Origin of the sequence: Micromonospora sp. NPDC049559 (assembly GCF_040676675.1) — a bacterium.
Classification (GTDB): Bacteria; Actinomycetota; Actinomycetes; order Mycobacteriales; family Micromonosporaceae; genus JBFAPK01.
Genome location: NZ_JBFAPK010000031.1, coordinates 1 through 55,975 on the forward strand (window position 1 = coordinate 1; position 55,975 = coordinate 55,975).

55 protein-coding genes and 1 tRNA gene (1 of these 56 cut by a window edge) are annotated in these 55,975 nt (G+C 72.2%); 34 read left to right on the forward strand and 22 right to left on the reverse strand.

What is annotated here, in order from left to right; genetic code table 11:
• Positions 1-143 precede the first annotated feature (143 nt).
• Both AB0J86_RS27640 and AB0J86_RS27645 read right to left on the reverse strand, forming a co-directional pair.
• Positions 144-773, reverse strand: coding sequence for an NADPH-dependent F420 reductase (locus tag AB0J86_RS27640; protein ID WP_363860537.1), 630 nt, complete (start codon positions 771-773; stop codon positions 144-146).
• A gap of 151 nt (positions 774-924) precedes the next feature.
• Positions 925-2,865: a hypothetical protein gene (locus AB0J86_RS27645; protein WP_363860538.1), complete on the reverse strand. Its 1,941-nt coding sequence runs from the start codon at positions 2,863-2,865 to the stop codon at positions 925-927.
• Between the two features lie 378 nt (positions 2,866-3,243).
• Between AB0J86_RS27645 and nudC the strand changes: the two genes are divergently transcribed.
• From nudC to AB0J86_RS27665, 4 genes are all read left to right on the forward strand, one after another.
• Positions 3,244-4,236 carry an NAD(+) diphosphatase gene (gene nudC, locus AB0J86_RS27650; protein WP_363860539.1) on the forward strand — a complete coding sequence of 331 codons (993 nt, stop codon included), beginning with the start codon at positions 3,244-3,246 and terminating at the stop codon, positions 4,234-4,236.
• A 183-nt stretch (positions 4,237-4,419) separates the two neighbouring features.
• Positions 4,420-8,739: an ExeM/NucH family extracellular endonuclease gene (locus AB0J86_RS27655; protein ID WP_363860540.1), complete on the forward strand. Its 4,320-nt coding sequence runs from the start codon at positions 4,420-4,422 to the stop codon at positions 8,737-8,739.
• Between the two features lie 482 nt (positions 8,740-9,221).
• Positions 9,222-9,809, forward strand: coding sequence for a DUF6230 family protein (locus AB0J86_RS27660; RefSeq protein ID WP_363860641.1), 588 nt, complete (start codon positions 9,222-9,224; stop codon positions 9,807-9,809).
• 130 nt (positions 9,810-9,939) lie between these two features.
• Positions 9,940-11,418, forward strand: coding sequence for a DUF6114 domain-containing protein (locus tag AB0J86_RS27665; RefSeq protein ID WP_363860541.1), 1,479 nt, complete (start codon positions 9,940-9,942; stop codon positions 11,416-11,418).
• A 151-nt stretch (positions 11,419-11,569) separates the two neighbouring features.
• On the opposite strand, the gene AB0J86_RS27670 is transcribed toward AB0J86_RS27665, so the two are convergent.
• Positions 11,570-13,240 (reverse strand): DUF885 domain-containing protein, encoded by a 1,671-nt coding sequence (locus AB0J86_RS27670; RefSeq protein WP_363860542.1) that lies wholly within the window; start codon positions 13,238-13,240, stop codon positions 11,570-11,572.
• Positions 13,241-13,395: 155 nt separating this feature from the next.
• On the opposite strand from AB0J86_RS27670, the gene AB0J86_RS27675 reads away from it, so the two are divergent.
• Positions 13,396-14,478, forward strand: a complete 1,083-nt coding sequence (locus tag AB0J86_RS27675) for a DMT family transporter (protein ID WP_363860544.1) — start codon at positions 13,396-13,398, stop codon at positions 14,476-14,478.
• A gap of 74 nt (positions 14,479-14,552) precedes the next feature.
• On the opposite strand, the gene AB0J86_RS27680 is transcribed toward AB0J86_RS27675, so the two are convergent.
• Both AB0J86_RS27680 and AB0J86_RS27685 read right to left on the reverse strand, forming a co-directional pair.
• Positions 14,553-15,620, reverse strand: coding sequence for a PHP domain-containing protein (locus AB0J86_RS27680; RefSeq protein ID WP_363860545.1), 1,068 nt, complete (start codon positions 15,618-15,620; stop codon positions 14,553-14,555).
• A 38-nt stretch (positions 15,621-15,658) separates the two neighbouring features.
• Positions 15,659-16,411, reverse strand: a complete 753-nt coding sequence (locus AB0J86_RS27685; RefSeq protein ID WP_363860546.1) for a peptidoglycan DD-metalloendopeptidase family protein — start codon at positions 16,409-16,411, stop codon at positions 15,659-15,661.
• A gap of 608 nt (positions 16,412-17,019) precedes the next feature.
• On the opposite strand from AB0J86_RS27685, the gene AB0J86_RS27690 reads away from it, so the two are divergent.
• The 4 genes from AB0J86_RS27690 (at position 17,020) to AB0J86_RS27705 (ending at position 18,811) form a co-directional block, all read left to right on the forward strand.
• A complete protein-coding gene (locus AB0J86_RS27690; RefSeq protein ID WP_363860547.1) occupies positions 17,020-17,337 on the forward strand; it encodes a hypothetical protein in 318 nt (105 codons plus the stop codon).
• Between the two features lie 129 nt (positions 17,338-17,466).
• Entirely contained in the window at positions 17,467-17,670 is a 204-nt protein-coding gene (locus tag AB0J86_RS27695) for a hypothetical protein (protein ID WP_363860548.1), read from the forward strand.
• Positions 17,671-17,813: 143 nt separating this feature from the next.
• Positions 17,814-18,338, forward strand: coding sequence for a tRNA adenosine deaminase-associated protein (locus tag AB0J86_RS27700; protein WP_363860549.1), 525 nt, complete (start codon positions 17,814-17,816; stop codon positions 18,336-18,338).
• Positions 18,339-18,367: 29 nt separating this feature from the next.
• Positions 18,368-18,811, forward strand: coding sequence for a nucleoside deaminase (locus AB0J86_RS27705; protein ID WP_363860642.1), 444 nt, complete (start codon positions 18,368-18,370; stop codon positions 18,809-18,811).
• A gap of 236 nt (positions 18,812-19,047) precedes the next feature.
• Here the strand turns inward: AB0J86_RS27705 and AB0J86_RS27710 are convergent, their stop codons facing one another.
• Positions 19,048-20,313 carry a HAMP domain-containing sensor histidine kinase gene (locus AB0J86_RS27710; RefSeq protein ID WP_363860550.1) on the reverse strand — a complete coding sequence of 422 codons (1,266 nt, stop codon included), beginning with the start codon at positions 20,311-20,313 and terminating at the stop codon, positions 19,048-19,050.
• Positions 20,310-20,966, reverse strand: coding sequence for a response regulator transcription factor (locus AB0J86_RS27715; RefSeq protein WP_363860551.1), 657 nt, complete (start codon positions 20,964-20,966; stop codon positions 20,310-20,312). The genes AB0J86_RS27710 and AB0J86_RS27715 overlap by 4 nt, the downstream gene beginning before the upstream one ends.
• Positions 20,967-21,096: 130 nt before the next feature.
• Here AB0J86_RS27715 and AB0J86_RS27720 point away from each other — a divergent pair, with 130 nt between their 5' ends.
• From AB0J86_RS27720 to AB0J86_RS27735, 4 genes are all read left to right on the forward strand, one after another.
• Positions 21,097-21,666 carry a hypothetical protein gene (locus AB0J86_RS27720; RefSeq protein ID WP_363860552.1) on the forward strand — a complete coding sequence of 190 codons (570 nt, stop codon included), beginning with the start codon at positions 21,097-21,099 and terminating at the stop codon, positions 21,664-21,666.
• Entirely contained in the window at positions 21,663-22,784 is a 1,122-nt protein-coding gene (locus tag AB0J86_RS27725) for a peptidoglycan-binding protein (protein WP_363860553.1), read from the forward strand. Before AB0J86_RS27720 ends, AB0J86_RS27725 begins: the two co-directional genes overlap by 4 nt.
• 65 nt (positions 22,785-22,849) lie before the next feature.
• Complete coding sequence (locus AB0J86_RS27730) at positions 22,850-23,671, forward strand: ABC transporter ATP-binding protein (RefSeq protein ID WP_363860643.1); 822 nt, start codon at positions 22,850-22,852, stop codon at positions 23,669-23,671.
• Positions 23,671-24,909, forward strand: coding sequence for an ABC transporter permease (locus AB0J86_RS27735; RefSeq protein ID WP_363860554.1), 1,239 nt, complete (start codon positions 23,671-23,673; stop codon positions 24,907-24,909). Before AB0J86_RS27730 ends, AB0J86_RS27735 begins: the two co-directional genes overlap by 1 nt.
• A gap of 313 nt (positions 24,910-25,222) precedes the next feature.
• On the opposite strand, the gene deoD is transcribed toward AB0J86_RS27735, so the two are convergent.
• Positions 25,223-25,930 carry a purine-nucleoside phosphorylase gene (gene deoD / locus AB0J86_RS27740; protein ID WP_363860555.1) on the reverse strand — a complete coding sequence of 236 codons (708 nt, stop codon included), beginning with the start codon at positions 25,928-25,930 and terminating at the stop codon, positions 25,223-25,225.
• 76 nt (positions 25,931-26,006) lie between these two features.
• Here deoD and AB0J86_RS27745 point away from each other — a divergent pair.
• Positions 26,007-26,096: transfer RNA gene (locus AB0J86_RS27745), tRNA-Ser, on the forward strand.
• Positions 26,097-26,345: 249 nt separating this feature from the next.
• On the opposite strand, the gene AB0J86_RS27750 is transcribed toward AB0J86_RS27745, so the two are convergent.
• Positions 26,346-27,086: a hypothetical protein gene (locus AB0J86_RS27750; protein ID WP_363860556.1), complete on the reverse strand. Its 741-nt coding sequence runs from the start codon at positions 27,084-27,086 to the stop codon at positions 26,346-26,348.
• Between the two features lie 402 nt (positions 27,087-27,488).
• Here AB0J86_RS27750 and AB0J86_RS27755 point away from each other — a divergent pair, with 402 nt between their 5' ends.
• Positions 27,489-28,919, forward strand: coding sequence for a hypothetical protein (locus AB0J86_RS27755; RefSeq protein WP_363860557.1), 1,431 nt, complete (start codon positions 27,489-27,491; stop codon positions 28,917-28,919).
• 708 nt (positions 28,920-29,627) lie between these two features.
• Here the strand turns inward: AB0J86_RS27755 and AB0J86_RS27760 are convergent.
• The 3 genes from AB0J86_RS27760 to AB0J86_RS27770 form a co-directional block, all read right to left on the reverse strand.
• Positions 29,628-29,969 (reverse strand): toxin-antitoxin system HicB family antitoxin, encoded by a 342-nt coding sequence (locus AB0J86_RS27760; RefSeq protein WP_363860558.1) that lies wholly within the window; start codon positions 29,967-29,969, stop codon positions 29,628-29,630.
• The gene (locus AB0J86_RS27765; RefSeq protein WP_363860559.1) at positions 29,969-30,214 is read right to left on the reverse strand and encodes a toxin HicA; all 246 of its coding nucleotides are present in this window, start codon (positions 30,212-30,214) and stop codon (positions 29,969-29,971) included. The genes AB0J86_RS27760 and AB0J86_RS27765 overlap by 1 nt, the downstream gene beginning before the upstream one ends.
• Before the next feature lie 585 nt (positions 30,215-30,799).
• The gene (locus tag AB0J86_RS27770) at positions 30,800-31,375 is read right to left on the reverse strand and encodes a MarR family transcriptional regulator (RefSeq protein ID WP_363860560.1); all 576 of its coding nucleotides are present in this window, start codon (positions 31,373-31,375) and stop codon (positions 30,800-30,802) included.
• Between the two features lie 17 nt (positions 31,376-31,392).
• Between AB0J86_RS27770 and AB0J86_RS27775 the strand changes: the two genes are divergently transcribed.
• Both AB0J86_RS27775 and AB0J86_RS27780 read left to right on the forward strand, forming a co-directional pair.
• Positions 31,393-31,800, forward strand: a complete 408-nt coding sequence (locus tag AB0J86_RS27775; RefSeq protein WP_363860561.1) for a VOC family protein — start codon at positions 31,393-31,395, stop codon at positions 31,798-31,800.
• Between the two features lie 9 nt (positions 31,801-31,809).
• Positions 31,810-32,406, forward strand: a complete 597-nt coding sequence (locus tag AB0J86_RS27780) for a YdeI/OmpD-associated family protein (RefSeq protein ID WP_363860562.1) — start codon at positions 31,810-31,812, stop codon at positions 32,404-32,406.
• Positions 32,407-32,494: 88 nt separating this feature from the next.
• Here the strand turns inward: AB0J86_RS27780 and AB0J86_RS27785 are convergent, their stop codons facing one another.
• Complete coding sequence (locus AB0J86_RS27785) at positions 32,495-32,656, reverse strand: hypothetical protein (RefSeq protein WP_363860563.1); 162 nt, start codon at positions 32,654-32,656, stop codon at positions 32,495-32,497.
• Between the two features lie 71 nt (positions 32,657-32,727).
• Here AB0J86_RS27785 and AB0J86_RS27790 point away from each other — a divergent pair, with 71 nt between their 5' ends.
• From AB0J86_RS27790 to AB0J86_RS27800, 3 genes are all read left to right on the forward strand, one after another.
• Positions 32,728-33,216, forward strand: coding sequence for a carboxymuconolactone decarboxylase family protein (locus tag AB0J86_RS27790; RefSeq protein WP_363860564.1), 489 nt, complete (start codon positions 32,728-32,730; stop codon positions 33,214-33,216).
• A 651-nt stretch (positions 33,217-33,867) separates the two neighbouring features.
• Positions 33,868-34,314 (forward strand): HIT family protein, encoded by a 447-nt coding sequence (locus AB0J86_RS27795; RefSeq protein WP_363860565.1) that lies wholly within the window; start codon positions 33,868-33,870, stop codon positions 34,312-34,314.
• Positions 34,311-34,793: a hypothetical protein gene (locus AB0J86_RS27800; RefSeq protein WP_363860566.1), complete on the forward strand. Its 483-nt coding sequence runs from the start codon at positions 34,311-34,313 to the stop codon at positions 34,791-34,793. The genes AB0J86_RS27795 and AB0J86_RS27800 overlap by 4 nt, the downstream gene beginning before the upstream one ends.
• Positions 34,794-34,875: 82 nt before the next feature.
• On the opposite strand, the gene AB0J86_RS27805 is transcribed toward AB0J86_RS27800, so the two are convergent.
• Positions 34,876-35,712 (reverse strand): helix-turn-helix transcriptional regulator, encoded by an 837-nt coding sequence (locus AB0J86_RS27805; protein ID WP_363860567.1) that lies wholly within the window; start codon positions 35,710-35,712, stop codon positions 34,876-34,878.
• Between the two features lie 101 nt (positions 35,713-35,813).
• Between AB0J86_RS27805 and AB0J86_RS27810 the strand changes: the two genes are divergently transcribed.
• Both AB0J86_RS27810 and AB0J86_RS27815 read left to right on the forward strand, forming a co-directional pair.
• A complete protein-coding gene (locus tag AB0J86_RS27810) occupies positions 35,814-36,536 on the forward strand; it encodes an SDR family oxidoreductase (protein WP_363860568.1) in 723 nt (240 codons plus the stop codon).
• A 136-nt stretch (positions 36,537-36,672) separates the two neighbouring features.
• Complete coding sequence (locus tag AB0J86_RS27815) at positions 36,673-37,059, forward strand: hypothetical protein (RefSeq protein ID WP_363860569.1); 387 nt, start codon at positions 36,673-36,675, stop codon at positions 37,057-37,059.
• A 124-nt stretch (positions 37,060-37,183) separates the two neighbouring features.
• On the opposite strand, the gene AB0J86_RS27820 is transcribed toward AB0J86_RS27815, so the two are convergent.
• On the reverse strand, positions 37,184-38,671 hold the full coding sequence (locus AB0J86_RS27820) for a hypothetical protein (RefSeq protein ID WP_363860570.1): 1,488 nt from the start codon (positions 38,669-38,671) through the stop codon (positions 37,184-37,186).
• A 250-nt stretch (positions 38,672-38,921) separates the two neighbouring features.
• On the opposite strand from AB0J86_RS27820, the gene AB0J86_RS27825 reads away from it, so the two are divergent.
• On the forward strand, positions 38,922-39,374 hold the full coding sequence (locus tag AB0J86_RS27825; RefSeq protein WP_363860572.1) for a carboxymuconolactone decarboxylase family protein: 453 nt from the start codon (positions 38,922-38,924) through the stop codon (positions 39,372-39,374).
• Between the two features lie 35 nt (positions 39,375-39,409).
• Here AB0J86_RS27825 and AB0J86_RS27830 read toward each other — a convergent pair whose 3' ends face one another.
• Positions 39,410-40,567, reverse strand: coding sequence for a hypothetical protein (locus AB0J86_RS27830; protein ID WP_363860573.1), 1,158 nt, complete (start codon positions 40,565-40,567; stop codon positions 39,410-39,412).
• Positions 40,564-41,082 carry a SigE family RNA polymerase sigma factor gene (locus tag AB0J86_RS27835; RefSeq protein WP_363860574.1) on the reverse strand — a complete coding sequence of 173 codons (519 nt, stop codon included), beginning with the start codon at positions 41,080-41,082 and terminating at the stop codon, positions 40,564-40,566. Before AB0J86_RS27835 ends, AB0J86_RS27830 begins: the two co-directional genes overlap by 4 nt.
• A 141-nt stretch (positions 41,083-41,223) precedes the next feature.
• Here AB0J86_RS27835 and AB0J86_RS27840 point away from each other — a divergent pair, with 141 nt between their 5' ends.
• The 3 genes from AB0J86_RS27840 to AB0J86_RS27850 all read left to right on the forward strand — a co-directional run bounded on the left by AB0J86_RS27840 (position 41,224) and on the right by AB0J86_RS27850 (position 43,802).
• Complete coding sequence (locus AB0J86_RS27840) at positions 41,224-41,841, forward strand: RNA polymerase sigma factor (protein ID WP_363860575.1); 618 nt, start codon at positions 41,224-41,226, stop codon at positions 41,839-41,841.
• Complete coding sequence (locus tag AB0J86_RS27845) at positions 41,834-42,736, forward strand: CU044_5270 family protein (RefSeq protein WP_363860576.1); 903 nt, start codon at positions 41,834-41,836, stop codon at positions 42,734-42,736. The genes AB0J86_RS27840 and AB0J86_RS27845 overlap by 8 nt, the downstream gene beginning before the upstream one ends.
• Positions 42,737-42,863: 127 nt before the next feature.
• Positions 42,864-43,802, forward strand: a complete 939-nt coding sequence (locus AB0J86_RS27850) for a hypothetical protein (protein WP_363860577.1) — start codon at positions 42,864-42,866, stop codon at positions 43,800-43,802.
• A gap of 48 nt (positions 43,803-43,850) precedes the next feature.
• Here the strand turns inward: AB0J86_RS27850 and AB0J86_RS27855 are convergent, their stop codons facing one another.
• From AB0J86_RS27855 to AB0J86_RS27870, 4 genes are all read right to left on the reverse strand, one after another.
• A complete protein-coding gene (locus AB0J86_RS27855) occupies positions 43,851-44,114 on the reverse strand; it encodes a hypothetical protein (RefSeq protein ID WP_363860578.1) in 264 nt (87 codons plus the stop codon).
• A 33-nt stretch (positions 44,115-44,147) separates the two neighbouring features.
• A complete protein-coding gene (locus tag AB0J86_RS27860; RefSeq protein WP_363860579.1) occupies positions 44,148-44,432 on the reverse strand; it encodes a hypothetical protein in 285 nt (94 codons plus the stop codon).
• Positions 44,433-44,507: 75 nt separating this feature from the next.
• Positions 44,508-45,068, reverse strand: coding sequence for a hypothetical protein (locus AB0J86_RS27865; RefSeq protein WP_363860580.1), 561 nt, complete (start codon positions 45,066-45,068; stop codon positions 44,508-44,510).
• A gap of 143 nt (positions 45,069-45,211) precedes the next feature.
• Positions 45,212-45,787: a winged helix-turn-helix domain-containing protein gene (locus AB0J86_RS27870; RefSeq protein WP_363860581.1), complete on the reverse strand. Its 576-nt coding sequence runs from the start codon at positions 45,785-45,787 to the stop codon at positions 45,212-45,214.
• A 143-nt stretch (positions 45,788-45,930) separates the two neighbouring features.
• Between AB0J86_RS27870 and AB0J86_RS27875 the strand changes: the two genes are divergently transcribed.
• Positions 45,931-47,208, forward strand: coding sequence for an MFS transporter (locus AB0J86_RS27875; protein WP_363860582.1), 1,278 nt, complete (start codon positions 45,931-45,933; stop codon positions 47,206-47,208).
• A 77-nt stretch (positions 47,209-47,285) separates the two neighbouring features.
• Here AB0J86_RS27875 and AB0J86_RS27880 read toward each other — a convergent pair whose 3' ends face one another.
• A complete protein-coding gene (locus AB0J86_RS27880) occupies positions 47,286-48,311 on the reverse strand; it encodes a LuxR C-terminal-related transcriptional regulator (protein WP_363860583.1) in 1,026 nt (341 codons plus the stop codon).
• Positions 48,312-48,546: 235 nt separating this feature from the next.
• Between AB0J86_RS27880 and AB0J86_RS27885 the strand changes: the two genes are divergently transcribed.
• The 7 genes from AB0J86_RS27885 to AB0J86_RS27915 all read left to right on the forward strand — a co-directional run.
• Entirely contained in the window at positions 48,547-49,143 is a 597-nt protein-coding gene (locus AB0J86_RS27885; RefSeq protein ID WP_363860584.1) for a hypothetical protein, read from the forward strand.
• 421 nt (positions 49,144-49,564) lie between these two features.
• Positions 49,565-50,446, forward strand: coding sequence for a trypsin-like serine protease (locus AB0J86_RS27890; RefSeq protein ID WP_363860585.1), 882 nt, complete (start codon positions 49,565-49,567; stop codon positions 50,444-50,446).
• 394 nt (positions 50,447-50,840) lie between these two features.
• Complete coding sequence (locus tag AB0J86_RS27895; RefSeq protein WP_363860586.1) at positions 50,841-51,569, forward strand: RNA polymerase sigma factor; 729 nt, start codon at positions 50,841-50,843, stop codon at positions 51,567-51,569.
• Positions 51,566-52,390 (forward strand): hypothetical protein, encoded by an 825-nt coding sequence (locus AB0J86_RS27900; RefSeq protein WP_363860587.1) that lies wholly within the window; start codon positions 51,566-51,568, stop codon positions 52,388-52,390. The genes AB0J86_RS27895 and AB0J86_RS27900 overlap by 4 nt, the downstream gene beginning before the upstream one ends.
• 12 nt (positions 52,391-52,402) lie before the next feature.
• On the forward strand, positions 52,403-52,921 hold the full coding sequence (locus AB0J86_RS27905; RefSeq protein ID WP_363860588.1) for a hypothetical protein: 519 nt from the start codon (positions 52,403-52,405) through the stop codon (positions 52,919-52,921).
• Positions 52,918-55,080, forward strand: coding sequence for a bifunctional polysaccharide deacetylase/glycosyltransferase family 2 protein (locus AB0J86_RS27910; protein WP_363860589.1), 2,163 nt, complete (start codon positions 52,918-52,920; stop codon positions 55,078-55,080). Before AB0J86_RS27905 ends, AB0J86_RS27910 begins: the two co-directional genes overlap by 4 nt.
• A gap of 176 nt (positions 55,081-55,256) precedes the next feature.
• On the forward strand, positions 55,257-55,975 hold the 5' portion of the coding sequence (locus tag AB0J86_RS27915) for a hypothetical protein (protein WP_363860590.1). The gene runs 340 nt beyond the window's last position; the window shows 719 of its 1,059 coding nt (coding positions 1-719); it begins with the start codon at positions 55,257-55,259; its stop codon lies off the right edge, out of view.

Consider the following 55,975-nt stretch of genomic DNA (forward strand, 5'->3'; position numbering starts at 1 on the left):
CGAACCCGGTAGCTAAGCCTTCCAGCGCCGATGGTACTGCACTCGGGAGGGTGTGGGAGAGTAGGACGCCGCCGGACATTCTTCTGGTTGGGGGTTACCTTCGGGTGACCCCCAACTTGCATTTCCGGCCCTTTTCGCCCGACTCAACGAGTGCGGGCCTGGCCGAGGTAGGCCTCGACCTGGACCGCCGCACGGTCGGTCGTGTAGATCGGCGACCCCGGCTGCTGGCGCCAGCTCCCGGCCAGGTCTCCCCCGTCAACCGCGTCGAACCCGAGCTGCTCGACCAGCTCGGAGACGAGCCTCTTCCCGTCCGGATCGTCGCTCGCCACCGGCAGGCCGATCCGGTCCGGGCTCCCCGACGGGCGGCCGCGCGTGCGCAGGTGGTCGGCGAAGATGGTGTTGAATGCCTTCACGATCCGGGTGCCCGGCAGGCGTTCCGCGACCCAGCGGCTGGAGGTGAGGCCGCCACGCATCAACTCGGGGATGTCGCCGTCCCGCTCCGGGTAGTAGTTCGTCACGTCGACGACCAACCGGTCCCGGAAGGCCGCCGCGGGCAAATCCAGCACCGCGCAGAGCGGTACCGCGAGGAAGACCAGGTCGCCCTCGCGGGCGGTACTCTCCACGCTCGCCGGGGTGGCTCCGGTCTCGGCACCGATCAGGGTCAGCGACGCGGGACCGCGGCTGTTCGCCACCATGACCTCGTGTCCGACCTCGCGGAGGCGGCGGATCAGCGCGCCGCCGACGTTCCCGGACCCGATGACGCCCACCCGCATGACGACCCCCTCCGCACCGAGCACCGGCGTCCAGGCGCGGCACCCGGACTCCAGCCTCCCGCCATCATCGTGCGGGTACGCCGGGCCGGGCGGGCGGTTTTGCCGGGATCCGGGCCGGCCGGGGTCTCCCCGGTACCGGCCCGGACGGCGCTCAGGCGCGATCGAAGGTGAAGACCTCGTGCTTGCCGCCACTGCACCTGGTCGAGATCAGCTGTACGCCCGGCGCGGTGCTGCCCTGGTAGACGCCGATGCAGTACGCGCTGCCCGGCACGGAGCGGATCCGGTACCCGGTCGCCGGGGAGCTGACCGGCTCGACCAGGTACTTCTGGTCCTCGCGGCCGCCGTCGCAGTCGTCCCCGGCGAGCAGCAGACCGTCGTACCGCCCGCCCGCGTCGATCGTCGCGCAGCCGAGGCCGTACTGGGGGTGGTGCAGCTGGATCCGGTAGACGTTGCCGCTGACCCGTTCGAGGCTGATCGGTGGAGCGGCCTCGGCGCACGGGTGCTGGCCGAGTACCTCGCGACCGGACGTCTTGTAGAGCTCCGGGCCCTCGCCCACACACATGCCCGTGTGGGCCAGGCGCAGCCGGTACCGGCCGCTGAACGCGGTGGCCGCGGCCGCCCGGTTGTCGGCCGCCTTGGCGGTCGGCGTGGGCTTGGCCCGCCCGGCGGCGGCGTTGCGGGCCGTCGGGGACGGGGCGGCCGACGGGGTCGCCGCGCCGGTGGGGTCCGGCGCCTCCGGGCCGGCCTCGCCCGGCGCCTCGTCGATCGACCCGCTCTCCGGATCCTGCGCGGTCGAGGGCACCTCGCCCCCGATGCCCCGGATCACCCGCGCGGTGACCGCCACGGCGATGAAGGCCATCACCACCACGAGCACGCCGGCGAGGACCCGCGAGGACCAGCCGGTGCGGTACATGATCGGTGGGATCAGCCACCGCAGCCCGGCGGGCTTGGGGACCTCGACGGCCGGGTCGTACCGGTGGACGCCGACCCACTGTTCCTTCTTCTGGCTCCGCGCGGTCGAGGCGAGCGAGCCCGCCTGGTAGTCCTTGGCGAGGCCCGCCTTCTCGGCACCGTCCACCCGCGCGTGCCGGGGTCGCCGCGCCTCGCGTCCGGACGCCCCCGGCTCCAGCGGGCCCGCTTCCGGCGCGCCCGTCGCCGATGGATCCACCGTCGCCGGCTCGCGTGCGCCGGCCGCCGAGGTTCCCGACGGCGACTCGGCCGACGGCGGCTCGGAATCGGGCGATGCCGGCTCGGGAGACTCGCCGACGGGACGGTCCGGTTGGCGCCAGCTCTCGTCGACGACCGCGATGCGGTCGGTGGCCGGTACCGCCTCGCCCCCGTCCGGCCGGTCGGGAGCCGGCGCGGACGCCGGTCCGGCCTCGTCGGGCGGCGCCACGAGCGGGCCCGGCGTCGCGTCGGCGGGGCCCCGCACTGCGGGTACGGGGGCCGGCGCCGCTCGGGCGGGACCGGGGGTCGTGTCGAGCGGAGACGGGTTCGGGGCCGCCGCACCCTGCTGGGCGGCCCGGGCGCCCGAGGCGCCGTCGACCTGGCTCGGCCCTACCGGGGCCGGGCCCAGCGGATCCACCGGCTCAGCGTCCGCCTGAGCCCGCGTCGCGCCAACCTCCGGCGTCGGCGTCGGGTCGACCGGCGTCGCCGGGTTGACCGGGACCGCCGAGGCAACCGGGACCACCGGGCTGACCGGGGCCGCCCGGTCCGCCGTGGCCGTGCCTCCGGCGGTGCCTGGCTCTCCGCTCCCGTTGGACGGGTCGACGGCGGCGGCGGCGATCCGCTTGCGCGCCGCCAGCCACTCCGCGACCACCGTGGCATCCCCGCCGCAGGCCTGTACGAACGTCCGCAGCAGGTCCTCCCGGGGCAGGGTGCTCCGGGACATCACCGCCGCGATGGTGCTGTGCGGCAACGTCCCGCCGGCCTTCTCCGCGCGCCGCTGTAGCTGGCGGTAGGTAAAGCCCGACCATTCCTTCAGCGCGCGCATCGCGGCGACGAACTGCGCCGCGGAATTCGCGTTATAGGGCCCCGGGGCCGCCCCGACCGGTACGGCCGGGCCCGGCTCGGCATCGTTCAGCCTGAGCAAGTCCGCCTCTTTCCGATTCACCGGGCGCCGGCACCACCCGCATGGTGCCGTTCCGGGGGTGGCCGCACCGAAAATGTCCTGCCTGGAATGTGCGTCAGAATTTCACCGGCCCCGAGGGCTGTAAAGGGCGGCAGAGTCGGAATTGTCCCGTTGGGCAGGAAAGCGGAGGCGTTCCGAACAAACTCGAACAGCTGGCCGGGGCGGGCGTGCGGCTGCGCTTCGTCGTACGGTCGCGTTCCTGCGTCGTGGTGTCGTTGCCGCAGCGCCGCCACGGCCCCGGCGCGCCGCGGGCGCCGGGCGGCCGAGCGCGGCGGGCGCCGGGCGGCACCGGCCGCCCCGGAGCAGGCCGAGACGTACCGGACTGGCACGGTGGTCGGCATGAGCGGCGACGAAGACACGATCACGTACGGGGGCGGATGGCTCGATCGGGCGGGCGGGCTGCGCGCCGATCCGGACTGGCTCGCCGGCCAGCTCTCCTCCCCACGGCTGCGGCTCGTGCCGGTCTGGCGCGACCAGTGCCTGGTGGTGGGCGAGCCGGCGAACCCGGTGGAGCTGACCGGCGACCCGGCCGCGGGCCTGCTCGCCGAGGTCGGCGTCGAGCCCGTCCTCCTCGGGCTGGACGGCGCGGTCCCGTACTTCGCCGTGGACCTGTCGGCGCTGCCCGACGAGCGGGCCCGGCGGCTGGCCGGCGCGGACGCCACGATGGACGTACGGGCCCTGGTCGGCCGGCTCACCCCGGCCGGCGCGGCGCTGCACGCGTACGCCCGAGGGATCCTGTACTGGCACCGCGGCCAGCGGTTCTGCGGCACCTGCGGGGCCGGTACGGTCAGCCGCGACGGTGGACACCAGCGCGCCTGCCCGGCGCCCAGCTGCGGGCGGCTGTTCTTCCCCCGGATCGAGCCGGCCGTGATCGTGCTGGTCGAGGCGCCCGGAACGCCGCACCGGTGCCTGCTGGCCCGGCATCGCGGCGCGCCCGAGGGTTCGTACTCGACGCTGGCGGGCTTCCTGGAGATCGGCGAGAGCCTGGAGGACGCGGTCCGGCGGGAGATGGCCGAGGAGGCGGGGGTACGGCTCTCCAGCGTGGAGTACCAGGCGTCGCAGCCCTGGCCGTTCCCGGCCGGGCTGATGGTCGGATTCCGGGCGGTCGCCGACTCCGACGAGATCCGGGTCGACGGCGACGAACTGGTGGAGGCGCGCTGGTTCACCCGGGATGAGCTGCTCGCCCGCGAGGCCGCCGGCCGCCGGCTCGCCCGGCCGGACTCGATCGGCCGGTACCTGATCCGCTCCTGGCTCGACCGCGCGGCCGTACGGGAGCTCGGCGCGAATGGCCACCCGGCGTCCACGCCTGACCGAACCGGTGGTCGCCGATAGGCCGGTCCGTCGTAACCGCCGCGTTACCCGGTCCGTACACCTGCCAGCTCTTGCACGGTCACCGGGGCCGCATATGCTCCAGCGCGTCTACCCCCTTATCGGAGGTCTTGGTTGATGCGCCGGTACAGACGCAGACGCTCGCTACAAGTGTTGGGCGTCCTCATTGGCAGCGGTGCGCTCGGTTTGACCAACGGAGCCGTCGCCCTCGCCGCGGAGGCCGCGGCCACACCTTTCATCAGTGAGATCCACTACGACAACGCCGGCACCGACAGCGGTGAGGCGATCGAGGTGGAGGCACCGGCCGGAACGGATCTGACCGGCTGGCAGATCACCCTTTACAACGGCAACAACGGCGCCGCGTACGGCACGCGCACGCTCGGCGGCGTGGTTCCGGCCGCGGGTGTGGTCGTGCAGACCTACCCGGTGGACGGGATCCAGAACGGCTCGCCGGACGGCGTCGCGCTCGTCGCGCCCGACGGCACCGTGGCCGAGTTCCTCACGTACGAGGGCACCTTCGCCGCGGTCGGCGGGGCGGCCAACGGTCGTACCGGCGTCGACATCGGCGTGGCGGAGACCGGCACCACCCCGGTCGGGTACTCGCTGCAGAAGGTCGACGGCAGCTGGCGGGAGGCCGCGCCGAACACCTTCGGCACCCGCAACGCGGGCGGCGGGGATCCCGGCCCCGACCCGGTGGGCTGCGACGTTCCGGTCGACCACACGATCGCCCAGGTGCAGGGCGCGGGCGACGCGACCCCGCTCGCCGGCACCCGGGTGACCGTCGAGGGCGTGGTGACCGCCGACGAGCGCACGGGCGGCTACAACGGCGTCTACGTGCAGACCGCCGGCAGCGGCGGCGACCGCCCCGTCACCGCGGGCACCCCGTCGGACGGCATCTTCGTCTACCTGACCGGCAACACCGCCCTGCACCCGTCGGTCGCCATCGGCGACCGGGTCCGGGTCAGCGGTACCGCCAGCGAGTTCAACGGGCTCACCCAGCTGACCATCGCCGCCCGCACCGACGTGCAGGTCTGCGAGCAGGGCGTGGCGCTGCCGGCGCCGACCCCGCTGGCGCTGCCGCTCGACCCGGCGGCCCGCGAGTCGGCCGAGTCGATGCTGGTCGCGCCGGTCGGCGCGTACACCGTCGCCGAGGTCTACAACACCAACCGGTACGGCGAGGTGGTGCTCGCCGCCGGCGATCACGTGGCGGCCAACCCGACCGACGTGGCGCGGCCCGGTACCGACGCCGCCCGCCAGGTCGCCGCCGCTAACAAGCTGGGCCGGATCCTGCTCGACGACAGCCGGACGACGAACCTCTCCACCGCCGGCGAGCTGCCGCCGTACCTGTCGAAGGCGAACCCGCTGCGGGTCGGCGACTCGGTCGAGACCTTCGGGCCGGCCGTGCTCTCGTACGGCTTCAACGAGTGGCGGCTCCAGCCGACCACGCCGGTCACCGCCGACACCCCGCCGGCCGGCCGGACCACCTTCAAGGCCACCAACCCCCGTACCGCCGCCCCGGTCAACGTCGGCGGCGACGTGCGGGTGGCCAGCTTCAACGTGCTGAACTACTTCGTCCACTTCGGCGGCGACGCCCGGGGCGCGGACGACGAGGCCGGGCTGGCCAAGCAGGAGGCGAAGATCGTCGCCGCGATCACCTCGCTCGGCGCGGACGTGGTCGCGCTTGAGGAGATCGAGAACTCGGTCCGTTTCAACCCCAGCGATCCGCAGCAGGCGCTCAAGCGCCTGGTCGCCGCGCTGAACACGGTCGACGGCGCGGGCACCTGGGACTACGTCCGCTCGCCGGCGGAGCTGCCGGCCGCGACGCAGCAGGACTTCATCACCACCGCGATCATCTTCAAGCCGGCGAAGGTACAGCCCAAGGGCGCGTCGCGGTCGATCAACGACGAGACGGTCTGGTCGAACGCGCGCGAGCCGATCGCGCAGACCTTCACGGCCGGCGCCGCCACCTTCACGGTGGTCGCCAACCACCTGAAGTCCAAGAGCGCCTCCACCCCGCCCTCGACCGGCGACAACGCCGACGTCGGGGACGGTCAGGGGCCGTTCAACGGCGACCGGGTCCGGCAGGCCCGCTCGCTGGCCGCCTTCGTCGACCGGCTCAAGGCCGACAGCGGCAGCGAGGACGTCCTGCTCCTCGGCGACTTCAACGCGTACACCCAGGAGGACCCGATGCAGGTCCTCTACGACAAGCAGTACGCCGACCTGAACACGCGGTTCTCCACCGGCAAGCACTCGTACGTCTTCGGTGGCGAGTCCGGCTCCCTGGACCACGCGCTCGCCTCGCCCTCGCTGGCGTCGCGGGTGACCGGGGTGGACATCTGGCAGATCAACGCGGTCGAGTCATTCGCCTTCCAGTACGACGGGCTGCCGGCCTTCTACGACCCGAACCCGTACCGGGCCAGTGACCACAACCCGATCGTGGTGGGGATCAGCACCGCCGCGCCGGGCCCGGTCGACCTGCAGCTGCTCAGCGTGAACGACTTCCACGGGCGGCTGGAGTCGCCGGGCAACACCGCCGACGGCAAGCCGATCGGCGGTGCCGCGCAGCTCGCCGGGCTGGTGAACCAGCTGCGGGCGCAGAACCCGAACACGGCGTTCGTCTCGGCCGGCGACAACATCGGCGCGTCGACGTTCGTCTCGGCCATCGACGGGGACAACCCGACGCTGGACGCGCTGAACCAGGCCGGGCTGGCCGTCTCCGCCGTGGGTAACCACGAGTTCGACAAGGGCTTCGCCGACCTGACCGGGCGCGTCGCGGACCGGGCCGAGTTCCCGTACCTCGGCGCGAACGTGTACCGGGGCGACGAGCGGGCGCTGCCGGCGTACTCGGTCAGCACCCTCGGCGGGGTGCGGGTCGGGTTCGTCGGCGTGGTGACCGAGCAGACCGCGTCGCTGGTCAGCCCGGACGGCATCGCCGGCCTCACCTTCCGCGACCCGGTGGCCGAAGCCAACGCGGTCGCCGCGCAGCTCAAGGACGGCAACCCGGACAACGGCGAGGCGGACGTGGTGGTTCTGCTCGCCCACGAGGGCGCCGCGACCGAGAACATCGACTCGCCGGAGGCGCTGGCGAACGACCCGGTCTTCGGGAAGTTCACCCGGGCCGACGCGCGGATCGACGCGATCATCAGCGGCCACACCCACCAGCCGTACGCGTTCGAGGTCCCGGTGCCGGGCACCGACCGGACCCGTCCGGTGCTGCAGGCGGAGGACTACGGCAAGCGGCTGGGCAAGGTGACGCTCACCTTCGACCGGGCCACCCGTACCGTGACTGCCGCCGACGTGGCGCTGGTCGACGTGGTCGGGGCGCCGCCGGACCCGGCGGTCGCCGACATCGTCGCGGCGGCCAAGGAGAAGGCCGCGGAGCTGGGCAAGCAGAAGCTCGGCACGATCACCGCCGACATCAAGCGCGGCTACACGAACGGCCAGGAGGACCGGGGCATCGAGTCGGTGATGGGCAATTTCATCGCCGACGTGCAGCTCGCCGGTACGAAGGACGCCGGGCGGGGCGGGGCGCAGCTGGCCCTGATGAACCCGGGCGGTCTGCGGGCGGACCTGCTCTACCGCACCGACGGTACGGTCACCTACGCCGACGCGTTCGCGGTACAGCCGTTCGCGAACGACGTGGTCACCAAGAGCTACACCGGTGCCCAGATCAAGCAGGTGCTGGAGGAGCAGTGGCAGCCGGCCGGCGCCTCGCGGCCGGTGCTCTGGCTCGGCGTCTCGAAGGGGTTCACCTACACCTACGACCCGGCCGAGCCGAAGGGCTCCCGCATCACGTCGATGAAGCTGAACGGCGTGGCGCTGGACCCGGCGGCCAGCTACCGGGTGACGGTGAACTCGTTCCTGGCGGCCGGTGGCGACAACTTCACCACCCTCGGCCAGGGCAGCAACGTGGTGACGACGGGGAACAACGACCTCACCATGCTGGTCGACTACTTCGCCGCGAACTCGCCGGTGACGGCCGACCCGCAGCCGCGGTCGGCGGTCGGGCACCCCGGCCCGCAGTGCAGCACCACGATCACCGGCAGCTACAACCGGCCGCTGGTGGTCAGCGCGGGCCTGACCTGCCTGGAGAACGCCAAGATCGCCGGCCCGGTGACGGTGCTGCCGGGGGCGTCGCTGATCGGTACCGGCGGAAGCATCGCCGGTCCGGTGACGGCCACCCGCCCGGTGCTCTTCACCCTCTCCGGCACCGCGGTCTCGGGTCCGGTGACGGTGGCCGGCGCCACCGGCCAGGTGCTCGTGGAGAAGGGCCGGGTCAGCGGCCCGGTGACGATCACCAACAGCGGCGGCGGCGTACGGGTCGACGGTGTCACCGTCTCCGGGCCGGTGTCGCTCGCGGCGAACTCCGGTACCCAGGCGGTGGTGGTGGCGGGGAACACGATCAGCGGCCCGCTCGCCTGCGCGCAGAACACCCCCGCGCCGGTGAACGACAACCGGCCGAACACGGTTCGGGGTCCGGCGAGCGGGCAGTGCGCCCGCCTCTGATCGGTACCTGACCCGACGTAACGGCAACCCGGGCGGTGGACACGGCGAACGTGTCCACCGCCCGGTGCCGTACGGGCAGCCATCGGCCGAGCCACCCGCCGCACCTCCCGTCGTCGTTGCCAAACCGTTACAAACGAGTCTCCGGCCGCCGCTGGTGGTCCCTTTACTGTGATTTGCCACCCCTTTGTCGCCGGCCCGAGGGCGGACCTTCGGGGCATCTCGTCGATCCCGGGTGACGTGCCGCGGTCGTACCCGGTGGATTGGGTTACCCGCCGGTAGCGTCAGGGGTTGTGAGCCAGGTCGCTTCGCGAGAGCATCGGGCGCACCCCGGCTACCGATGAGTAGCAACGGGTGTCACCAGCCCCGCCCGCGCCGCCTCCCCCCGGGTGTGCCCGCGCCGGCGGCCTCAGCGAGGAGGACCCGTGGATCCAGAAGAGAGCCAGGTGCAGGGACGTGTCAGATGGCGGCGCTTCGCCGCGCTGATGATCCCGGCCACCGCCGTCGCCGGCGCCATCGTCTTCGGCATGTCCAACGGCGCGATCGCCGCCTCGTTCGCCGTCTCCGGCCAGACGTTCAAGGTCTCCGCCAGCCGGCTGGAGGGCGACGGCTTCGCCCAGTACGGCGGCCTGGCGACGGAGAAGGGCGGCAACCCGAAGAACCCGGCCGACCCGAAGAACCACCCCGTCGCGGTCTCCGCGATCGCCAGCGCCGACCTCTACGACCTCTGCCAGTCCGTGAAGGTGCCGAAGCTGCCGGTGGTGCTGACCATCAAGGCGGGCGGTGGCGGCAAGCCGGCCACCGCAACCGACCTGCTGATCGACATGGACTCGCTGCGCGGCGACGCGACCTTCACCGATATCAAGATCGGCCGGGACGCCAGCGACCTGGACCCGAGCGCCGAGGCCGGCTCGTTCGGCCAGAGCGCGAGGCACGTCACCATCCTTGACCTCAAGCAGGTCGCCCGCTCCACCAGCGCCGGCACCTTCGTCCTCAACGGGCTCGACCTGAAGGTCAACGTGGGGGCCGACGCCAAGGAGTGCTTCGTCGACCCCCCGAGCACCAACTCCTAGGCGGGACACGGTCCAGCCCGCGCACCCGGCCCGCGGCGGGCGCCCGCCGCGGCCGGCGTCCCACCACTGGCGACCCCTTCCGTCCCGTCGGCACGGACCGCGATCGACGGGACCGCTCCAGGAGGAGTACGTGACGACTGCAAGCCCACAGCACGCCCGTCCCGGCGCGCTGGCCGCGGGCCGGCTGGCCTTCCGCCGCTGGCGGCGGTCCCGGCCCTTCTGGGGCGGGCTCTTCACCGCGCTCGGTGGCCTGGAGATCTTCGGTACCACCCAGATGAGCCTCGGCGGCCTGACCTTCCAGATGGGACCGACCGGCTTCCTCTCCTGGCTGATCCCGACGATCCTCGTCGCCTGCGGCATGCTGATGTGGTTCACCCCGCAACAGCGGATGTTCTACGCGATCGTCGGCGCGATGACCGCGGTGTTCTCGCTGATCGCGGTCAACCTGGGCGGCTTCTTCCTCGGGCTGCTGCTCGGCATGCTCGGCGGGGGCCTCGGGTTCGCCTGGGTACCGGCGCGGACCCCCACGCCGCCGGCCGGGAGCGAGGAGCCCGAACCCGTGACCGCGACGGAGTGGCCCGGGCCGGATCCCGCGCCCGCGACCCGACCGCCGGAGCCGGTCGCCGGGGAGCGGCGGCCCGAGCCGGATCCCGGGACCGCGACAGAGCGGCCCGAGCCGGCCGCGCCGGTCGGGGGCACCGAACCGGCGGGGCCCGATCCCCGACTGCTCGGGGTGATCCTGCTGGTGTCCGGCCTGGCGATCGCCGGCCTGGTGACGCTCGACCGGGCGGCCCCGGCGCAGGCGGCGCCCTGCCCGCCGGCCGTGGGGGCGTCGCCCCCGGCGAGCCGGCCCGTACCCGGCGGCACGACCGCCAGCCCGAGCGCCTCGCCGAGCGCCACGCCCGGCGGCCGCAGCGGGGACGGCGGCGGCCTGCTCGGGGACATCGTCGACGGCATCGGCGACGGGCTGCACCGGCTGCTCGGCGGCGGGAACGAGCCGCAGGCGCCGGCGCCCACGGCGACCCCGCCGGCGGTACGCCCGGCCGGCAGCCCGACGCCGGCCCCGTCCGTGCCGTCGGGCCGACCGATCCCGAGGACGGGCGCCTGCGCGCCGGGCGCGGCGAGCCCGACGCCGAGCGGGTCCGCGACGGCGGTACCGCTCATCGACCCGCCGGCCGACCAGCCGTACGTGAACAAGGTCCCGTCGCTGATGACCGGTACCAAGGTCACCATGTACGGGCTGCGGCTGAATGGGATCGTCGAGCTGCCGAAGAAGGGCGGCGGTACGGTACGGGCGCTGGACTTCGGGATGACCCGGGCCGTCACCGACAACTTCGCGCTCAAGGTGCCCGGCCCGGCCGACAGGTCACAGCTGCTGCGCAGCAGCGCGCTCTCGGTCGAGGGCGACGTCCACTTCTACACGAGCCGCTTCTCCGGCAAGTTCCTCGGCGTCGCGCCGCTCACGCTCACCCCGGACCAGCCGATCCCGCCGGACGGCATTCCGCTGACGGTGCCGGTCCCGGTGGTCTTCACCGACCCGGAGATCGACCTGGTCTTCGTCAACTGCCACACCCTGACGGCGCCCGACCTGGTGCACACCCTGGTGTGAGCCACCTGGCACACACCCTGGTCTGAGCCGCCTGGTGTGCGCCCGGGCCGTGCCCGGAGCCGCGAAAAAGCAGGGGCCGGACCGCCCGCCACGGCGACCGCCGTGCGCGGGTGATCCGGCCCCCGACCGGCGAGCCTTCTCAAACACCCCTTCAAAGCCGCGCGAGCGCCGCCTTCAGCGGGTCGAGCCCGAGCGAGCCTAGGTTCAGCGCGGCCCGGTGGAACTCCTTGAGGTCGAAGTCGGCGCCCTTGCGCGCCTTCGCGTCGTCGCGGGCCTGCAACCAGATCCGCTCACCGACCTTGTAGGACGGCGCCTGGCCCGGCCAGCCGAGGTAGCGGTTCAGCTCGAACCGCAGGTTCTCGTCCGGTACCCGGCAGTGCGCCCGCATGAACTCCCAGCCCAGCTCCGGGGTCCACCGCTCGCCCGGGTGGAAGCCGAACGGGTTGTCGCGGGGGATCTCCAGCTCCAGGTGCATACCGATGTCGACGATGACCCGCGCCGCCCGCAGCGCCTGGCCGTCGAGCATGCCGAGCTTCTCGCCCGGGTCCTCCAGGTAGCCGAGGTCGTCCATGAGCCGCTCCGAGTAGAGCGCCCAACCCTCGCCGTGCCCGGAGCACCAGCAGAGCAGCCGCTGCCAGCGGTTGAGCAGCTCGGCGCGGACGGCGGTCTGGCCGACCTGGAGGTGGTGGCCCGGTACGCCCTCGTGGTAGACCGTGGTCACCTCGCGCCAGGTGGAGAAGTCCGTGATGCCCTGCGGTACCGCCCACCACATCCGGCCGGGGCGGGAGAAGTCCTCGCTCGGGCCGGTGTAGTAGATCGCGCCGTCGCTGGTCGGTGCGAGGCAGCACTCGATCCGGCGTACCTGCTCGGGAATGTCGAAGTGGGTGCCGTGCAGCTCGGCGATGGCCTTGTCGGCGAGCGCCTGCATCCAGTCCCGGAACGCCTCCTTGCCCTGGATCCTCCGCGCCGGGTCGGCGTCGAGCGCCGCCACCGCCTCGTCCACGGTGGCGCCCGGCCGGACGATCCGCCCGGCCACCGCGCGCATCTCGCTCTCCAGCCGGGCGAGCTCCTCGAACCCCCAGGCGTACGTCTCGTCGAGGTCGACCCGGGCGCCGAGGAAGTACTGCGAGGCGAGCTGGTACCGCTCGCGACCGACGGCCTGCTTCTCCCGGCCCCGGGGCGCCAACTCGTCGCGGAGGAACTGGCCGAACTGGGCGGTGGCGGCGGTGGCCGCGGCGGCACCGCGACGCAGGTCGGCTTCGAGCGCGCCGCTCGCGGAGAGCCGGTCCACCAGCCCGTGGAAGAAGTTGTCCGCGTCCGGGTCGGTCCAGATGTCGCACTGCTTGGCGACCTCGACCAGCTGGGCCCGGGAGCTCACGTGCCCGTCGTCGGCGGCCGTACGCAGCGTGGTCTTGTAGTCCTCCAGCGCCGACGCGAACCCGTTGAGCCGGGCCGCGATGTTGCTCACGGCCTGCTCGCCCTGGACCGGCATCAGGTCGAAGACCTGGCGGATGTCGTGCAGCCCGCTGGCGATGACGTTGACCTCGCTGCTGGTCTCCCCGGCGTCGTACCGGGCCAGCTCCAGCCCGAGCCGTTCCTGCATCGCCTCCTTGGCGACCCGTTCCGACTCGTTCTCCGGCTCGATCGTGCCCAGCTCCGCCAGGGTACGGCGGGTCAGCTCCGCCTGGGCCTCGTAGCCGGCCGGCGAGAGGTCGTTGAGCTGGTCGTCGTAGCCGCCAATACCAACATAGGTCGCGCCGACGGGGTTGAGCGGCGCCCAGTCGGCGACGTAGCGGTTCGCGAGGTCATCGATTCGTCCCACGGCACGACGATACGTGACGCGCGCGGATCGACGCCGACCTGCCACGATGGTGCCGGCAGCTCACGTGACCGACGCCCGACCGGTACGCCGTCCGACGGCCGGTGGCCGGGAAAATGGCAGCGTTCCGGTCGTACCCGTAGGGCAGAGTGTCAGGGGTGAACACCCTATCCACTCCTGACAACCCCGAGTCGGTGAAGCGCTGGCTGCCAGGCTTCTTCGCGCTCGCCCTCATCTGGGGTGCGAGTTTCCTCTTCATCAAGATCGGCGTACGCGAGCTGCACCCGTTCTACGTGACGCTGGGCCGGGTCGCCGCGGGGGCGATCACCCTGCTGATCGCGCTCGCCGTGCTCCGCCAGCGGCTGCCCCGCGACCCGCGGCTGTGGCTGCACATGATCGTGGTGGCCGGGATCGGCACGGTCATCCCGTTCACCCTCTTCGGCTACGGCGAGCAGCGGGTCTCGTCCATGCTCGCCGGGATCTGGAACGCCACCACGCCGCTGATGGTGCTGCCGCTGTCGGTGCTGGCCTTCCGTACCGAGCGGATGACCGGGCGCAAGGCGGCCGGGTTCGGGCTGGGTTTCCTCGGGGTGCTCGTGGTGCTGGGCGTCTGGCGGGGCGTGGGTGGGGTCGAGCTGACCGGGCAGCTCATGTGTCTCGGCGCGGCGTTCTGTTACGGGTTGGTGATCCCGTACCAGAAGCGGTTCGTCGCGGGGCGGCCCGAGTCGGGACTGGCGCTCTCCGCCGCGCAGCTCGTCGTCGGTACCGCGCAGCTCGCGATCGTGGCGCCGCTGGTCGCCGGCGCGCCGCCCGCACCGACCCGGCTCTCGCTCGACGTGATCGCGAGCGTGCTCGCCCTCGGGGCGCTCGGCACCGGCATCGCATTTGTGATCAACATGCGGAACATCCGAATCGCCGGGGCGAGCACCGCCTCCATGGTCACCTACCTCGTCCCGGTCTTCGCGGTGGTCTTCGGCGCCCTCGCGCTGGACGAGCGGCTCGCCTGGTACCAGCCGGTCGGTGCGGTGATCGTGCTGGCCGGCGTCGCCGTCTCGCAGGGCCTCGTACCCGCCCGCCGCCGGCCGGACCGGGCCGCGCCGGAACCGGACCCCGCCGCGCCGCCGACGGAACCGGCCGCGCCGGAGCCGGACACGGACCGGCCCGCGAATGGACGGGGCGCCGGCCAGGTCACGGCCGCGGCGGCGACGGTACGGGCCCCGCGCGCCGCCACCCGCCGCTGACGGCCGTACGCCCGCGCCCGGTGGCACCACGGGTGGCGGCTCCCGGTGCACGGTGGTGTCAGTGCGCGGCGGTGTCAGTGCGCGGCGGCCCACTTCACCAGGCGGTCGGCCGACCAGGTGTTGACCACCCGGTCGGCCGGTACGCCGCAGAGCGCCGCCCGCTCGCACCCGAAGCGCTGCCAGTCGAGCTGGCCCGGCGCGTGCGCGTCGGTGTCGATCGCGAAGTGGCAGCCCGCCTCCAGGGCGAGCCGGATCAGCCGCTTCGGCGGGTCCTGCCGCTCCGGCCGTGAGTTGATCTCGACGGCCTTGCCGTACTCGGCGCAGGCGGCGAAGACGGCGTCCGCGTCGAAGTCGCTCGGCGGGCGGGTACGACCGCGGTGCCCCCGGTCGCCCGGACCGGTGACCCCGGCCGGCCGGCTGGCGACCATCCGCCCCGTGCAGTGGCCCAGGATGTCCAGGTGCGGGTTGGCGACCGCGGCCAGCATCCGTCGGGTCATCCGGGCCTTCTCGTCGTTCAGCCCGCTGTGCACCGAACCGACCACCACGTCGAGCCGGGCCAGCAGCTCGTCGGACTGGTCCAGCGACCCGTCGGCGAGGATGTCCACCTCGATGCCGGTGAGGATGCGGAAGCCCGACGGCAGCGCCGCGTTGACCGCCGCGACGTGGTCGAGCTGCCGGCGCAGCCGGTCGGCGGTCAGGCCCCGGGCCACCTTCAGCCGCGGCGAGTGGTCGGTCAGCACCACGTACTCGTGCCCCAGCTCGACCGCCGCCAGCGCCATCTCCTCGATCGGCGAACCCCCGTCGGACCAGTCCGAGTGGGTGTGGCAGTCGCCCCGCAGCGCGGTACGCAGCGCCGCGGCGGCCTCGTCCAGGTCGGTGCCCTCCGTGGCGAGCAGCCGCCGCAGGTAGACCGGCTCCTCGCCGCGCAACGACTCGACCACCGACCGGGCGGTCACCTCGCCGACGCCCGAGAGTTCGGTCAACGTACCGGCCTCGGCGCGGGCGGTCAGTTCGCCGGCGGGCAGCGCGGCGAGCGTCTTCGCGGCGGTGCGGAAGGCGCGTACCCGGTAGGTGGCCTCGTTCGCCCGCTCCAGCAGGAAGGCGATCCGCCGCAGGTCGGCGACGGCGTCCCGGGGGCTCATCCCGTCACCGTATCCGGAGCCGGGACGCCCCGCGCGACTCACGGCGCCTTCGGGCAGCCCTTGTCGTGCTGCCAGGCGGTCACCTTCGCCGCCGGCGACCGGTTCACGTGCTTGCGCCACGCGTCGAGGAACTCCGCCGGCCAGACCACGCCCCGCCGGATCCACCAGTCGGCCGTGCGCTGGCACGGCGGCGAGATGCCGAAGTGCAGGTGGCAGACGTTGTTCGCGTTGCCGGTACGCCCGACCGAGCCGATCCGCTGACCCGCGCGTACCCGTACGCCCGCCTCGATCCCGGCCGTCACCTCGACCAGGTGCGAACCGTAGTAGCGGACCCCGTCGTCGCCGAGCAGCGACACCGACTTGCCGCCGTTGAGTGGCCCCTTCGGCCCGTTCTCGTCGAATTCGTCGACCCGGCTCACCTCCAGGACCCGGCCGTTGGTGACGGCCACGACGGGCGAGCCGCAGTTGGCGAAGATGTCCGTGGCCGGGTACGCCGAGTGGGTCTTGTGGTACGAGACGTTGCCGGTCTGGACCGGGAAGACGTACGGTCCGGCGGTGGCCGACGGCGACGGCGTCTGGCGGACGGCCGGCGGCGGCGTGGCCGGGGAGGCGCTGACCACGGGCGTACCGGTGGCCGGTGGCGGGGTGCCGCTTCCGCCGACGAACGACGGCGCGGCCGGCTCGGCGTCGGTACCGCAGCCCGCGAGCAGTGCCGACGCCAGCAGTACGACCACCGGGATTCCGATGGTGTGACGGCTCCGTGCCGGACGCCGTCTCTCCTCCGGTGACATCCGGCCATCCTGGCAGATCATGGGCGTTCCCGCCCGCCGGATGTGCGTCGCCGCGCGGGGCGTGACGTCCCGGCGCGCCCGGATTCCGGCCGGGCACGTGACCCCCGAGGACTTCAGCGCCGGCGCGGCCGACCGCGTCGGCCCGCCCGTGCCGGCGGGTACGCTGCGGCGAGGGGTCGAGCCCGAACCGCGAAGGAGCGAGCCCGATGACGCAGCAGCCGGCCGCCGGCCCGCCACCCGGTACGTCACCCGACGCGCCGGGGCGCGATACGCCGGCGCCCGATACCCGGCCGGTCAGCGTGACACCGGCGCCCGCTTCGCCGCCGCCGGTCGCCATGTCGGCGGCACCCGGCTCGCCGCCGACCGCCGTGACACCGGCGCCCGCCTCGCCGCCGCCCGTCGCCGTGACACCGGCGCCCGCCTCGCCGCCGCCCGTCGCCGTGACACCGGCGCCCGGTGCTGGACCGTCCGGGGCGGGGCCGTCCGGCGTGGCCTCCGGGTACCCGCGCTTCGGCGGAGCGGGCTATCCGCGCTTCGGCGGGCCGGGCCCCGATGCCGCCGGAGCGCCGGGGTGGCCGGGCACGGCGGCGGGGCGTACCCCGTCGGGGTTGTTCCCGTCCGCGCAGCCGCAGCGGCCCACCTACCGCGAACCGCATCCGGTGCGGAACGGCCCGCTGGCCGCCGGCGCGGCGGTGACCGCCGTCTGGCTGTTCTTCTTCGGGCTGCTCGGTGCCGACCTGCGCGGCTATGCCTGGTGGACGATCTTCGCGGGCGGCGTCGCCTGGCTGGTCGCGCTCGGACTGGGCCGGCTGGGCGACCGGGGCGCGGCGGCGGGCGTCGCGATGGCGACCGCCCTGGGCTGGAGCATCGCGGCGATCGCCGTGGCGTTGCGCTGGTCCGGCGGTGGCGACTGGCCACTCTGGTGAGCCGTGCGGCGCGCCCGCGTCGAGACTGCGCAAGGTGACTGCCGTGTCTACGTTCCGACAACTTTGCCGGGCGCTCGGTGTGCGATCGTGGGCGCAGCGTAGTTCTACCGACGCGTAACCTCGATTGCCTTGACGCGAGCCCCCCGACTCGGCACGCTCGGCTTCATGGCCTGGACAGAGCAGCGGCTCGACCCCGAGCGCAGCCGCCGTCGGTTACAGCTCCTCGCCGAGCTGGCCGGGGCTAAGGCGGTACGAGCGCGGGAACGCCCGCGTCGCCTGCGTTACGACCAGTTGCGTGAGCTGATCGACACGCGCCGTCGCCGCGCGGGCTGACGCGTCCGCCCGACCAGTGACCATTAACATTCGATTCCATCGCCTCTCTCGGGGCGTTGTCCGACGAGTCTGGAACGCGACCGGTTACCGTCACGCGTAATGACAAGTCGGCGGTGTTGTACCGCGGGGCAATTGGGGGGACCGTGTCGTACTTCGCTGCGGCCGTTGTGCGTGGTGGTGACGGCTGGACGGCGGCTGAGGTGGACCTCGGCGGAGTGGCGGACGTGGACGAGGTCGCGGACCGGCTCCGCGACGTCGATCCGGATGCCGACCTGTCCCTGCTCTTCGTCGAGTCCGACGACGTCTACCTGGTGATCCTGCGGCTCGACGAGGGCGAGGACCTGCGCGTCTTCGGCTCCGACTCGGCCTTCGCGGAGGAGTCCCGGCTCGGCGAACTGCTGGTCGGCGACCTCAAGGCGCCCGTACCGGGCATCGACGACGTCGGCGGCGCCCCCGGCGGCGGTGGCGACGAGGAGACCGACCGGCCGGCCGCGGACCCCGACGCCGACCCGGTCGGTGACGCCGACCTCCTGGCCGACCTGGGCATCTCCAGCCGGCAGTTGCTGGCGCTCTGCGCGCACGAGGGCCTGCTGCCGGCCGACGTCACGGCCGAGGTGTGCCAGATCATCGGCGCCGGCGACGAGATCGAGGAGCTGCGCGAGGCGTGACCGGGACCCGCCGGCGGCACGACGCCTGGATGGGCCGGGCGATCGAGGTGGCCGCGGCGGACCGTACGGTACTGCCCGATCCGTCGGTCGCGGCGGACGTGCCGGTCGGCGCGGTGGTCTACGGCCCGGACGGTACGGAGTTGGCGGTCGGCCGCAACGAGCGCGAGTTGACCGGCGACCCGACGGCGCACGCCGAGGTGCTCGCGCTGCGCCGGGCGGCGGCGGTGACGGGAAGCTGGCGGCTGGACGGCTGCACCCTGGTGGTGACGCTCGAACCGTGCACCATGTGCGCGGGCGCGCTCGTGCTGGCCCGGATCTCCACCCTGGTCTTCGGCGCCTGGGAACCGAAGACGGGTGCGGTCGGCTCGCTCTGGGACGTGGTGCGTGACCGCCGGCTCAACCACCGGCCGGAGGTCTACTCGGGCGTACGCGAGGCCGAGTGCGCGGCCCTGCTGCGCGCCTTCTTCCGCTGACCAGTCCCGGGGCGGCGCCCGCCGGCCCACCCGCACCGACGTCGACCCGCACCGAAGTCGTCGCCCGAGCCGGCCCCGCGCCGTCATCCCCAGTCGGTCGTGCGTTGTGCACAGGTTGTGGATAACTTCGTTTCCTGTGGATAACCCGTTCCACGGGACGGCGGCGCGGCCGTGGCCCAGCCCAGTGCGGCCCTGCGACCGCAGATCAGACCAGCCGCGGCCCCTGCCGCCGGGGGTCAGACCAGTGCGGCGGCGCTGAGCGGGGCCTCCTCCGGCGCGGTGACGGCGGGCGGGACCATCGGCGCGGCCGGCAGGACCACGGTCACCACCAGCCCGCCCCCGTCGCGCGGACGCGCCGTCACCGAACCGCCGTGCGCCCGCGCGACGGCCCGTACGATCGACAGCCCGAGCCCGAACCCGCGCCCGCCGGCGACCCGCTCCTGGCGCAGCCGCCGGAAGGGCTGGAACATCGTCTCGATCTCGTACCCCGGAACCGTCGGCCCGGTGTTGGCGACCACCAGCACCGCCCGCCCCTCGGACCAGCCGGTACGCACCGACACCCAGCCCTCGCCCGGCAGGTTGTGCCGGATCGCGTTCTCGACCAGGTTGTGGGCGAGGCGCTCCAGCAGGATCGGGTCTCCGAGCGTGGTGGCGGGGGCCAGCTCCCAGAAGATCTCGGGCACCCGTGGGGCCGGCTGCCCCGGCCGACCGTCGGCCTGCCGCCGCGCGGCGTCCAACGCCTGCTCGCCCACGTACGCCGCCACCTCGGCGAGATCGACCCGGCTGCGCTCGGTCAGCTCGTTCTCCGAGTCGGCCAGCGTGAGCAGCCCGTCGATCAGGCGCTCGTGCCGCTCGTTCACGGCCAGCAGCGCCTCGCCGAGCTGGCGTACCTCGGCCGGCGCGCCCGGTCGGGTGATGGCCAGCTCGACCAGCGAGCGGTTGAGCGCCAGCGGCGTACGCAGCTCGTGCGAGGCGTTCGCCACGAACCGTCGCTGCCCGTCGAAGGAGCGGTCCAGGCGTTCCAGCATCTCGTCGAAGGTGTCGGCGAGCTGCCGTACCTCGTCGTGCGGGCCGCTCAGCGCGATCCGCTCGTGCAGCCCGCGCCCGGCGGTGTCCGCGCCCGCGATCCGGCGGGCGGTGCTGGTGATCTGCTGCAGCGGCTGCAACGTACGCCCGGTGATCAGCCATCCGAACGCGATCGCCACGACGGAGACCACGCCGAGCGCGATCCCGCCCTGGGTGAGCAGCGAGTTCAGCGCGTTCTGCTTCGTGTCGGTCTGGACCTTCTGCAGCAGGATCCGCAGCTCCTCGCCGTCGCCGGGAGGCACGATCTGCGGCTTCAGGTTGGCGTTCAGCACGCCCTTGTTGATCGCGACGCCGACCGGGTCGGCCATCCGCTGGTCGACCAGGAAGTAGGTCACCGCCAGCAGGACGATCGCGGCGAGCAGGAAGAGACCGCCGTAGACCAGGGTCAGCCGGATTCGCAGCGTCAAGCGTTTCATCGGATCTGATACCCCACTCCCGGGACCGTCTCGATCACCTGTGGCTCGCCGAGCTTGCGGCGCAGCTTCATCATCGTGACCCGTACGACGTTGGTGAACGGGTCGATGTGCTCGTCCCAGGCCCGCTCCAGCAGGTCCTCGGTGGAGACCACCGCCCCGTCGGCGCGCATCAGCTCGGCCAGGACCGCGAACTCCTTGCGGGACAGCGCCACGTACCGGCCGTCGCGGTAGACCTCGTGCCGGGCCGGGTCCAGCTCGATGCCGGCCCGGGTCAGCCGGGGCGGCGCCGCCGGACGGGCGCGCCGGGTCAGCGCGTGCACCCGGGCCGAGAGCTCCACCAGGGCGAACGGCTTGACCAGGTAGTCGTCGGCGCCGATCGCCAGGCCCGCCACCCGTTCCCGTACGGCCGCGGCGGCGGTCAGCATCAGCACCCGGGTCTGCCCGCCGGCCGCCACTATCGACCGGCACACGTCGTCGCCGTGCACCACCGGCAGGTCCCGGTCGAGCACCACCACGTCGTACTCGTTGACCCCGAGGCGCTCCAGGGCGCTCCCGCCGTCGTACGCGACGTCGACGGCGAACGCCTCTCGCCGCAGCCACTCGCCGACCGCCTCCGCCAGGACCGTCTCGTCCTCCACCACCAGCACCCGCACCGATCCATGGTGACTCGGTACGAGATAACGGCGGCGTTAACGACGACGGTTACGCCCGGGATACCGCCGTACCGGTCGACTTGTCGGCAACGGTCGGTGAACGGCACCGGCCCCGAAGGGAGTGATCATCATGCGCCGACGACTCGCCAGCGGCCTGCTCGTCCTGCCCGCGATGCTCGCCCTCGCGGCGGGCTGCGGCAAGCCCTCGGGTGGGGAGGGGGTGGCGACCGCAGGAGGCGGGGCCGGGGCCCAGGGGAGCGCCTCGCCCGCCGCGGCCGAGGTCAGCGACGCGGACCGGCAGCTCAAGTTCGCCCAGTGCATGCGGGAGAACGGGGTCGAGATGCCCGATCCCGAGCCCGGTGAGGCGGGCAAGGGATTCCGGATCAACCTCGGCGGCGACGTCTCCCCGGAGAAGGCGAAGGCGGCGATGGAGAAGTGCCGCAGCTACATGCCGAACGGCGGCCAGCCGCCCAAGCTCGATCCGGAGCAGGTGGAGAAGATGCGCAAGTACGCCCAGTGCATGCGGGACAACGGCGTACCGGGCTTCCCGGACCCGCAGCCCGACGGCACGATGCAGCTCGACACCAGGCAGCTCGGCGACATCAAGCCCGACAACCCGACGTTCCAGGCGGCGAACGAGAAGTGCAAGCAGTTCTCGCCGAAGGCCGGCGGGTTCACGTTCGAGGGGAAGGGCAAGTGACGGTCCCCTTCTCCGACCCCGACGAGACGCCCCTGCCCGCAGCCGGTCGCCGGCGCCGGTCCCGGCTGCGGGGAGCGCTGATCGCGCTGGCCGCGGTGGTCGTCGCCGGTGCCGGTACGGCCGCCGCCGTCGGCTTCGGCGGCCGGGACGCGGGTACGGCCGCGGCGAGCGGACTGCCGCCGGCGACCGCCCCGATCACCCGACAGACCCTGGCCGACGAGCAGTCCGAGGACGGCGAGCTGGGGTACGGGACGACCCGTACCGCCTCCGCCCGGTCGAACGGGACGATCACCGCGCTGGCCGGTACGGGCGCCACGATCAAACGGGGCCAGTCGCTGTACGCGGTCGACAACGCCAAGGTGGTGCTCCTCTACGGCAGGCTGCCCGCGTACCGGGTGCTGGGCCCGGGCGCCGAGGGCGCGGACGTCGAGCAGTTCGAGCGGAACCTGAAGGCGCTCGGCTACTCCGGGTTCACGGTCGACGACGACTACTCGGAGAGCACCGCGGAGGCGGTCCGGGAGTGGCAGGAGGACCTCGGCCTGCCGGAGACGGGGCGGGTCGAGCCGAGCCGGATCGTCTACGCCGACGGCGAGGTTCGCGTCGACGGCCACGAGGCGGAGGTCGGCGACCCGGCCCAGCCCGGGCAGGCGGTGCTGACATTCACCGGTACGAGTCGGCTGGTCACCGTCGAACTCGACGTGGACGATCAGCGCCTGGCGAAGAAGGACGCCAAGGTCGCGGTGACCCTGCCCGACGGCAAGGAGGTCGAGGGCAAGATCACCAAGGTGGAGACGGTGATCCAGACGCCGAGCGGCGCCGGGAACGACGAGCCGGAAACCAAGATCGAGGTGAGCGTGTCGCTCGCCGACCCGAAGGCGCTGACCGGCTTCGACTCCGCCTCGGTGAAGGTGGCGTTCACCGCCTCCGAGCGCGCCGACGTGCTGACCGTGCCGGTCGCGGCCCTGCTCGCGCTCGCCGAGGGCGGGTACGGCGTCGAACTGGTCGAGGGTTCCACCACGCGCGTCGTCGCGGTGCGGACCGGGCTGTTCGCCAACGGCCGGGTGGAGATCTCCGGCGACGCGGTGGCCGAGGGAATGACCGTCGGGGTACCGAAGTGACCGCGCGGTCCGCCACCGGAGCGGCCGGCGACGCGGCCGGTGACCTCGCGGTGCCGACCGCGCCGGTGGTGGCCCTGGACGACGTGACCAAGGTCTACCCCGGCGGGGTGGCGGCGGTCGCCGGGGTCTCGCTGCTCGTCGCGCGCGGCGAACTGGTGGCGATAGTCGGCCCGTCCGGATCGGGCAAGTCGACGATGCTGCACCTCATCGGCACCCTCGACCGGCCCTCGTCCGGCAGCGTACGCATCGACGGGTACGACGCGGCGAAGCTGCCGGACCGGCAGCTCTCCGCCCTGCGCGCCTCCCGGATCGGCTTCGTGTTCCAGCAGTTCCACCTCGCCCCGGGCGTACCGGTGGTGGACAACGTCGCCGACGGGCTGCTCTACGCGGGCGTACCGCTCGCGCAGCGCCGGCGGCGCGCGACGGCCGCGCTGCGCCGGGTCGGCCTGGGCCACCGGCTCGACCACCGGCCGCACGAACTCTCCGGCGGCGAACGCCAGCGGGTGGCGATCGCCCGGGCGGTCGTCGGCGAGCCGCCGCTGCTCCTCGCCGACGAGCCGACCGGCAACCTCGACTCGGCCTCCGGGGCCGGCGTCATGGAGCTGCTGCGCGAGCTGCACGCGTCCGGTACCACGATCATCGTGATCACCCACGATCGGGAGATCGCGGCGAGCCTGCCCCGGCAGGTGCAGATGCGCGACGGCCGCGTCGTCGCCGACTCGGCCGGCTCGGTGGTCTCCGTGGACTCGGCTGGCGTGGCCGGCTCTGCTGAGCCGGCCGGTTCGGTCGACTTGGGTGGTCCACCCGCGCCGGTCCTCGGGGCCGGCGGCGCCGGGCGCGAGCCGGGGCGGACGCCGGCGCAGCAGGCCACGGGCGGGGTGCGGTGATGGCGACCCTGACCGCGCCGTCCACCCCGCCCGCGCGGCAGGCCCGGCTGGTACCGGCCCGGCTGCGCCCGCGCGACCTGCTGCGCGTCGGCGGCGTCGGGCTGCGGACCCGGCCCCTGCGGGCGTTCCTCTCCGCCCTGGGCATCGCCATCGGGATCGCGGCGATGATCGCCGTGGTCGGCATCTCCTCGTCGTCGCGGGCCGAGCTGGACCGCACCCTCGACGCGCTCGGTACCAACCTGCTCACCGTCTCGCCCGGCAAGTCGATCTTCGGCGCGAACGCGAAGCTGCCCGAGGAGTCCGTCGCCATGATCTCCCGGATCGGGCCGGTCCAGCAGGTGGCGGCGACCGGTACGGTCCCCGACGCCCGGGTCTTCCGCTCCGACCGGATTCCGGAGGCGCAGACCGGCGGGCTCGCCGTCCGGGCGGCGAACCTGCAACTGCTCGACACCGTCGGCGCGCAGGTCACCAGCGGCGCCTGGCTCAACGCGGCCACCGCCCAATATCCCGCCGTGGTGCTCGGCGCCACCGCCGCGCAGCGGCTCGGCGTCGGCGCGGCCGGCCCCGAGATGCGGGTCTACCTCGGCGGACGGTGGTTCACCGTGGTCGGGATCCTGGCCCCGGTGCCGCTGGCGCCCGAACTCGACCTGACCGCGCTGATCGGCTGGGACGCGGCGCGGTCGTACCTCGGGTTCGACGGACACCCCACCACCGTCTACACCCGCTCCACCGAATCACAGGTGGAGGCGGTACGGGCGGTGCTCGGCGCGACGGCCAACCCGGAGGCGCCGAACGAGGTGGAGGTCTCCCGACCCTCCGACGCGCTCGCCGCCCAACAGGCCACCGACGCGGCGTTCACCGGACTGCTGCTCGGCTTGGGCGCCGTGGCGCTGCTGGTCGGCGGCGTCGGCGTGGCGAACACCATGGTGATCTCGGTGCTCGAGCGGCGTGCCGAGATCGGGCTCCGCCGCTCGCTCGGGGCCACCCGGGGCCAGGTCCGTACCCAGTTCCTCGCCGAGTCGCTGCTGCTCAGCGCCCTGGGCGGGGTGGGCGGCGTACTGCTCGGCATCGGGGTCACCACCGCGTACGCGCTGTCCCAGTCGTGGCCCACCGTGGTACCGGCCTGGGCGATGGCGGGCGGGGTCGGCGCCACCCTGGTGATCGGCGGTTTCGCCGGCCTCTACCCGGCGATCCGGGCCTCCCGGCTCTCGCCCACCGAGGCCCTCGCCACCCCCTGACCCGGTCCCTCCTCGCCGTCCCCGGTCCCTCCTCGCCGATCTAGGGCAAATCCTCGTGAGTTGATCTCTAATCACGACGATTTGCCCTAGATCGGCGGAGGGCCAGGAGCGTTTCCACGATATGAGCGGGTTGTTGGTAAAGATCGGCGGCGGTGAAGTAGCGCATCGCCCAACCCCGCTTCGCGAGCCAGTTGTGCCTGGCCCGGTCGCGCCACAGGCGGCGCGGGTCGAGGTGGGAGGAGCCGTCGTACTCGACGCCGACGAGGTAGTCCGGATCGCCGAGGTCTACGGGGAGGGGCGGTGGAACGCGGACTCAGGCGATGGCGGTGTCGAGGGCGATCTCGACCATCTGACCGAAGGTCTGCTCCCGCTCCTCGGCGCTGGTCTTCTCGCCGCGTTTGATGTGGTCGCTGACCGTCAGCACCGTCAACGCACGGGCCTTGAAGCGCGCCGCGATCGTGTACAGCGCCGCCGACTCCATCTCGACCGCCAGGACGCCGTAGTCGGCGAGCGTGTCGTACAGGTCCGGCCGGTCGGTGTAGAAGGCGTCCGCGGCCAGGATCGGTCCCACCCGCATGCTGATGCCGCGCCGCTCGGCCACCTCGACCGAGGTACGCAGCAGCCCGAAGTCGGCGACCGGGGCGTAGTCGATCAGCCCGTCGAAGCGCATCCGGTTCATGTTCGAGTCGGTGGACGACCCGCTGGCCGCGATCACGTCCCGCAGCTGGAGGTCCTCGCCGAGGGCGCCGCAGGTGCCGACCCGGATCAGCGTCTTCACGCCGTACTCGTTGATCAGTTCGTGGGCGTAGATGGAGGCGGAGGGCATCCCCATGCCGGAGCCCTGGACCGAGACCTCGACCCCCGACCAGCGGCCCGTGAAGCCCAGCATGCCCCGCACCGTCGAGTAGCACTTGGCGTCCTCGAGGTAGGTCTCCGCGATCCACTTGGCCCGCAGCGGGTCGCCCGGCATCAGGACCCGCTCGGCGATCTCTCCTGGCTTGGCGCCGATGTGCGTACTCATGGGGTGTGATCCTGCCAGGTCCACCGGGGTCATACCCCCGCGACGGCGGCGCGGGGCATCGGGTACCCTTCTCGGCGGTGGTGTGTCCGAGTGGCCTAAGGAGCACGCCTCGAAAGCGTGTGAGGGTTTACGCCCTCCGCGGGTTCAAATCCCGCCGCCACCGCCACTGAACAGGCAAAACGCCTGGCCGGTCCGAAAGGACCCGCCGGGCGTTTCGTCGTTTCAAGATCCCTAGTCTCGATCGCTCCTTCGCCCAGCACGCGCGCTCGCTCGCCTGCTGGGCTCCTCGTGCTTCTTGCGCCGGTTGTGTGGCGGCCGGTCCGCATCCGGTACAGAATCCCGCCTATAAATTGGCGATGGCAGCTCTCGCCGCGCGAGACGGCCTTCGCCCGAGGGCCCCAAACGGGCGAGCAGGTTACGCCGCAGGCGACTCGGGAATGCGCCAGATGATCCGGAACCGTTCGGCGTCTGGAAGCCCGAGCGGGCCTACCGGACCGATCTCTTTGATCAGGTAACCGAAGACCATGTGATGTGTCTCCTCCGACACCTCGTCCCAGGTGTCCGGAGTCACGATCATCACCTCGCGCATCAGACTCAGATCCGACTCGTTCTCCAGCATCTCCGCCCGGTCTTCCCGGTCCATCGAATCGTCGGCACGCATTGCACGGATCGACTCCGCGAGGAGGTTCGGCTCGCGGCCAAGTCGCCTCAGAATCTCCTGACAGCCGTACCGGTAGGCCGCGTGCGCCTCCAGAGCCTCCCGGTCGGGATTACGGTAGCCGTACGGCGCACCCTCTTCCGCCCCGACGTAGTCACCCTTCAGCGTGTGTAACAGGACCCGCAGCGCATGCTCGATCCCCTGCTCCTCGATGAACCGCGCCATCGCATGGACCCATTGGTCCTCAGACATCAGTGGCTCGTGCGGGACGGCAAGGGATGGATGGATCTCGATGGCGCTAAACGGGTTGACCAATATGCCCATGATTAGCTCTGGCGTCCACTTGCCATCCTCACCTCCCCAGCCGCTGTTGACGAGCTCCTGGAACGATTTCAGCGCGCCGGATTCCCCTTCGCCAATCGCGCGCCACAGCGGCAGGAACCTGGCTGTCTCGGACTTCTCGTTCCGGGGCGGATTGCACAGTCCGGCCAGGACCACGACTATGTCGTGGACAGTCTCCCAGCGCGGCCTCCGTGTCCCGTTGACGGCGGAGCGTACGGTCTCGTAGCTCGCGGCTGACAACAGGTCGTCTCGGCATTGGATGAGCGCGCTTACCTTTCGGAAGCTCAACCGGCCCGCCGAGCGGTGCAGTTCCTGCAGCGCTTCTGCTAACTCTCGCTGTCGGCCTGCTGGCTGAGATGGAGTACTGGAAGCGGCCAAGGGATGCCTCCCTGTTCAGAGTGTCAAGTTTCGCCAGCACAGTAGGAGCCATGAGCTAGGGCCGAGTCAATGTTCGTCAAGTTAGCCGGTCCGTTCGTCAAACCGTGACTCGCGGCCGACTGGTGAGGTGAGCATGGAGAAGGCGCCGACGGAGCGCCTTCGTCCGAGGAGTTGCCACGCATGCACATCCCTCCCTACGCCTATGACACGATCCGCGCCGCCGTGCTGCTCGACATACCCACGTCTCGGCAGGTGGGCGGCTTGGACTGCTGCCTGTGCGACAAGCCGTTCGGTGAGGACCTTGCTGCCGTACCGCTTGGGCCGACGCCGGCATCCGGGCTGTTCGGATGCCGACCCTGTCTGGCCCGGTTGGTCACCCGGGCGCGACGGGCCCGCGACGCTGCGCTGTCCCACGACGCCGAGCGTGCCCGTGCGGAGTTCGCGTCCTGGATGCCGGTACGTGGGCGCTATCTTGCCCGGCTCACCAGCGTGCGGCAGGCCGCTGAGGCTGTGACCGGGTTGGCCCAGGACGAAGATACCGAGGCACTACGTGTCGCCCGGCTACTGGTCTCGCTGGAGTCCGCGTACACCTGGGTCCCCGACGCTCCGGAACCACCGCCCTCGGTGGATCGTGAGGATCCGGAGATGAAGGACGAGGCCTTCCGGCTCAAGCTGGCCATGATTACGGCGCGGGAGGCGGTGGCGGAGCGGCTGGCCTATCACCTTCTCAACGAGGGGCACCCCGAGGAGCCCGAGATGTGCGAGGAGTTCGAATGCCCGGAAGGTTGCTCGGGACGCCACGACTTCACACGCATCGACTGCGGGCCGGACGCCGTCTTCGATGATCTGGCGGAGCACGGCATCAGCGTGGAGCAGGCAAAGCACGATCCCCTGTCACCTCGGCTCGCGACCCCCTTTGGGAAGACTGAGGCCGAGCAGAAGCACTCGCCACTTTCAGACATCGAGGAGCAAGCCTCCGTTGTCCTGGCGCACCTCGGGATCGACACGGACGACACGGACGCCCTGGTGAGCGCGGCGGCGGTCGGCCTGGTAGCTGATGCCTGGCGCGAGGGGCTGCTGAACGCGATCCACGCGGCCGACGACGGGCCGAACGACGGGGAGATCTTCGCCCAGAGCGTTGATCTGTACCGTCGGGCCCGCGCGGCACTGGTGGCCGCGCGGAGCGACGGGCCTGAGGTGCTGCTCGCGTTCGTGGCCGTCGCCTCGGACATGGACCTTCCGTGGGCCGGCGGCTCGCGCTTCGCGTTGCGGGCGACGTCCGTATCTGTGGCGGAGTTCGTCCGGCACGTCAACGACCATGTCTGGTTTACCGCGGAGGTGATGCGTGAGCGGGGTTGGCGCGCCGCACTGCTGCACAGAGCCGCTTCGGCCGCGTTCAAGGCTCCCACTCACTTCGGAATGCCAGGCTGGCCCAACGCCGTCACCTCAGCGATGGAGCGTCTCGCCCTGCTGGACCGGTCCGGCGCGCCCGAGGCGCTAGCCGACCTCGCGGCGGTGGAGACCTCATTACTTGAAGCGCCCGATCAACTGGGGGTGGACGCCCTCAACTGGATGTCTCGCCAGGCGCTACTCGACTGGTGCACCCCGTGAGCTGGGACAACCTGAGTCTGATCATCCTTGCCGCCTTTGGTTGCCTCACGCTTCTGCTGGCGCAGGTGGGCGAGACGTTGTCAAAGCTTCCGCCGATCATCCGTGCTTGGCGGCAAGTACGATACGAGCTGCGCAACGGGGCGGATCATGACTGTCAGGGGGCCTCGCAGGAGATTCACGACCGAAGCGTCGGACCGGGGCACGCAGCAGCGTGTTTCTCTGGCACGCCCTGTCAGCGTGGAACACATGGCGAGCCATTTACACGGAGGATCGATGAATGATCCGCTCGATGCCCCTCAAGCCGTACGACAAGGTGGAGTTGTCGGCTTGGACGTGTCCGCAGAATCGGTGAGCCAGAGTCGTAGGCGGGCGATGGTGACTATGGCCCGGCATCTGGTGGCAGACGAGTTATTCGGCCGAGGGTGGGAGAAGGGCGGGCTGTACCGAGCCCGCCCACGAACTGGGGTGTGATCGGTCGGGGTACCTGCTGGCCCAGGGGCCAGGCGTGGGGGCACGTCATCCGTCGTTCACCGCACACGCCGCCTGACCCGACTGGTTGCAGTTCTGGTTGCATTCAGCGTCGTTGCAATTACCCCATCGAGTCGCTGAGCCGCAGGTCGAGACACCCTCTCAGAAGACGCTGGGCCAGGATCGCAGATGCAGGATGCCTCGGCATCCCTGCAGGGATGCCGAGGCATCCTGTGATGATCAGGCTGCCGTTAGCTTCCGTAGGACGTACTGGTTGAGACTTAGCCCATCCTCTGCGGCGTGGATTGCCAGCTCGCGGTGCAGGCTTTCTCCGACGCGAACATTGAACTTTCCTGAGTAGCTACGTTCGGCGAATGGCTCTGGTACTTCCTCGCCCTGCTGCTCCATGTCTGCGACCACGTCACGCAGTAGGTCCTGAAGCCCCTGCAGGGCCTCGATCTGCGAGGCGGCCAACCACGAGAGGGATGGAAACTCGGCGCAGGTGGCGACGAACTCGTTGTCCTGGGCTGACCACGTAACGCGGTAGGTGTAGTGGGTCACCTCGGGATGGGCGGCTTGCATCACATGCCCTCCTTCCTGGCGATCGCCTTTAGTACTTGCCTCACCTGATACGCCTTGGCCTTGCCTTTGTCGTTTTGTATATTCACGCGCGGGTCTCCCGCCCACGGCATTTTGAACACTGCGTGGGAGGTGCCAACTTGTCTCGGCTCTCCGAAGTAGTGTTCACACACCCTCTTGAGATCGTTGTAAGTGATGTCCTGCGGGTTGCTTCGCATCGCCTCTATGATCTTCTCTACCGAGGGCACCCCCTGATAGTACTGCCAGTGGTACCAGGGCGGCAACGCTTTGGGCCATGCCCACCCGTCACGATGTCTGCGCAAGCAGCTGCTCGATCCCCGGCCACGCCTCCGACAGCAGGACGTCACGAAAACTGCCATCGACGGAGGTGTTGGTTGGCGTCGAGCAGGGTGTAGCCGCAACACTCACCGACAAACAGCCGTTGTGGTTGCCGCCTCACTAGGCCGACAGCGCCTGTCGACGGCTGCGTAGCGGCGGTGCGTGCCGGAGGGGAGGCCGTCTCAATCGTCGTCTCATTCAGGCGGGTTCAGCAGCGACCGGCCACATCCGGGCAACGGCCATCGCCGCAGCTCGCGGACTGTGCCGGTCTTGAATGAACGGTGACTGGCAGACCTCGAAAGCGTGTGAGGGTTTACGCCCTCCGCGGGTTCAAATCCCGCCGCCACCGCCACTGAAGAGGCAAAACGCCCGGCAGGTCCGAACGGACCAGCCGGGCGTTTCGCTTGATGGTCTCAGTTGCCGCTCAGCCCAGCGGTACGCGTACCCGGTGCCATGCCAACCTGCTCCCTACGCTGGCTCCGGGCCGAGTCGCGCTAGCTCTGGTCGCTGGTCGTCACCGCGTTGTTGACCGGGCAGTTGCCTTCGCTTCGGCCGCACGCGGCGAAGTCGCAGAGGCGACACAGCCAAGGCTGTGAACGGCCGTGCCCGTGGGCGGAGCGTTCTTCGGCTCGGGCGAGGGTGACCGTGGTCAGCATCGTGTCCAGCGCTGCCGATAGGTTGTCGAGCTCGTCCGGGGTCAGTGCGGACAGCGCGCTGGTCAGTGTCTTCTCGCGTGCTTGACGTATCTGCAGCGCCAGGCGACGGCCGCGTGGGGTCAACACGACGGATACGGCCCGTCCGTCCTGCGCTCCGGCCCGCTCGACGAGGCCTTCGGCTCCGAGGCGGTCGACCAGGCGGACTGTGCCCGAGTGGGTCAGGCCGAGCGCGGCGCTCAACTGGGTGACCGATCCGCCATCGAGGAACTCGTGCAAGGCGGCGAGGGCGGCGGGTGCCGAGGGGCCGAGCGCCGCGACCGCTTCGACGGCGGCGCTCATCCGGTCGGCGACTACGAGGCTCAACGCGCCCAGGACGTTGGCTACGTGCTGGCGGCTTGACTGCGTTCTCGACATCGGTCTAGGTTATATGCATGAGTCATACACAGTCCAGGTCCGCGAGCGGCGAGTCGGTGGCGGCGCTGTCGATGGTGAACATTGACAGCGCGGACCCGGCCAGGCTGGCGCGGTTCTACGCGGCCGCGCTCGGCTGGGAGGTCACCTACAGCGACGACAGTTACGGGATGGTCGAAGGCGACGGCATCAAGATCGGCTTTGGCAAGATCGAGGGATTCCGGCCCGCGCAGTGGCCTGATGAGGCTGGCGTCAAGCGCTTCCACCTCGATCTGCAGGTGGACGACCTCGACGAGGCGACCGAGAGCCTGTGCGCGATTGGAGCCAGTCAACCTGACTTCCAACCCGGAGCTGGGCGTTGGCGGGTGCTGCTCGACCCCGACGGCCAACCGTTTTGTCTGAGTCCCCGTCCCGTGGCCACGCCGTAGCGCTCCGCCGTGTCCGATCTCGCGGAGCTGCTCGTCCCGGACGCCGAGGCGTGGCGCACCTGGTTGGACAGCCATCACGCCGACCATCCGGGCGTGTGGCTGGTGCTGCACAAGAAGGGCGGTCAGACGACGACCCTGACCTACCCGCAAGCGCTGGACGAGGCGCTGTGCTTCGGCTGGATCGACGGGCAGATCGCACGAAGAGACGACGACAGCTACCGCCAGCGCTTCACGCCCCGCCGGCCGAACAGCCCCTGGTCCGCCAGGAACGTCGAGCACGTCGCTCGCCTCACCGAGGCTGGACGGATGCGACCAGCCGGGATCGCGGCCGTCGACGCGGCCAAGGCGCAAGGACGGTGGCAGGCGGCCTACCGCGGGCAGGCCGACATGCAGACCCCGCCCGATCTGGCCCAGGCGCTGGCAGCCAATCCCGCCGCGGCCGCGACGTTCGACCAGTTGGACGCCGCCAACCGCTACGCCATTGTCTACCGGCTCAACGCCGTCAAGCGTCCGACAACTCGGGACCGCAAGCTGGCCGAGTACGTCGACATGCTCGCTCGCGGCGAATCCATCCACCCACGCAAGCCCCGGAAGGATCGCCCGTGACGGTCCCCATCCCGCCCGGCGCCGACAGCACACCGCGACCGGGTGGTCGCTGATGCCGTACGGATCGATCGCCTGCTTCACCAGGAAGTCAGGCCAACAGGACGCCGGTGCTGGTGTCAGCGCGGCTGGCCCGCAGGCAGGTCTCCCGCACGGCGTCGTCGGCCTCGCTCAGCGACCCGAGCATCCGGTGGGGCGCCGCCCGCAGCCGCTCGCGTTGCTCCTCAGAACGCGCGGCCGGCCAGCCGTGCATCGGTCACACCCCCCACGCCCGCCGTTTCATGGCAGTAGACCCGCCAGAAGGCCCCGATGACAGGACAAATCATGAAGGCAAGGATGCAGAACCCGGCACTGAGCGTCCCGGGAGCGTTCCAGGCTCTGCAGCAGCTCGCTGCTTCCGTGCACGACGTGGGGATACCGGAGGTCACCCACTACCTCGTGCAGCTGCGCGCCAGCCAGATCAACGGATGCGGCGTATGCGTGGACGCCCATTCCCGCGAACTGGAGCACGCCGGTGAACCGAGCTCCCGGATCTTCGCTGTCTCGGCCTGGCGGGAGGCACCCTATTTCAACGAGGCCGAGCGTGCCGCGCTCGCGTTGACCGAGGCGGCAACACGGCTCGCAGACCGTCCCGACCCCGTCCCCGACGAAGTCTGGGACGAAGCGGCACGCCACTACAGCGAGCCGCAACTCGCGGCACTGGTGATCTCCATCGCCACGATCAACGCCTGGAACCGCCTGAACGCCGTCACCAGGCAGATCGGCGGCGACTGGGTCGAACAAGCCATCCAACCGGCCAGCCAACCCAGCTGAACAGCAGAATTGCTGGCCCGGGCAGACTGGCCGCGGACTCGGGTGACATAGGTAGGCGATGCCGCTCGGACGAGGACGGCTGGCAGACCCTCCGCTGGTGCAGTCGCCGCCAGCGCCACTGAGCAGGTCGAAACGCCTGGTTGGTCCGCTTGGGGCCAGCCCGGCGTTTCGTCAATGGGAATGTGGGCGGCCCGTGCCCGGGGTAGTCGGCTGTGCGAACCGACCACCGCCAGGTCGGGGTGTTCAGGTCAGCCAGGGCTGACGCAGTGGTAGTAAGTACGATCGGGTCGGCGAATGCGAAGCGCGATGCTCGTGCGTTCGATCTCCTGCTGCCGGCGGTGCGCGACGAGTGCCGCATTCACGACGCGCGCCTTCCGGAGTGTATGGTTTGCCACCATTTGTTCACTTCGATTGCGTCCCGACTCGCCTGTTGTCGGTTGCGGACGCGGCGGGTCGTGCCTGGGTGTCATACGCTGGTGCGACGATCGGAGAGCACCGGGCGACCCAGCCGCCGCAAAAGCGACACCAGCCGGCGAAGGAAGGCATCGTGGCGAAGTCGGTTCTCTGTAGCTTCCACTGCGAGCCTCATATCGGCTACAACGAGCTGGTCGCAAGTCTGGAATCGTGGTCAAGGCAGGGTGTGGTCCGTTCATGATGACCGCCAAAGCCAGCTGTCCGTTCTGCGAGATCGTCCGGCGCGAGGCTCCGGGCGCCCGAGAGGTCTACCGCGACGAGAGCGCGGTCGCCTTCCTTCCACTGGAGCCCGCGACCCTGGGGCACACGCTCGTGGTGCCGCGTATCCACGCACCCGATGTGTGGTCACTGGACGAGCGGACCGCCGCCCACCTGGCCCGAGTCACCCTGAGGTTGTCGCATGCGGTGAAGCGCGCAACAGCGCCGGAGGGGCTGAACATAATTCAGTCGAACGGAGCCGTCGCCACGCAGAGCGTGTTCCACCTGCATGTTCACATCGTCCCCCGTTGGTCCAACGACGGAGTGGGCCCAATTTGGCCGCCGGAAACCAGCTACTCGGAGAAGCAGAAGGACGACGTCTGGGAGCGACTCCGATACGAGTGCGACGAGGTGGGTGCGCGGTGACGCAGGCTGGCGAGAGAAGTGCCGTCGACGCCGACGACCGGCGCAGGCACCTGGACTATATTCAGGCCGTCGTCGCGCGGATGTCGACAGCCTCCGCCGCCGCGAAGAGCTGGCTGCTCCCGGTCGTGACCGCGGCCTACGGATACGCTCTGACGACGGGGGTGGGTTCCGTCGCCGTACTGGGTGTCGCGGCCGTGCTCCTGTTCGGATTCCTGGACGCCAACTATCTGAGGCAGGAAAAGGCCTACCGGAGACTTTATGACGCGGTGGCGCGCGGGACGAGAGAGGTCCCGCTATTCTCTCTCGACCCCTCCCATGCCGACGATCCCGCCCTTCCGGCGGTCACGCTGCGGCAAAAGATCCAGCTGCGCATCGGTCGTTGGTTCCCGGACCGAAACGTTTGGTTCTCCTGGTCGGTTGCTCCCTTCTATGGATCCCTCGTGATTATCGGCTGCCTCATTGGAGTGTTGACCGGGTAGTGACTCGCTCTGCTTGATGCCGAGGTCGCCACGCGGGTCCGACTCGTGTCGCTGCCGGATCAGGCCGTCCCGGCGGGGCCCCTCAGGAGCGCCGTGCCGAGGGCGTACGGAGCGAGTCGAGCGCCATCGCCTCGCGGGTGCCCGGCTCGGCCGAGTAGACGAGCACGGTCTGATCGCTGTCCGGTACCTGGAGGGTGTCGCAGTCGAGTTCGATCGTGCCCAGCTCGGGATGGTTGATGCTCTTGGTCGCGGTACGCCACCGAGCGGAGGTGCCCTCCCGCCAGAGCTCGTCGAATCGCGGGCTGCCCCGGCGCAGCTCTCCGATCATCCGCGCCAGTTCGGGGTCTCGGGGGTAACGGGCCTGGGCGGCGCGCAGCGTACCGACCGAGGCGCGGGCGGCGGCGTCGTCCTCGTCCGGTCCGGCGGCGACCTGGCAGCGGCTGCTACCGAGGAAGCGTTGCCAGATGAGGTTGCGCCGCGACCGCGGCCAGGCGGACATGTCACCCTGGAGCGCCGCCCCGAGGGGGTTCCAGGCCAGCACGTCGCCCTTGGCCGACAGCACCAGGACGGGCAGCTCCGACATCCGGTCCATGAGTCGAAGCAGGCTCGGTCGAACGGTCGTCGCCACACGTCCAGCGGGTGGCGGCTCGTGCCCGGCGAGCCGGAACACCAGATCGCGGTCGTCCTCGTCGAGGCGCAGGGCCCGGGCCAGCGCGGCGACGACCTGGGGCGAGGGCCGTGGGCCGCGCCCCTGTTCGAGCCGGACCACGTAGTCGACGCTCAGGTCCGCGAGCATCGCCACCTCTTCCCGGCGCAGGCCCGGCACCTGGCGGCGGGTACCGGACGGCAGCCCGACGTCCCGGGGCCGTACGCGAGCCCGGGCGCTGCGGAGTACCTCGGCGAGTCCGGCGCGGTCCACCTCCCGATCATGCCGCACGGGTCGCGCCGTTCGGCTGGTACCACCGGTCCCAGGCCCCGGCCGCCCTGGTGGGACCGGGTGCGCGCACCGACGATCGGCCCATGACGGACGTGCAGACGGTGGCGCTGGTCACCGGAGCGAACAAGGGGCTGGGCCGGGAGACCGTACGGCGCCTGGCGGGACAGGGCTGGCTGGTCTTTCTGGCCGCCCGGGACCGGGAACGTGGCACGCGGGCCGCGGCCGAGCTGGTGGGCGAGGGGCTGGACGTCGAGTTTGTCGAGCTCGACGTGACCTCGGACGAATCGGTGGCGGCTGCCGTGGAGACGGTCGCCGGACGCGTGGGCGGCCTGGACGTACTGGTCAACAACGCCGGAGTGGGCGGCCCGCTGCTGGATCCGGCCGAGCTGGGCGCTGACGCGCTGCGGCGGCTGTACGAGGTCAACGTGGTCGGTCAGGTTCGGGTCACGCGCGCGTTCCTGCCGTTGCTGCGGAAGTCCGGGCAGCCTCGCATCGTCATGGTCTCCAGCGGTCTCGCGTCGCTGACGAACGCCGGCGACCCGACCCGCCCCGAGTCCGGCTTCCTGAGCCTGGACTATGCCTCGTCGAAGTCGGCGCTCAACATGATCGTGTCCCAGTACGCTCGGGCGTTGCCGGGTTTCAAGGTCAACGCTGCCGATCCGGGCTTCCCGGCGACCGACATGAACAATCACACGGGTATCCACACCGTGACCGAGGGGACCGATGTGGTGATCCGCCTGGCCACCTGGGACCCGGACGGACCGACCGGTGGCTTCTTCGACCGCGACGGCTCCGTCCCCTGGTAGTGGCAGCCCGCAGCGGCGCCACACGAGAGCGAGAAGTGGACGCCACGCGAGAGCGAGAAGTGGACGCCACGCGAGAGTGAGAAGCCGGCGTCACACGAGACCGAGAAGGCGGAAGCCACACGAGAGCGAGCGGGAGATGGCGAGAATTCTGACGGTCGGGCTGCATCCGGGCGCACTCGACTACACCGAACATCCGGGCATCGACGAGGCGACGCTGACCGCGCGGATCGAGCAGGGAAACGCGGCGCTGCGGGCGGCGGGGTTCGACGCGGTGTCGTGTCTGGTCGGCGCCGATCCCGAGGCGGCGGCGGAGGCCGTCCGTGAACGGGTGTCGAGCGAACCCTTCGAACTGGTCATGATCGGGGGTGGGGTGCGGATGGCCCCCGAGCACACCCTCCTGTTCGAGCGGCTGGTCAACGTACTGGTCGCGACGTCGCCGGGGATCCGGTTCTGTTTCAACACCTCGCCGGAGACGACGATCGACGCCATCCGCCGGTGGGTGGAGCCCGGGTCCGGCCGCTGAGAAGGCGGAACGCCCGGCGGGTCCGAAGGGACCCGCCGGGCGTTCTCACTGTCGCAATCGCCCGGCGTCGCCGGCGTGGCCGCGGCCGGTAGCCGGCCGTACGAGGCTTGCGGGCGGAGGTACGTCAGGGGACGAAACGGGTACGCCGCCGCCGGGCGACCAGGTACATGACCGTGCCCACGGCCAGCAGCGCAAGGGCGGCCCCGCCCAGCACCGGGCCGGAGACGCCGGTGATCGGCAGCGTCGGCTCCTCCTCACCGCCGCCGGCGCCGCCGGCCGGGTTCACGACCAGCTTGGCCACGTCGTTGTCCGACCTCGCGTCCGGGTTCGAGGGCTTCACCAGCACGGATCCGACGAGTTCGCCGGCGGCGTCGACGCGCAGCCCGAAGTCCCAGGTCACGGCGCCGTTCACCGCCAGCGGGTGGACCGCCGTCTCGCAGGTGTAGCCGAGTCCGGCCTTCGCGCAGCCGGCGGGGACGCTCGTGACCGTGGTGTGAGGGGGTGGCGCGAACGCCACGACCGCGGCCGGCTTCGTGAGGCCCGAGGCGTACGCGGGGCCGAGGTTCTTGACGCCGATCCTGGCGGTGACCGTGGCTCCCACGGCCGCGCTGACCCGACCGGCGACGGCGCTCACGTCGGAGCGGTTCGTCCCCTCGACCGTGAGGATCACGCTCTGCGAGTTCGAGCCGTACGAGGTGTCCGTCTGCGGGCCGGAGGCGCGCGCCACCGGCTTCCGCACCAGCCGCAGGGTGCCCTGAGTGCCGCGGACCGGGTTCGTGGCGCGGACCATGTCGAGGTGGTCGCGCCCGTCGACCGGCGTCGACCAGTCGAACGTGGCGCCGGCGACCCCCGGCGCCGGCACCTCGGGGCGCAGCCGCAGCGGCAGGTCCTCCGAGAGCACGTACTCCTGGTGCGGGTCCAGGGTGGCGTCGAAATGGCAGTACGCGGCGAAGCTGCCGTACTCGCAGTTGTCGTACCGCTTCGGCACCGTGAACATGGCCTCGTAGAAGAAGAACAGGTCGACGCCGGTGATGGCGTTGTCCCCGTCGTTCCGTACCGAGATCGGGTTGGTGAAGGTGTCGCCCGGCTTCGCCTTCTTGGTGATGATCGGTCCGACCTCCAGGGCGACCGCCTCGCTGACGGTGACCTTCGAGGTCTTGACCATCGGCGCCCGATCGCGACTGGTGAGTTTCACGCTCACCTCGCCCTCGGCGCCGACCTTCGCGCCCGCTTCCGGGCGGATTCTCAGGTGCGTGATGCCCGCGAAGAGGTTCTCCGAGGCGAGGCTGTCGAACGTGCAGGTGATCGTCGTGCCCGCCTGCTCGCACGGGTCGAAGTCGAATTCCAGTTTCGCGGTGGCGACGCCGGCGAGCCCGGCGGTCTCGATGGTGACCTTGACGTCGTCCAGCGTGAAATCGTTGTCGTAGTTGTAGAGGTAGACCGACTGCACCTTGCCGGACGATTCCGGTAGCAGCGCGGTGTGGTCGAATTCCAGCTGCGTTCCGGTGGGCAAGGCGGCCGCGGAAACTGGCGGGACGGCGTTGGCGCCGAGCAGCCCGATGCCGCAGGCGCCGAGCCAGGCGGCGGCCCGTAGCAGGCGTTCACGATTCACGAACATTCCTCCCCGTCGATAACTCAGCGATCGTACCCGTCAAGATCTCGTGCTCCATGGGCCGTTGGGACGGCGCGACCAGCTTGCCGTTCAGTCTTTTCTGGCGCCGGGTCTTCGTCACACGAAAAGGAGTTGCGTATGCCACGAGCGCGAAGGGTCGACATTCCGGTACCCCCGTATTCGGCCCCGTACGGCGGACGTGTCGCCGACGATTGACCTCGAGTTCACTCGAAGACCTACGGTGTCGGTCATGAACAGCGGAAACGACCAGTTCGGCCGGCCCGGCGGCGACTCCACCCCGATCGCCGAGAGCCGGGAGGAGAGCTTCGAGCGCGGCATGCGGATCCTGAGCCGGATCGACGGGGAGAGCGGACGGCGGGTGGTCGACTCGCTCGCCGACGTGTCGCCGGAACTCGGGCACCAGATCGTCGCCTGGGCCTTCGGCGAGATGTACCAGCGGCCGGGGTTGGCTCCCCGCGATCGGCAGCTCGTCACGCTCGGCATGCTGACCGCGCTCGGTGGCTGCGAACCGCAGTTGGAGGTGCACGTCAATGCCTCCCTGAACGTCGGACTCACCCCCGAGCAGATCGTCGAGGCGCTGCTGCACGCCGCCGTCTACTGCGGCATTCCCCGGGCGATCAACGCGACGATGGTGGCCAAGAAGGTCTTCGGCGAACGGGGTCTGCTGCCGGTCGCGTCGTAACCGCCCGACGCCCTCCGAGCCCGGTGAGCCAGGCCTTAGCGCCGGAGCGCGGAGGGCGGTACGGGCGGTCCGACGGGCCACGTCTCGGGCCGGCGGCAGTCGCCCTCGCGGCGGAACCCGTCGGCGACCACCTGACCTCTGGCCTGCGGATCCGGCGCCGGGCCGGTCACGTTCAGTGTGACCGCGCAACCGGCGAGGTCCGGAATTCCGAGAACGCGGGGTGGGGTCGACCAGCCGGCCGGAGGCGGCGGCGAGGAATCTCCGGCCGTCACATTGACCAGCACGTCGCCGACCTCCAGCGCGACGTTCACGTACGGGCGCGAGCGGTCGAGGCTCACCCGCATCGAACAGGCCGTCAGGTACGCCCCCGGCGGCACCGCCGTGAGCCGTACGGGCGAGGCGCAGCGGGAGGTCTGCCCGAAGTCGATGACGTCGGCGATCTCCACCACCTCGCCCTCGCTGAGCTGGTCCGCAGTCGCCAGCATCGTCAGCCCGTCGGCGGGACTCCACCGGAGCCAGTGTTGGAACCGGCCGTCGGCCGATTCCAACGTGGTCAGCGTCGCCGGTCGGCCGGCCAACTGGACCGTACGGGTGACCGGCGGGAGGTCGCCGGGCGCGGACGCCGACTCCGGCGGAAGCTCCTCCTGGCCCTGGCCCCGCGTCAGCGCGACCGAGAAGCTGGCGGCGTTCCCCGCCCGGCTGAGCAACCCGAGCGAGATCCGCTCCGCGACACCGGGTTGCACCACCCAACCGGCCTCCTGCACGAGGAGGGGAATCCTGCCGGCGGAGAAGTGCACCACCGACGGGTCCGTGGCCACCAGGTCGGGACGGGCGAGGACGCTCGGACCGCCGGGTCCGGGCAGGGTGGGCAGGCGGTGGTCGCCCACCGCGGGTTCCCGTACGGAACCGGGGCGCCGGGGCAGTGCGGTGCGCAGGGACGGCGTCGGTGACGGGCTGATCGAGGTGCGGTCGGCGGGTGGCGGCTCCGGGGCTCCGAGGTTGGCGACGGTCACCGCGGCGGTCACGAGGACCAGGCTGACCAGGCCGGCCGTACCCACCGCCGTGACGAGCCGCCGCCTGCGCCGGTGCGCCGCCCGCCGCAGACTGCCGCGCAGCAGCGCGTCGGCGTCGATGTCCCGCTCGGCGCGGTGTCGTAGGGTCGCGACCAGGTGTTCGTCCAGATCAGGGCTCATCGCTGCCTCCCGTTCTCGCTCCGGGTCGGTCCGGTCGGCCAGCCCGCCGTGCCCAGCTGTGCCCGTACGGCCGCCAGGGCCCGCATCGCGTGGGTACGCACCGTCGCCTGCGAACAGCCGAGGATGGCGGCGATGGACGCGTCGTCGAGGTCCTCGTAGTAGCGCAACGCCAGTACCGCGCGCTGCCGGTCGGGCAGTACCGAGACGAGCCGCCACAGCGCCTCCCGGTCGGCCGCCTCGGTACCGATGTCCTTCCACCCCGGCTGGTCACCGACGTCGGCGACCACCACCTCGTGGTTGGCCCGCCGACGCCACCAGGACCGGGACGCGTTGACGAGCATCCGTCGCAGGTAGCGGTCGGGCTGGTCGGTCCGGCAGATCCGTGCCCAGCGCGGATAGGCGCGCGCCAGCACCTCCTGCACCAGGTCGTCGGCGCGGTGCGCGTCCCGTACGAGCAACCGCGCCAGCCGTACCAGCGCGGGCCCGCGGGCGAGCACGTACTCCTCGAAGGTCACACCCTTTTCAACGCCCCGGGCCGCCGCCACTGTTGACCCCTCGACCCGATCAAGGGTGGGCGACGGACGGCCGGCCGTGAACTCGTTTCCGGCGGAGTCGCAATAACTGAGCGGAGGGCACGCTTCACAGAGAGGCCGTCGATGCAGCGAGCGAGACGAGACCGGACACCGGCCGAGGTGGGAGACGACGACTCGGCGGTCATCCGGCGGTCACTACGGGAACCGGAGCGGTTCGGTGTGATCTTCGACCGGCACGCGCCGCACATCCACCGGTACCTGTGCCGGCGGCTGAACGCGGAACTCGCCGACGACCTGGTGGGCGAGACGTTCCTGGCCGCGTTCCACAGCCGGGAACGCTACGACCTGACCCGGCACGACGCGCGGCCCTGGCTGTACGGCATCGCGACGAACCTGAGCAGCCGGCATCGCCGGGCCGAGCTGTCCGCGTACCGCCTGAGCCAGGCCGTCGGCCCGGACCCGGCCGAACCGAGCCACGCCGACCAGGTCGCGGCGGACGTCACCGCCCAGGCGCTGCGGTCGCTGCTGGTCACCGCGCTGTCCGAGTTGGCGCCGGGCGACCGGGACGTGCTGCTGCTGATCGCCTGGGAGCAACTCAGCTACGACGAGGTCGCGGCGGCGCTCGCCATCCCGGTCGGGACCGTGCGATCCCGCCTGCACCGGGCCCGGCAACAGATCCGGAAGACACTCGGCCACACCAACCCCAGCAACGTCACGGAGGAGCCGGTACGGCATGGATGAGATGCGACTGATCGAAGAGCTCAGCCGGGAGGCTCCCCCGCCGAGCGGGGACGGACTGGCCCGGGCCCGGGACCGGCTGGTGGCGGCGATGGCGGAGCGGCCCGCCACCTGGGTACGCGCCGTCCGGCCCGCCCGCCGCCGCTCCGCGTGGCGGTCCGCCTGGACCGGACTCGCGGCGGTCGCCACCGCCGTGATCGCCGTCGCGGTGTACGTGCTGGCGCCCGACCAGGTCGGGGGCCGGGTGCCCGCGGCCAACGCCGAGGCCGCCCGGGTGCTGAACCAGGCGGCGGCGGCCGCGCTGCGGGTTCCGGACGTGGAGCCGCGCCCCGACCAGTTCGTCTACACGAGGTCACAGTCGGGCGGCCAGCTCAGGCAGGACTGGCGCTCGGTCGACGGGACCAGGGACGGGCTCGCGCTCGTGCAGGAGGGCGGTCGCAGCGAGCGGATTCCCCTGCCGGGCTGCCGGGACGGGCGCAGGGTTGCGGTGAAGGGTGACCGGGTCGACCCGGCGCGAACCGAACCGTGCGTACCGGAACCCGCCTATCTCCGGGACCTGCCGGCCGATGCCCGGGGCGTGCGCGACTACCTGCTGGCGCACAGCAACAATCCCGGTGACGTCAATTCCCTCGGCAAGGACATCCTGGAGATTTCGCTTTCGTACCTGCGGCCGAACGTGCGCGCCGCGCTCTTCGCGGCCGCGGCGGAGATTCCCGGCCTCACCGTGGTCGAGCACGCCACCGACGGCGGCGGCCGGCGGGGCATCGGGATCGGCTGGTCCTACGAGGGAAGGTCGGGTCAGCTCGTCTTCGACGCCGACACCCACGTCTTTCTGGGTACGCCGGAGTCGGCGGTCCTGGCGATCGAGATCGTCGACCGGGTCGCCGCGCCGAACTGAGCCACGACCCGGCGTCGGCGATCGGGCGCCGACGATCCGGCGCGAGCAGATCCCCTGGTGATCCCCGGTGCCGGCGGGCGCAGCCGCGTCCGCCGGCACCGGACCGGCCCTTCTGGAGTGACCAATCATGTGTTCCCGGGTGATCCTGGCGTTCGCGATCGCGGCGGTCGTGCTCGGTGCGGCGCTGTTGGTTCCCGCCGCCTATTCCCAGTTCGTCGCCGGAACCGGTACGGCGCGCGACGGGAGCGGGGGCGTCCCCGCCGGGCCGGTGGAGGCGCTCCTCGTCCCGCCGGCCCCGCCCACCCTCACGGCGGGCCGGGTCTCCGTCTCCTTCGAGGGCAGCTTCCTCTCCTGGGCACTGCTGGAACGCCGCAGCGGCAGGCTCTCCGGCCCCGGGAACCTGTCGTCCACCAACTCGACCGAGTCGATGCTCAAGGTGTGGCTCGTCTCGGACTATCTCCGCCGGCTCGGCGACCGGGAACCGAGCCGGCAGCGGCTCGACCAGGCCGAGAGCGCGATCGTGGACAGCAACGACGACTCCGCCAACGCCCTCTGGCGGGCCGGCGGCGGCGGTGCGGTGCTCGACCGCCTGATCGACATCTGCGGGCTGACCGAGACCGGGCCCGGGACCGTTCCCGGCTACATCGGCTGGTGGAGTTTCACCACCATGTCCCCGAGGGACGCGGTACGGATGGGCGACTGCGTCGCCAGCGGCAGGGCGGCCGGCCGCAGGTGGACCCCATGGGTACTGGAGACCATGGGCAAGGTCCGTGGCACGGTCGACGAGCAACGGGCGCGTTCCGGCGGTGGCCGCTGGGGCATCGTCGACGGCCTACCGAGGAGCATCGCCGCCCGGGTCAGCATCAAGAACGGCTGGACGAGCCTCAACTACGACCGCAACTGGCACGTCAACTGCCTCGCCCTCGCCGACGACTGGGTGCTCGCCGTGATGATGCGTTACCCGGCGGCCCGTGGTCTCCGCTACGGTGCCCGGGTCTGCGCCAGCGTGGCGACCCAACTTGTCACCCCGGGGCCCGGCGCCGCGCTACGCGTGCCGAAGCGGTGAGGCGCAGGACCCCGGCGGGCGCGAGTAGCGGCGTCCGCCCGATGGCCCCTACGCTCGCCGCAGCACGGCGCACAACAGCGTGCCCTTGCCGAACTCGCCTACCTGAACCAGTTCCCACCCGGATCGGGCCAGCACGTCGGCGGCGGCCAGGATCTCGGTGATGCCGGCGTGCGCGAAGCGCTGCTTCGAGAAGACGCCCAGGTGGCGGTGGGGGTAGCCGTCGAGGTCGACGCCGTCGAGCACGACATCGGCGGCGACGGTACGCCGGCGAGCGATTTCCTGGGGTGAGTTGTGGTCGACCAAGGCTGTCACCTGTCCGGCTTCCGATGTCGTCCCGCGCGGGGCTCAGCGCTGGACGGGCGGCGTCGGGGCCGGCCGGCGACGCACCACGGCGCGGTGTGAGTTGTCGTCCGGGTACAGGTTTACCAGTTCCCAGGACTGGGCCTCCAGCCACTCGACCGCGGCGAGCAGCGACGGCATCCCGCCGATGTGGCGGTACGCGACGAGCACGAGGTAACGGTGCGGGTAGGCGCCGAGGTTGACCTCACCGCTGAGCACGTCGGTCGCGATGGCGGTGCGGTTGCCGATCGCGTGGTTGGTCTTGGTGTTGACGGGTGGGATCGGCTGCATGCCGGCGAGGCTAGCGCCGCCGCGCCACCGCCGCCGCGGCGGCGGTGGCCGGCGCGGGGCGCGGCCACGGGCGGCTCAGCAGGTGCCGAAGCCCTCGTCGAAGAGGCGCCGGGCGTACTCGGCGTACCCGGCGACGGTCTTGCGCACCGTCCGTCCGTCGTGGAGGAAGAGGTACGCCCGGTCGCCGTCGCGGGCGAGCAGCCCGTCGAACCGGTACGTCCCGCGGGGCGCGGTCAGCCGGGTCAGCGCCGGGTAGGTGGCCCGTACCTGGCTGACCGGGGTGCCGATGGTGACGCCCTCCGGGGTGCGTACGGGAGGATCGGCCCAGAGCAGCACCAACCGGTCGTGGTCGAAGACGGGGCTGACCGCCTCCATCCCGTTCAGCCCGGACGCGCAGGACGCTCCTCGTGCCCCCAGCACCCCGCGCTGGGTCAGCTCCTGTTCGGTGTCGCCGAACTCGACGTTGGGCAGCCCCGCCAGGTCGAGCACGTCGGCCCCGTACGGCGTCGCCGGCCGCTCCGGGCCCCTCGTCGGGCGACTGTCCGAAGTGGTCGGAGCGGTCCGGGTGCCGCCGCTGGTGGAAGCGGCGGCCGCGACGATCAGACCGACGAGTAGCAGTGTTTTGCGCGCTTTCATGTAAATCCTCCGGGTGCCCAACGGAGTGGGCGCCGGAAGGTTGCTGCCTCCGTCCACATCCTGTGGATAGAACATGTGTACGACCGAGAGTCTCGATCTGATCGGTCAGCCCGCCCCGCCCCTTCGGTGGAGGCCGGCACCGCTCAGCCGGGAGGGTCGGCGGTCGGCTTGGTCTTCCCGACGGGTGGGTCGGCGGTCGGCTTGGTCTCCCCGGTGGCGGGCTCGGTCAGTGGGAACGCCATCAGGGTGGCGCCGACCCGTACCGTCCCCGGCGCGTGCGGCGGCTGGGCCGCCTCGTGCAGCTCGGCCATGAGCGCGGCGAGCCGCTCCCGTACGCCGTCCCAGACCTCCGGCGCAACCCAGAGCTCGGCGTCGGTGCTGACCCCGGCCGCGCCCGGCGCCCGCCGGCCGGCCCGCTCCCGCAGGTTGTGCGCGAGCGACTCGGCGACCAGCCCGCTCCCCTCCCGCTGGTCGGACAGGGGTGTACCGGGCACGGTGCGGTACCGCCGTTCCCGTCCGCCCCGCCGGACCCGCACCTCGACGAGTTCGACCATGCCGGTCTGGTCCAGCCGGCGCAGGTGCTGGCTGGCCAGCGCGTGCGAGATGCCCAGCTCCCGAGCGAGTTCCGCGGCCGAGAAGGGCGCGCTCCACATCAGCGACAGCATGCGCAGCCGCAGCGGGTGGGCCATCGCCCGAAGCCTCGGATCGGTGCCGGTCACGCCGGTCAGTAAACCGCGCGCCGTGCCGCCGGCCAACCCCCAAGCATTGACTTGGGGGTCGTTCTCCGGAATTCTCCAGAGGCGGCGGCGCGTGGGGCGGGGCGACACCGCCACCCCGCTCGCCGACGGGGAGGAGAACCGGCATGAGCTGGGGGACGGCGCGGATCCTCGGCAACCGGGACGCCGCGCTCTACCTGGGCGCCGCGCTCGTCTCGGGGTTCGGCACCTCCGCCATGATGCTCGCCGCCGGCGTGTGGGTGAAGACGCTCACCGGGTCCAGCAGCCTCGCCGCGCTGACCGGCTTCTGCCTCTGGGCACCCACCCTGGTCGGCCCGATCCTCGGGGTACTGGCCGACCGGTTGCCCCGCCGGGCGCTGCTCGTCGCCGTACACGCGGGCCTCGCGCTGCTCCTGCTACCGCTGCTCGCCGTCGGATCGGCCGACCGGGTCTGGCTCGTCTTCGCCGTGCTTCTCGGCTACGGCGTCGGCTTCGTCCTCGCCGACGCGGCCGAGGCCGCCCTGGTGCCCGCCGTCGTCCCGGGCGAGCTGCTCGGCGACTTCAACGGGCTGCGGATGACCGTCAGCGAGGGAATGAAGCTGGTCGCCCCGCTGGCCGGCGCGGGACTCTTCGCACGGTTCGGGGCCGCGCCGGTGGTGCTGCTCGACGCCGTCACCTTCGCGCTCGCGGCGTTCGTCTTCACCCTGCTCCGGGTACGCCGGGAGCGGCCCGTCGCCGCGCACGCCGGCTGGCGTCGACAGCTCGCCGAGGGCGTACGCCACCTGGTACGTCACCCGATCCTGCGGCCCCTGGTCGGCGCCGCCGCCGCCATCATGGGGCTGGGCGCGCTGCGGGGCGCCGCGCTCTACGCCATCGTGGACGACGGGCTGCACCGCGCCCCGGCGTTCGCGGGAGCGATCGCCGCGGTACAGGGGGTCGGTTCCATCCTCGGCGGCCTCCTGACCGGGCCGCTGCTGCGCCGGCTCGCCGAACGGGCCGTCGTCGCCGCCGGGATCGCGCTGGTCTCCGGCGGTATCGCGCTGAGCGCCGCCCCCTGGGCCACCGCGGTGCTCGCCGGCGCCCTGCTCGCCGGGTCCGGGCTGCCCAGCGTGCTGATCGCGACGCTGACCGCGGTGCAGCGCGAGACCCCCGGCGAGCTGACCGGCCGGGTGGTGGCCACCACCAACACCCTCACCGCCGTACCGCTGGTCGTCGCGAGCCTGGTCGGGGCCGGCCTGATCACCGTCATGGATCACCGGCTGCTGCTCGCCCTCGCCGCCGGCGCCGGGTTGCTGACGGCCGGCAACTGCCTGCGCCCGCCGGCACGCCGCGGCCAGACCGGATCGCCGCCGCCGACCGCCGGTGACGGAGCGGGAGTTCGGGCGCCGGCCGGGACGGCGTGGAGGGTACGTGCGCGCCGGTGACGGCGTGAAGGGTTCGTGCGCCGGCCGGGGCGACGCCGCCGTAGCGGGCCGGACGGTCGGGTCCGATCGGGAGGCGGTCAGTCGCCGTCGCGCCGCGCCGGATCGCCGCCGATCCAGCCGCGCTCCCGTGCCAGCAGGGCGGCCTGGAAACGGGTCCGGGCCCCGAGCGCGTTCATGATCGCGGTTACCTCCTTCTGCACCGTACGGCGGCTCGTCCGCAGCGCCCGCGCGACCGACTCGTCCTTCAGACCGGCGGCGAGCAGCAGCAACACCTGCCGGGCCCGCTCGTCCAGACCGGTCGCGGGCCGGCCGTCCCGCGCCGAGTGCAGCGGCACCGCCCGTACCCAGATGCTCTCGAAGAGCGCGATCAACGCGTCCAGCAGCGGCGACGGGTGGACCACCAGGGCGCCGACGCCCGGCTCGTTCACCTTGAGCGGTACGAATCCCGTCCGTCCGTCGAAGAGCGCCAGCTTCATCGGCAGCCCGCCGATGCTGCGCGCCTCCTCGCCGAGTTCGATGCTCTCCCGCACGATCGCCAGCGTGGTCGGGTCCGCCAGCGCCTCGCTCCCGTAGACCGACCGGCAGCGTACGCCCCGCTCGGCGCCGGCCCGCTCGGCCAGCAGCGCGGTACCGGCGTCGTCGCCCGAGACGTACGGGGGCACCGACAGGGCCGCGAACTCCGTCTTCGTGCTCCCCATCAGCTGCAGGTAGTAGCGGATCACCTGTTCCCGGCCGACGATGACCTCGATCAGGTCCGCGACGCTCTCCTGCGCCGCCGCCGCGCGGAACTCGCCCTGCAACTCCTTGGCGAAGAGCCGGATCTGGGCCAGTTCCTCGCCCTGGTGGCTGACCAGTCGCTCCAGCGCCAACTCGGGCGGGTTCGCCGAGTAGCCGGGCGGGTTGGTCAGCGTACGGCTGATGAGTCCCTGCTCCTCCAGCCAGTGCAGTGCGCCGCCGAGCGTACGGGGGGAGACGCCCAGGCCGTCGGCCAGGTCACGGGCAGAGCGGCCCGGCCCCTGCTTGATCAGATACCGGTAGACCCGTTCGTGAACCGGGCCGACCCCGACCGCGCCGAGCCGGGGGCTGGGCTGTGGCGCGCTCACGGGTACCCCTGCGCGTTCTGCTGGACGTCGGCACGCTAGCACTTCGATCTCGCCACCGGCCAGCGAGTAAGAGCCCGGGTCCGCTATCGAGAGCCCCGGGCCGGCGAGTCACGGCCCCGGGCCGGCGGATGGGGATCGCCGGCCGGCGACGGGGACCGGCGCGGGCGGCCGGGTCGTGACGGTGGGGGAGCCGGTGACGCTGCCTACGGGAGGGACCATCGGATGGAGGAGAATCTTGCGCCGACCTGCCCTGTTCGGATCACTGGCCGCCGTCGCCGCCCTGGTGGCGCTCGCCGGGACCGGCTGCGCCACGACCAACCCGGACCCGGTCTGGGTGGCCGCCGCGTCGGCCGATCCGAGCGGGGCCGCCAGCCCGGGCGGTACTACCACGCCCGCGCGGCTGCCGAAGGTCACCTCGGCCTGTGAGCTGCTTCCCGCCGCGGTCGTCGTGGAGGTGCTGGGCGGCTCGCGGAGCACCAGGATCACCGCGACCGAGCGGCCGGTTCAGGACGCCGAGACCCAGCCCGAGTACACCTGTGTCTACGGCCAGGGCAGCCGCGAGGTGCTGGCGTTCAAGGCCTCGGTCCTGCCCGACCGGGCCGACACGGCGACCAGGACCATCGACGCCATCGCCACGGCCAGCAAGGCGAAGACGACCCGCCTCGACAAGCTGGGCGACGGCGCGGTGTCGTACGTGACCGACGGCTACCGGGTGCTCGCCGCCACGGTCGCGTACCGGGACGAGCTGCGCCTGCTGGTGTTCAGCGGCCCGTCGATCGTGCCCCAGGACCGGCTCGTCGAGCTCGCCAACCGCGTCCTCGCGAAGGTCTGAGCCCGAGCCGCGCCGAGCGCAAGCCCGAGCTGAGCCGCGCCGAGCCCACAGCCCGAAGTCCCTGCCCGTGCCGGGCGCGCGGCCGAGTCGACCGGTGCGGGACGTCGGGCGGCCGGGTGCCCCATCGACCCGACCGCCCGCTCCCGTACCGCCGTGGCGTGGGGACCCCACACGGCGGTACCCACCTTCAATCCGGGAACAGCGTCGTGCGGCGCGGTCGCGTCACTCGCGCCGGTGCCGCTCCCCGGACGGGGCCGGACTCGGCGTACGGGGCGACCCGGGTCTGACGCGGATCCCGGTGCGGTGACGGGTGTGACGCGGTGACGGCCGGCGGCGCTGGTACGGGTGAGCCGTGCATCCGATTTCAATCCATCGATCCCACGGCCGCGCGTACCGGAGTCCTACCCGCTGGAGGAACACCTTGCGCCGACCCGCCCTGCTCGGATCGCTGACCGCGGTGGCCGCCGCCGCCGTACTCGGCCTCGCGTCGCCCGCCGTGGCGATCAACAGCTACAACGCCCAGCCCGCACCAGAGCGCACCGAGGTCGGGGCGCTGATCGTGCAGTGGGACCGGGACGGCGACCCGGCCACGCCCGACGTGGTGGACTGGGTCTGCTCCGGCACGATGATCAGCCCGGACGTCTTCCTGACCGCCGCCCACTGCACCACCGACTGGGCTCCGGGTGCCCGCTTCTACGTCTCCCTGGAGCAGGACGTGGCGGGCGCCCTGGCGAGCGCGAGCGCCGCCGGGCTGCCGCCGGAGCGGATCGCCGCCGCGGTGGGCGTCGAGGGCACCGCCCACACCAACCCGGCGTACCCGGGCAACTCGGCCGACGCGCACGACATCGCGGTGGTCACCTTCGACGCCGCCCAGCGGGCGGAGCTGGCGCGCCGCTGGTCGTTCGCCCCGGCCCGGCTGCCCGGCCGCGAACTCCTGTCGCAGCTCGGGTCGCGCCGCCTGGAGGCCGACGAGTGGCAGGTCATGGGGTACGGCACCGAGGAGTCGCAGCGCGGCCCCGGCGGCCAGACCCACCCGGGCGGCGGGGTGCGGATGAAGGCCACCGTCGGCTTCAACGCGCTGAACCCGACCTGGGTGCGGCTCGCGATGAACGAGAGCCGTGACTACGGCGGCGCCTGCTACGGCGACTCGGGCGGGCCGAACTTCGTCACCGTCGAGGGGGTACGGCTGCTCGCCGCCACCACCATCACTGGCGACATGCCCTGCTACGCGACCAACGTGGTGTACCGGTTGGACACCGACACCGCGCGCGACTTCCTGTCCCAGTTCGTCACGCTGCCGTAGGGGGGACACACACCCTTCGCGCCCGGTCCGGGGGCGTGCCGCTTGAGCGGCCGGCCCGCCATCCGGTACCAATCGCGAACGCGGCGGTCGGTGACGGCCGGACGGCCGGTCGGGTGGAAACCACCCGACCGGCCGTTTCGCGTACTCCCGGCCCCGGCGGTCCGCGCTGCCGCCGGCTGACCGATGCGTCACCGGTACGCCATTGGCGCTGGCCGGTCACCCTCTGCTTCGGTGTGACGCAACGGCGGGTCCGGACGCTGATCCTGCCGGTGGAGTGGCTCGGCCGTGCTCCGCGACCCGAGCGCCGGCGGGAACCCGCCGGTACCGCGTGGCCGCTCCGCGAACACTCGAAGGGGGTGCTGGTGCCGCAGGTCTGTCCGCGACCGGGGACGCGATGAGCCGCCGCGCCGATCGGGACCCGACGGGTCGCGGCGGTACGCCGGACGGCTCCGGTCCGACCGGATCGGAGGCGACCAGGGACGCCGAGCTGTCGGCGACCCTGGCGGCGGCCCGCGCCGGCGACGACGAGGCGTTCCGGACGCTGTACCGGGTGCTGCAGCCGCTCCTGCTCCGCTACCTGCGCGCGCTGGTCGGGGCCGACGCCGAGGACGTCGCCTCCGAGACCTGGTTGCAGATCGTCCGGGACCTCTCCTCGTTCGAGGGCGACTACGACCGGTTCCGCGGCTGGGCGGCGACGATCGCCCGGCACCGGGCCCTCGACCACGTCCGGTACACGCGGCGGCGCCCGAGCATCGCCGTACCGGCGGAGGAGTTCGGCGCGCTACCGGACGGTTCGGACGCCGCCGGGCTGGCGCTGGAGGCGGTCTCCACCCGCGCCTCGATCGAGCTGATCGCCACGCTGCCCCGGGACCAGGCCGAGGCGGTGCTGCTGCGGGTGGTGATGGGGCTGGACGTGGCGGCGACCGCCCGGGTGCTCGGCAAGCGGGCCGGTGCCGTCCGGACCGCCGCGTACCGTGGTCTGCGCCGCCTCGCCGAACGCCTGGACCGGTCGGGACAGTCGGCCGAGGGGAGCGGCGGATCCGGGGCGACGGGCCCCGCCGGGCCGGATTCGACACGGACCGTGACGCCGGCGCCCGACCTGACGCTGAGAGACATGAGATGAGGACATCCAGGCGTAGCGGCGTCGACCGCGACACCGCCGATCGGCTGCTCGACGGCGCGGCCGTGGGCGGGTCGGAGCGGCTCAACCTTCTGCTCGCGGCCGCGGCCGCCCCGGGCCGGCCGGACGAGCTGACCGGCGAGGCGGCGGCCGTCGACGCGTTCCGGGCCCAGCGCGCCGGCACCCTCGCGGTGGCCCCGGCGCGGCGGCCGAGACCGCGTACCGGCGCCGGCAGGCTGCTGACGGTCAAGGCGGGCATCGCGGCGGCGCTCGCCGTGGCGGCCACCGGCGGCGTGGCGCTGGCCGCCACCACCGGCGTCCTGCCCGGCCCGTTCGACGGCGGCTTCCACCGGGAACTGCCGGACGGGACCCCGACCCCCGCCGGGCCGACAACCGGGTCGAGCCCCGGCGCGCCAAGCGGCACGCCCGGCGGCGCGACGGGCGGCGGCACGGTCACGCCCGCGCCGGATCCCGCGCTGGTCGGGCTCTGCCGCGCGTACCGGGCCGCCGGTGACCGCGACCGGGTGCTGGACACGCCCGCGTTCCGCAGCCTGGTGCTGGCGGCCGGGAACCGGAACGCGGTGCCGGCGTACTGCGCCGCCGTGCTGACCGGGCGGGACGCCGCCGGTACGCCCCATCCGACCGGCAAGCCGGCGCACCCGTCGAATCCGCCGGGGCGGTCGACGCCGAAGCCGGAGAAGTCGGCCAGGCCGTCGTCCGCGCCCACGAACCCGGCCGGCCAGGAGCGGAGCGGCGCGGGCCCGAGCCGGCAGCAGCAGGTCGCACCCGACGCCTCGGCCGGCCACCCCGGCCGCCCAGCCTGAGTCGAGGGTCACATGTCCGTACCGCAGATCCACCGGGACGCGCCCGTGGCGCCCGTACCGCCCGGGCCCGTGGTGCCGCGACCGCTGCCGCCCGTACGGCCCGGCGAGGAACCGGCCCGGCCGGTCTTCGTCGACCAGACCGGCCGGCGCCGCCGGCTCACCGTCCTGGCCGGCGCCGGCATCGCCGGCGGCCTGCTGGTCAGCCTCGTTCTGCTCGGTCTCGGCCTCTTCGCCGGTACGCCGCTGTCGGTGCCGGGCTGGCCCGGTGTCGACAACGCCCAGCACGGCCGCGCGGAGACCGGGGCCGAGCGGTCGAACGGCTCACCCGGCCCGACCCCGGCCGGGCCGAGACAGGCGCCGGTGGCCACCCCGGTACGGGACGGGGCGAACGCGACCGCGCCGGGGGCGCCGCGGTCCCGGGCCACGGCGTCGCCGGCCCCCCGCCCGACCGGGACCGACCGGCCGGGCCAGGGCGACGAGCACCGGAACAACCCGTCGGGCAAGCCCTCCCGGTCGCCGGGCAGACCGTGAGCCGCGAACCCAGGCTCCGCCCGGGCCGGCACGTCGCGGTACGCGACCCCCGCGCGCACTGGCTGCTGCTGGTGCTCGGGCTGCTCGTCCTGCTGGTGGTGCTGACCCTGCACGGCTACGTCGACGGCATCGGCGGCGGTACCGGCCATCCGGCCGGCGCCGCCGCCGCGGCGCCGGCCGACCCGGGGCTGACCCGGGGCGGGCCGGTGGTGCGGCTCGACGGTCCGACGCCGGTGAGTCGCGCCATGCCCGCCCGCACCATCGCGCTGACCTTCGACGACGGTCCGGACCCCGAGTGGACCCCGCGCGTCCTCGACGTGCTGCGGCGGCACGGCGCGCACGCCACCTTCTTCGTGGTCGGCTCCCGCGTGAACGAGCACCCGGAGCTGGCCCGGCGGATCGTCGCGGAGGGGCACGAGCTGGGCTCGCACACCTTCACCCATCCGGACCTCGCGGTCCTGCCCGGCTGGCGGCGCGACCTCGAACTCGGCCTCACCCAGAACGCGATCGCCTCCGCCACCGGCCGGCAGGTCACCCTCTTCCGGCCGCCGTACTCGTCCGGACCCGGGAGCCTGACCGGGCCGGACGCCGACGTGCTGCGCGCCGTGGGCCGTACCGGGTACATCGCGGTGCTCAGCGACCGCGACACCGAGGACTGGCGGCGCCCCGGCGTCGACGCCATCGTCGCCGGAGCGGAGCGGGGCGAACCCGGCGCGGGCGCGGTGGTGCTGATGCACGACGGCGGCGGGGACCGGGCGCAGACCGTGGCCGCCCTGGACCGGCTCCTGACCGAGCTGGGCGACCGGGGCTACCGCTTCACGACCGTCTCGGCCGGTCTCGGCGTACCGCCCTCGGACGCCGCCGCCGGCCGGGGTGCCCGGCTGCGCGGGGCGACGCTGCGGTACGCGCAGCTCGGCGCCGCCGCGCTCGCCACCGCGATGGACTGGCTGCTCGGGGTGGCGCTGGTGCTTGGCGTGGCCCGGCTCGTCGGGCAGGTGGTGGCGACCCGGGTGCACCTGCGGCGGGTACGGCGGCGCTGGCGGCGCGGCCGGCGGGAGATCCTGGCGCCGGTCTCGGTGATCGTGCCGGCGTACAACGAGGCGGCGAACATCGCCGCCACCGTCCGCTCGCTGGTGACCAGCGACTACCCGTACGTCGAGGTCGTCGTCGTGGACGACGGATCAAGCGACGGTACGGCCGAGATCGTCGAGCGGCTCGGCCTGCCCGGGGTACGCGTGATCCGCCAGCCCAACGCCGGCAAGCCGGCCGCCCTCAACACGGGCATCCGGTACGCCCGTGCCGACCTGGTGGTCCTCGTCGACGGGGACACCGTCTTCCAGCCGGACACCGTCTACCGGCTCGTGCAGGGCTTCGCCGATCCGACCGTCGGCGCGATCTCCGGCAACACCAAGGTGGCCAACCGGCGCCGGCTGCTCGGCCGCTGGCAACACCTGGAGTACGTGATCGGCTTCAACCTCGACCGCCGGATGTACGACGTGCTGGGCTGCATGCCGACCATTCCCGGTGCGATCGGGGCGTTCCGGCGGCAGGTGCTGGTCGACGTGGGCGGTGTCCCCTCGGACACGCTCGCGGAGGACACCGACCTGACGATGCGGGTGCTCCGGGCCGGCTGGCGGGTGACGTACGAGGAGTCGGCGCTGGCCTGGACGGAGGCCCCGTCGTCGCTGCGGCAGCTGTGGCGCCAGCGGTACCGCTGGTGCTACGGCACGATGCAGGCGATGTGGAAGCACCGCGCGGCGGTGGCCGAGCGCGGTCCGGGCGGCCGGCTGGGCCGCGTCGGCCTGGCGTACCTGGCGGTCTTCCAGGTGCTGCTGCCGCTCGCGGCGCCCGCCGTGGACGTCTTCGCCCTCTACGGGCTGCTCTTCCTGCCCTGGTCGCAGCTGCTGCTCGCCTGGTTCGGGCTGCTCGCCCTGCAGGCGCTGACCGCCGGCTACGCGCTGCACCTGGACCGCGAGCGGTACGGCCCGCTCTGGAGCCTGCCGTTGCAGCAGGTGGTCTACCGGCAGGTGATGTACCTGGTCGTGATCCAGTCGGTGGTGACCGTGCTGATGGGCACCCGGCTGCGCTGGCACCGGATGGTGCGTACCGGCGAGGCCGCCGCCTTCGCCCGCGCCGGGACCGGTGCCCCCTCCTCGTAGCGGCGCCCCCTCGGCCGGCCCGGTGCCGCCGGATGGATCGACGGCGGCGCAATCAGGAAGGCGATGATCGATCCAAGTTGACAAATGGATTATGGTCCTCCGTCCGATCTCCTAGCGTCGGTGTCGCCGCCGCCCGAGCCACCGGGGCCACGGGCGACAGCTGGACGGAGGCAGGGATGCGCCACTTGACCATCGTGGTCTCGACAAGCCTGGCGGTACTGTCCGGGCTCGTGCCGGCGGGTGCGCCGGCACGGGCAGACACGACGAGTTCCTCCGGGAGGGTGGCCACGGCGGCCGCCACGTTCCACGACCGGCCGATCAGCGACCCGGACACGGCCCAGGCGCTCGCGGAGGCGTACTGGACGCCGGAGCGGATGCGGGCGGCGCGGCCGGTGCCGTTGCCGGAGGGGGCGGAGGAGCTGGCGGGCGAAGCGACCGACCGGCCGGGCCGGGTCGGCGAGCCGCGCAACGGGGCGGAGCCGGCGGGCCCGCTGACCGACGCGCCGCTGGCCGAGACGTCGCGGGCGGACGGCCGGACGGGTGGTGCCGGCACGCTCGCCGCCGGTTCGGGCGGGGCCGGGGTGCTCGCGGCGACCGCGTCGCCCGGCGTCGGCAAGGTCTTCTTCACCGACACGGCCGGCGAGGACTGGGTCTGCTCCGGCGGCACCATCAACAACCCGACCGCCAACCTGGTCTCCACCGCCGGCCACTGCGTGCACGGCGGCCGGCGCGGTACCTGGCACAAGAACTGGGTCTACGTGCCCTACTACGACCACGGTGCCGCTCCGTACGGCGTCTGGGCCGCCAAGCAGTTCACCTCGGTGGCGGGCTGGACGGACTGGAGCTTCCTCTGGTGGGACTTCGCCTTCGTCAACGTCTGGCCCAGGAGTGGGAA

Bases quoted from the DNA above. Each gene is read 5' to 3' on its own strand.
- AB0J86_RS27640 (WP_363860537.1), bottom strand. From the start codon at position 773: ATGCGGGTGGGCGTCATCGGGTCCGGGAACGTCGGCGGCGCGCTGATC.
- nudC (WP_363860539.1), top strand. From the start codon at position 3,244: ATGAGCGGCGACGAAGACACGATCACGTACGGGGGCGGATGGCTCGAT.
- AB0J86_RS27660 (WP_363860641.1), top strand. From the start codon at position 9,222: ATGATCCCGGCCACCGCCGTCGCCGGCGCCATCGTCTTCGGCATGTCC.
- AB0J86_RS27680 (WP_363860545.1), bottom strand. From the start codon at position 15,620: ATGAGCCCCCGGGACGCCGTCGCCGACCTGCGGCGGATCGCCTTCCTG.
- AB0J86_RS27685 (WP_363860546.1), bottom strand. From the start codon at position 16,411: ATGTCACCGGAGGAGAGACGGCGTCCGGCACGGAGCCGTCACACCATC.
- AB0J86_RS27705 (WP_363860642.1), top strand. From the start codon at position 18,368: ATGGGCCGGGCGATCGAGGTGGCCGCGGCGGACCGTACGGTACTGCCC.
- AB0J86_RS27710 (WP_363860550.1), bottom strand. From the start codon at position 20,313: ATGAAACGCTTGACGCTGCGAATCCGGCTGACCCTGGTCTACGGCGGT.
- AB0J86_RS27720 (WP_363860552.1), top strand. From the start codon at position 21,097: ATGCGCCGACGACTCGCCAGCGGCCTGCTCGTCCTGCCCGCGATGCTC.
- AB0J86_RS27735 (WP_363860554.1), top strand. From the start codon at position 23,671: ATGGCGACCCTGACCGCGCCGTCCACCCCGCCCGCGCGGCAGGCCCGG.
- deoD (WP_363860555.1), bottom strand. From the start codon at position 25,930: ATGAGTACGCACATCGGCGCCAAGCCAGGAGAGATCGCCGAGCGGGTC.
- AB0J86_RS27755 (WP_363860557.1), top strand. From the start codon at position 27,489: ATGCACATCCCTCCCTACGCCTATGACACGATCCGCGCCGCCGTGCTG.
- AB0J86_RS27760 (WP_363860558.1), bottom strand. From the start codon at position 29,969: ATGCAAGCCGCCCATCCCGAGGTGACCCACTACACCTACCGCGTTACG.
- AB0J86_RS27770 (WP_363860560.1), bottom strand. From the start codon at position 31,375: ATGTCGAGAACGCAGTCAAGCCGCCAGCACGTAGCCAACGTCCTGGGC.
- AB0J86_RS27775 (WP_363860561.1), top strand. From the start codon at position 31,393: ATGAGTCATACACAGTCCAGGTCCGCGAGCGGCGAGTCGGTGGCGGCG.
- AB0J86_RS27785 (WP_363860563.1), bottom strand. From the start codon at position 32,656: ATGCACGGCTGGCCGGCCGCGCGTTCTGAGGAGCAACGCGAGCGGCTG.
- AB0J86_RS27790 (WP_363860564.1), top strand. From the start codon at position 32,728: ATGAAGGCAAGGATGCAGAACCCGGCACTGAGCGTCCCGGGAGCGTTC.
- AB0J86_RS27795 (WP_363860565.1), top strand. From the start codon at position 33,868: ATGATGACCGCCAAAGCCAGCTGTCCGTTCTGCGAGATCGTCCGGCGC.
- AB0J86_RS27810 (WP_363860568.1), top strand. From the start codon at position 35,814: ATGACGGACGTGCAGACGGTGGCGCTGGTCACCGGAGCGAACAAGGGG.
- AB0J86_RS27815 (WP_363860569.1), top strand. From the start codon at position 36,673: ATGGCGAGAATTCTGACGGTCGGGCTGCATCCGGGCGCACTCGACTAC.
- AB0J86_RS27825 (WP_363860572.1), top strand. From the start codon at position 38,922: ATGAACAGCGGAAACGACCAGTTCGGCCGGCCCGGCGGCGACTCCACC.
- AB0J86_RS27830 (WP_363860573.1), bottom strand. From the start codon at position 40,567: ATGAGCCCTGATCTGGACGAACACCTGGTCGCGACCCTACGACACCGC.
- AB0J86_RS27840 (WP_363860575.1), top strand. From the start codon at position 41,224: ATGCAGCGAGCGAGACGAGACCGGACACCGGCCGAGGTGGGAGACGAC.
- AB0J86_RS27845 (WP_363860576.1), top strand. From the start codon at position 41,834: ATGGATGAGATGCGACTGATCGAAGAGCTCAGCCGGGAGGCTCCCCCG.
- AB0J86_RS27850 (WP_363860577.1), top strand. From the start codon at position 42,864: ATGTGTTCCCGGGTGATCCTGGCGTTCGCGATCGCGGCGGTCGTGCTC.
- AB0J86_RS27860 (WP_363860579.1), bottom strand. From the start codon at position 44,432: ATGCAGCCGATCCCACCCGTCAACACCAAGACCAACCACGCGATCGGC.
- AB0J86_RS27865 (WP_363860580.1), bottom strand. From the start codon at position 45,068: ATGAAAGCGCGCAAAACACTGCTACTCGTCGGTCTGATCGTCGCGGCC.
- AB0J86_RS27875 (WP_363860582.1), top strand. From the start codon at position 45,931: ATGAGCTGGGGGACGGCGCGGATCCTCGGCAACCGGGACGCCGCGCTC.
- AB0J86_RS27895 (WP_363860586.1), top strand. From the start codon at position 50,841: ATGAGCCGCCGCGCCGATCGGGACCCGACGGGTCGCGGCGGTACGCCG.
- AB0J86_RS27900 (WP_363860587.1), top strand. From the start codon at position 51,566: ATGAGGACATCCAGGCGTAGCGGCGTCGACCGCGACACCGCCGATCGG.
- AB0J86_RS27905 (WP_363860588.1), top strand. From the start codon at position 52,403: ATGTCCGTACCGCAGATCCACCGGGACGCGCCCGTGGCGCCCGTACCG.